Source organism: Photobacterium pectinilyticum (assembly GCF_024357955.1).
Classification (GTDB): Bacteria; Pseudomonadota; Gammaproteobacteria; order Enterobacterales; family Vibrionaceae; genus Photobacterium; species Photobacterium pectinilyticum.
This window is the reverse complement of the sequence record NZ_JANEYT010000003.1, coordinates 114,337-170,041: the sequence shown is the minus strand read 5'-3', so window position 1 is coordinate 170,041 and position 55,705 is coordinate 114,337. Positions and strand designations below refer to the sequence as shown.

Sequence of the window (55,705 nt, the reverse complement as noted above, 5' to 3'; positions counted from 1 at the left end):
CTTAGCCATGATAATAGCCTCATGAACTGACTTATCATCAGTATAGTTAACAGGGCTGAGTATTAGTGGTAATCAGGTAAATATTTGATCAGTTTTGCTGGTTAAAATCGCTGCTCTCTGCGTTAGATATTTTGTAATTAGAGCCACTCGTTACTGCAATATCTGCCTTGATATCAACGATTTTTCCAGTGCAAATACTTGATCAACGACTTATCCAGATTGGTATAACAATATCGAACCTGGGGCGATAACAAATCTAGCGAAAAAGAGTCTAGTTATTTTATCCTTTACCCGCAATATATTCAGTAATCCGTATTGGTCATGAAAGTACGGTATTTCATGCAACTAGCACGAATATTATGCAAACTTTTTAGTGCATTTTTTGCTCTGGTGAGGTATCTTGACCGCAGTCTAAAAATTGCTTTTAATTTAGTGGTAACCTTTAGAATTACAGACGGAATTTAGATGCTAAATGTACTCACACTCTTGATAAATCATAGGTTTATGTGACTATGGAAACTTTACTGGTTATCGCCTTCATCGTTGGTGCTTTTTATATTATCTGCAAAGAAAAGAAGAAATGCTCCAAAGACGTTGATCACTCTCGTGACTCTTTGTAATTACTACTTTTGTTAGAGTGATCGGCTAGATATTCTGTTGCACCAGTACTATCAGTGGTTGGCTGCGAAAAAATTAATCGCCCTTTTAATATTCTGTGACTCTTCAAGGGAATATTATGGGCGATTTTTTATTGTAAATATAATGGCTTGGTGCGTATGGTTGTTACGCTTGCTTCTCCATCCATTGTTCGCGAAGGCGAGTAATGCGTTTTTCTGTTTCTTGCCACTTTGATGTGTTGATCAAATCTCTATATTCACCCGTTGGCTTTTTGCATAGCGACTCTAAGGAAGGGACTTGCGCCTGAGGCAATCCATCCAGTGCCTCGATTGCACCTTTACGGTTATTACAAAGCATTACCATGTCACAGCCAGCACGCTGAGCTGCAATTGCACGTTCGCTATAGCTGCCAAGAACATCGGCACCTTTCATATTGAGATCGTCAGAAAAAACGACGCCTTTGAAGCCCATTTCCTCACGGAGAACTTGTTTTAGCCAGTATTCAGATCCACTCGCTGGCGACGAATCATAATGATCAAATACCACATGGGCTGGCATCATAGCATCGAGAAGATTGGTATCGATCAACGATTGGAACACCGTCATATCATGTTTTTTAATCATATCGCGTGAATCGATAGGGGTTTCGAGGTGTGAGTCAGCGATTACCCCACCATGGCCTGGAAAATGTTTCCCTGTTGCTGCCATTCCTGCCAATTTCATGCCCTTGATAAATTCAGAAGCATATTGGATTACTTGTTGAGGATCATCAGAGAAAGCTCTATCACCAATCGCTTTACAGTCAAATCCGAGGTCCAGTACAGGGGCAAGACTAAGGTCTATATCCATGGCAAGTAACTCTGCGGCCATTAGCCAACCACCATCATAAGCTAAGGATTTCCCCTCATTGCTTTCAGCAAAGGCTTTTGCTGGCGGGAGCAGTGTAAATTCTTCACGGAAACGTTGTACACGGCCACCTTCTTGATCAACAGCAATAAGAAGAGGGCGCTTTGCTGTATTGCGAATATCTTTTGTTAGCGCACGTAATTGCTCACGGTCATGATAATTTCGTGCGAAAAAAATTATTCCGCCGACGGTCGGGTGTTGGATGATCTCGCGATCTTCTGCGTCTAGCTCATAGCCAGCCACATCAAGCATCAGAGGGCCCATGAATTCTCCTTACGGAATTTATCTAATAATAACAAACAGATAATTATGCCTTATATTGACGGAATACCATAATGAACACGCTTAATTATAGAGAGATTTGACCAATTGTTGGCAATTGAACAAGACATTAATAATGCTCATAGGGCCAACTATTGTTTATCATGGTAAACACTGAGTTGTGTAATGGATTTCATTAATATTGTGAAACATAATGAAGTTGAAATAAATCTCTGATTTAAAAGGGAAGTTAAGTTGCGTTGAACATATGCTTACTGCAATGAGCTTTTGTTGCACTTAAAATGTGATCAAAGGCGCTTTTTTGTGAGATGTTGTCACTTAAACTGTTTCCTTGATTGTCCAATTAGGAAAGTGAAATATGTCAACTTTGGTCGCAATTGCAATTACAACCGGAATTCTATCGGGTATTTGGGGATGGGTAGCTGTATCTCTCGGATTGTTAAGCTGGGCTGGCTTCCTCGGTTGTACCGCATACTTTGCTTCTCCTAAAGATGGCGTGAAGGGCTTGCTCCTCAGCTTGGCCACAACAATGAGTGGCGTGTTTTGGGCAATGGTTATTATTCACCTTTCTTCTGAAGTCGGCATTGAGATCATCGGTTACGTTATTACGGCCGTTGTTGCTTTCTTTATGTGTTTTCAAGCTAAACAAGCATGGTTTAGCTTTATTCCGGGCACGTTTATTGGTTCTTGTGCGACATTTGCAGCTGGTGGAGACTGGCAGATTGTCGTTCCATCATTGGTTCTAGGTGTTTTTTTTGGTTATTCAATGAAAGCTTCAGGTCTGTGGTTACAACAGAAGTTGGCAAAAACTGTGAGAACCCTTGCGCCAGTAGAGTAATACCAACCTACATAAATACTTGATCAGTCTTGCTGGTTAAAATCGCTGCTCTCTGCGTAAGATATTTTGTAATTAGAGCCACTAGTTACTGCAATATCTGCCTTGATAACAACGATTTTTCCAGTGCAAATACTTGATCAACGACTTATCCAGATTGGTATAAAACAGTGATAGATTTGAAGAAAAAGCCGCAATTTGCGGCTTTTTTATGTGTGGTTAGAGGCAAGGAATATAGAGTCCAGAGAAAGGTTGCTCAAGGGGTTTCAACACCTCAGGTGCTTTATCTTTCGGAGCAAGGATGCAGACTCGCAACCCTTCATCAAGCATCTGTTGTACTTGTGATATTAGGTTCCCGCCTTCGTAGGGGGCTCTATCGGCGTCCCTTCGACATAAATCAACAAATTCATCATCAGCACCGGCTTCACTTGGGTAGAGAACAAACTCTGCCTGTTGCATTAAACGTAACGCTTTTAAAGTGAGCAGTTCGGTGTCGGATCCTGTTTCTATCAAATACAATGCGCCTGATGCTTCAGCATCGTGATTGAGCAGATCGACAAAGACTTGCTCCAGTTCTTCTTTTGTTTGGGCTTGCTCTACAGCGGAGTGACGGAAGTATAACTCCCAAAATTTACGTCTTTCATCAACCGTTGAAAAATGCTGCTTTATCCGTTCTCTTTGCTCACCTGCATAGCTGGCTAATAGTGATAAATTATGAGGTAGTTGGGTTTCCAGTTTTTCCCGCAGATACCTAACGAGAACAGGGGATGCACCACCGCTTGAGATGGCTACTTGGATTGGGCTTCTATCGACTATGGATGGGGTGATGAAATCACAGTAGTCTTTATCATCGACCACATTAATCCAGATACCGAGAGCTGTTGCATCTTGGTGTACTCGATGATTCAGTGATGGGCAGTTAGTCGTGGCCCAAACTTGATAACTGCCTTCGAGATCACATTTTTCGTAACATTTATTTACCCAATGAATATGTCCACTGTTTGCTAGTGTCGCTAAGTAGTTGTGAAGCTTTGGGGAAACAACGTGAATGGATGCATCAGCTTTACGAAGCAAGTCTACTTTTCTGCAGGCGACTTCACCACCGCCTATTACTGTTACTTTTCTCTGTTTTACAGAAAGAAAAATTGGGAAATAGTCCATATTAGATATTCTTCATGGGTAAATGTGCTGTCTCTAAGTGTCTGACTTGTCGTCATAACTTTTTCTAGTTACTATGAAAGCACAAAATTACAAGGTTTGAAATAAATTGAAATACTTGTTTGGTGAAAATGTTTCATTACTCATGACTGTTCAGCTTGGATTAAAGGCATAATGCTAGTTTATGTGAACTATAATGATAGATTTTTTTTGAAACCTTAAATAACCTTCAAGTCACTAAAATTTAAGCAAAATGATTGTTCGTTTGTTGATTGACCTAGTGATTGAATATAACAAACTTTAAGCGTACTTTTTACATAAATTTAAGATGGTCGGCAATATGAATAAAAAACTTATGATTGCGACACTGATAAGCTCAAGCCTGCTTGTTGGTTGTGGCGATAAGTTGTCTGGTCCTGCTGGGGGAATGGCTCCTTTAGTCGCGGTACAGCCAGTAACTGTGATTGATTATCAACAGGGGAAACAGTTTGTCGGAAGGACTGAAGCAATTGAAGATGTGGCTATCACAGCTCAGGTTTCAGGTTACCTTAAAGCACGTTCGTTCAATGAAGGTGAGGTTGTTGAAAAAGGACAGGTGCTTTTTGAAATTGAACCAGCAGCCTATGAAGCTCGTGTGGCAAGTGCAGCGGCTGCTATCGCACAAGCTGAAGCTACATTAAAGCGTGCCGATTTGGACTGGAAGCGTGGCCAAAATTTGTTGCCAAAAGGCAGTATTAGCCAATCTGAATACGATCGCCTAACAGCAGAAAAACTGAGTGCAGAAGCGCAGCTTAAAGCGGCTGGTGCTCAGTTGAAATCAGCGCAAGTTGATTTGTCATTCACTAAAATTACCGCACCATTTACTGGCCGCATTAGTGATAGTAAGGCCAGTATTGGTGATCTTGTTTCGCCAAGTTCCGGTGTACTAACGACATTGGTTAGTCTAGACCCGATTCAAGCTTCTTTTAATGTGAGCGAGCGAGAGCGTTTGAATCTTGGTATTGATAGCCTTGACGGTGCAGGTGAAGGGCAGGGTGATGTAGAAGTTGTTCTTACTCTTACAAATGGTAAAGAGTACGGTGAGTTAGGTACGGTTGATTTCATTGGCAACCGCATTGATTTGAACACTGGTACGATTGCAATGCGTGCAAGCTTTGCAAACCCAGCGCAATCCCTGCTTCCTGGTCAACATGTTCAAGTCTTCCTGCGTGAAAGAGAGCCTGTAAAACGTATCGTGATTCCACGTCGTGCTGTTCAAAGTGACTTGGAAGGTGACTTTGTCATGGTACTTGCGGATAACAATGTTGCCGAACGCCGCAATGTGGTTCTAGGGCCTCAGACCGAGCATGGCATCATCATTGCCGAAGGTATTGACAGCGAAGATGTTGTTATGACGAAAGGCCTTCAGCGTGTGCGTAACGGTGTAACAGTACGACTTGAAGAAACAGGGGCGCAAGAGTAATCATGCTAAGTCGCTTTTTTATCCAGCGCCCTAAGTTCGCGCTGGTTATTTCAATTATTCTAACGCTGGCGGGGGCGATTGCCGTCCTGAACTTGCCCGTGGCGGAATATCCTAAAATCAGTCCGCCATCAGTTGGCGTTACAGCATACTATTCTGGTGCAAGTGCGGAAACAGTCGAAGAGGCAATTGCCGACCCGATAGAGGCGTCAGTCAACGGCGTTGAAAACATGATTTACATGTCTTCAAAAAGTGCGAACGATGGTTCGTATAGCCTGAACGTGACGTTTGATATTGGTACTGATCCTGACATGGCTCAGGTAAATGTTCAGAACCGTGTTTCTCAGATTGAGTCTAAATTACCTGCCGAAGTGCGTATGGTGGGGGTTACGGTTAAGAAGCGCTCTCCTGACTTGTTGATGGTTCTTAACTTCTATTCACCAGACGGTAACTATGACGATCAGTTCCTGATTAATTACATTAACCTTAATGTGAAAGATCAGCTGGCGCGTGTTAAAGGTATCAGTGAGGTTAACGTTATTGGTGGTGGTGAATACGCAATGCGTGTTTGGCTAAACCCTGAGAAAATGGCCAACCTGAACCTGACCACTTCTGATATCAATGCCGCTTTGTCTGAGCAGAATGTGCAGGTTGCAGCTGGCCAAGTCGGTGCCGCACCATATAACAACCCGCAAGAAGTTCAGTTCAACCTAGTAACAAAAGGTCGCCTACAAACTGTTGAAGAGTTCCAGAATGTAGTTCTTCGTGCGAACAATGACGGTTCGATGGTTTACCTGAAGGATGTTGCTCGTGTTGAACTGGGTAAGAAGTTCTACAGTGGTAACGGCATGTTCCGTAATCAACCGGCTTCGATTGTTGCATTGAACCTCCAGTCAGATGCTAACGCACTTGAAAGTGGTCAGGCAGTAATGGATCTGCTTGAGGGTATGAGTGCGGATTTCCCTGAAGGGATGGAATATGAAACCAGTTATGATACAACCTTGTTTGTTTCTGAGTCTATCAAAGGGGTAGTTATTACCTTGATTCAGGCAATCTTGCTGGTAATCGCTGTAACTTATATGTTCCTAGGTAGTGTGCGTTCAACGTTGATCCCGGTTGTGGCGATTCCAGTATCTTTAATCGGTACTTTCGCCATCATGTTGGCGGCTGGTTTTACCATCAATACAGTAACCTTGTTCGGTCTGATCTTGGCTATCGGTATCGTGGTGGATGATGCGATTCTGGTTATCGAGCAAGTTGATACCAATATGAAACGTGATCCAAGCCTGACACCGGCAAAAGCAACCTTAATCGCGATGAAAGAGGTTACGGGTCCGATTGTGACTTCAACGATGGTACTGCTGGCAGTATTCATCCCAGTTGCAATGTTGCCTGGTATCACCGGTATTATGTATCGTCAGTTTGCCCTGACAATCTGTATCTCGGTTGTGATCTCCTCGATCAATGCATTGACGCTTTCACCGGCACTGTGTTCGCTAGTCCTAAAGCAAGGTGGTGGCAACACAGCACGTTGGTTCGAAATCTTTAACCGTGGCCTTGATAAGGTGACGTTGAAGTACGGCTCCATCGCAGGTTTCATGGTGCGCAAAGCCGCGTTGCTTGTTGCTTTCTTTGTTCTTGCTGTAGGTGCCGTTACTTTCCTATCGAAAACAACGTCAACTGCATTTGTACCGACGGAAGATAAAGGTATCTTGCTGGTTAACGTTCAGCTTCCAGACTCCGCTTCTCTGTCTCGTACTGAAGAAACAACTGAAAAGCTACAGGAAATCCTTGCGGATGAGCCGGGTATTGAGGGTATTACCGTTGCGAACGGTTATGCATTCCTAACGGGGGCCGCAGCGTCAAACGGTGCATCTTTGTTCATCAAATTAAAAGATTGGGATGAACGAAATGCAATGGACGGCGAGCACTCATCCTTTGCAATTTCGAGCCGTGTAAATGGTCGGGCTGCAATGGAATTGCCAGAAGCAATTGTTTTCGCTATGGGGGCACCAGCGGTACCTGGCATGGGTGCGGCGGATGGCTTTGAGTTTGTACTTGAAGATACGTTGGGTCGAAGCCGAACTGACCTAGCCAATGTCATGGGTGAAATGATTCAGGCGGCTAATCAGCAACCTGAAATTCAGTTTACCTTTAGTACATTCCGCGCCAATGTACCTCACTACTACATTGATGTTGACCGAGTGAAAGCGAAGCAACTGGGTATTCCGCTGACGGAAATTTTCCAAACGCTGCAAGGTAACCTTGGTTCAATGTATGTGAATGACTTCACGATGTACGGTAAGAATTTCCGTGTAACCGTGCAGGCAGACAGTGATTACCGTGATGGCCTAGAGGCGTTAGAGCGATTCCACGTGCGTTCATCTTCTGGTGATATGATCCCACTAAGTACTATTACGTCGGTAGAGCAGGTATTTGAACCTGATGTAGCGTGGCGTTACAACATGTACCGCTCAGCTGTTATCCAAGGGAGTCCAGCACCGGGTTACTCAAGTGGTGATGCAATCGCAGCCATGGAACGTGTTGCTGCTGATATCCTACCTCAAGGTTATCAGTATGAGTGGACGGGTATGGCTTACCAAGAAGTAAAAGCCGGTAACCAAGCTATTTACGCCTTTGCACTCGCACTTGTATTTATCTACCTGTTCATGGTGGCGCAGTACGAGAGTTGGAGTATTCCGTTGGCCATTATCCTTGTTGTTCCTGTGGCGACATTGGGTTCATTCTTGGCACTTGCTTTGACGGGGACACCGTTGAACTTGTATGCTCAGATAGGTTTGGTTCTCTTGATTGCACTTGCGGCGAAAAACGCCATCTTGATTGTAGAATTTGCCAAGGTTGAGCGTGAAGAGAAAGAGTTGGATATCGAACAAGCAGCGGTTCGTGGTGGTAAGCTACGTTTCCGTGCGGTAAACATGACTTCTTGGTCGTTTATCTTGGGTATTCTGCCTTTGATCTTCGCAAACGGTGCAGGCCATATCAGTCAGAACTCACTAGGTATTTCACTGACTGGTGGTCTACTGTGCGTGTTGTTGGCAGGTACCTTCCTGATCCCTGGCTTCTTCGCGCTGGTTCAGCGTCGTCGTGAGAAATTCCACGGTGGTTCAACCAAGTTGATTCCATTGGATGATGAATAACTCTCTCGCTGAATATTGAGTAAAGCTTGAACCAAAAAGCTCCCTTTGATGGGAGCTTTTTTATGGTTGTAAGACAATTTATGCCAAATTTTTAGAAAACAATGAGTAATACCAATCTGGATAAGTCGTTGATCAAGCATTTGCACTGGAAAAATCGTTGTTATCAAGGCTGATATTGCAGTAACTAGTGGCTCTAATTACAAAATATCTAACGCAGAAAACAGCGATTTTAACCAGCAAGACTGATCAAATATTTATGTAGGTTGGTATAAGCTTTCCGGCGAGCAAGGGCGAGGGCAGCCAGGCCGATCAAACCAGAGAGTGGAAGACTACCACCGCCACCTGAACCACTTGGGCTTGTTCCCGTTTTGTTTTCTGGGTCACTGACTTTAACAAATGGATCCACACTAAAAGTCGGTGTGACTTGCGATGCGAGGTCTAAGTTCGTTTTAGCCTCAATCCATGCATAATAGTGTGCAAGTTCGGTATAAAGACCGTTCTTCTGCGCTGCTGCATCTCCATTTTCTTTTAGGTGGCAGTATGGACCGTTACTGGTTACACCAATAACACGAAGACCAAAATCACTATCTCCTGATTTATCTGAAATCTGCCAAACTAGCGGGCCACCTGAATCACCTCGACATACATCTTTCTTTATTTCGGGGGTGTTACTGTCAGCACAAACAAAGTGAGATTCTTCACTGAGTGGATAGTCAGCATCACAATCAGTCATTGGAATACCGCCTAATTTCACAACCATTAATTCATCAGGTTGGTCAAATTTAGGTTCGGTGTAACCCCATCCAGAGGCGATGAGGTTAGCCTTAGAGTAACCGATTGGGTTCCAAGTATTGGCAAATTGGTTATTGGCGGCTTCTTGTTCTTGCTGGGTGGCTATTTTAATTGGTTGAGCGACTTCAAGCATTGAACGATTGACCTTGAGCAGTGCGATATCATGATCCAATGCCAGGCTGGAATCGTAACCACTGTGTACAATCTTGTCGGTGATCTCAAATTTATATTTTCCATCGATACTGTCGGCAGTCCCCACTTTGTTTTTAATAATATTTGTACCTGCTATTAGAGTGTTACTCATAAACGACTCTATACAATGAGCAGCAGTAACAGCCCAAAAATCGCTGATAACAACAGCTCCACAGCCGGAAGTGATATAAGTACCGTCATTGAGTTGTGGCTCTGTAAGGAATGCTGCCTGCCACGGTAAAAGTAAATCAGATGATAGTTTACTGGCTTCTTCACCGTTCAGTACACGTGCTTGAATATTGGGTTCATTAGCGAAACTAGGAGCAACGGACAAGCAAGCTAGTGCGACAGCAACGGGGGTATATTTTAATTTCATAACATCCTTTGTTTGTTCTTGAGCTAAATAAAAAAGTTGGCCATCAATAGATGGAAGTTGTTAAACACATCGGCCAACAATGCTCTTGCTAGTAAATGTACGCTGTTTTTATGGAGGGTATGGTAAAGACTGTGATTAACATTTCCAGTCAAAAAAGTGCTTTATGTGACAGGGTTACCAGTTATTCACTGGGTCAATGCATTTTTGGGGTTTTAGAGGTAAGGGATGAATGTTGATTTAATGCAAACCGTTGAGATCTTCTGATCGAGATTGTTGCACTAGCACGTTATAATACAATCTGATATTTAGTAATAACAAAGAGTTGCAGAGTATGACTTACAAGCACGTCATTGGTTTTGGTGTTGCAGGCAATTTTGCCGGGCACTTAGAGCAAGCAGGTGAAGACAAAGATTTTTTAGCGGTCGAGGTTAAAGAAGCGGTACAGCCTAAAGCGATTTTCCCTTTCTATGTGCCATCAGAAAAGGCTGGGTTCCTTTCTACTTACCCATTATCATCCGATACCATTATTCCTCCAAACGATGCTGATAACTTGCAAATCGAACCTGAAGTGGCATTGGTTTGTGATATTGAATATCAGGACAATAAGGTCGTTGCCATTAAACCACATGGTTTCGCTGCATATAATGATTGTTCTATTCGTAAACCTAATGCGAAGAAAATCAGTGAAAAGAAAAACTGGGGTGTAAATACCAAAGGGATTTCATCACAGGTTATTGACATTGATCATCTTCGGGAAGGAGGCAAGTTGGATAACTTCCGTATCGCCAGCTTCCATAAACGTGGTGAGACGGTATCGCGCTACGGTGAAGACAGCCCAGTAGTGGGCTACAGCTACTTTCATGAAAAGCTGTTGAACTGGATTGTTGATCGTATGAACAATCAACAAGATATAGGCCCAACAGAAAATATTGCCGATTTTCTGGAAAATGCAGGTTACCCATCACAGGCCGTGATCAGTATAGGTGCCACTCGCTACACTGAATTTGGTGAAACGACGTTCCTGAAATCAGGCGATACCAGCATGGTGGTCGTTTACGATGGTACGGTTTATACTCCTGAGGATATTACAGCGATGGCGGAAAAGCAGTCGTTTGCCGAGCAGGGTATTTCGGCGTTGGTTCAATCCGTCGCTTAAGATAATTAAAAAGCACTGTGAAAACAGTGCTTTTTCTATACAAACATTACAGTGTGACGTTTGGTTGCGAGCGTATGTCGATTGATTATTTATAGTCGCCAGAAAACCTCTAAAGAGCCATTTGAATTGGAACGGTGTTTAGCTTCTTTAAATTCTGCTGTATTGGTTGCGAAGCTCAGACTGACACCCCATTTGGGTTGGTAGAACACGCCACCAAATACCGCAGTGGCTTGCCAGTGTTCAACATTGGTATCAGGAACTTCACTTGGGCGATCACCGTCAATGGTTATATCGTTTAAGCGGTAACGCCCTTCGATGCCGGCAAATAGGAAACACCCAGATCGGCTTGAAGATAACACACCGACATCAACAAAGTTGCCCGGAGAGAAGCCAGTTGTACCGAAATTATCTGCCAGATTGTTACCCCAACGAGCAACACCACCAATAGCAAGCTCACTTTGATAGTTACCTACATTGATTCGCCCCGTACCACTGAGATCATAATCGTCCATCAAATAAGCCTGTTGACGGGTAAGCAAGCGGTGGCCTTGATAGCCTAGGTTGAAGACAAGAGTATTCTCTATCTGGTAATCCCATCCCATAGGCTCATCGGATCCAACGATCGCATGAATGAACTTTTGACCCTGTTCGGCAAACGAGTTGGGGCCAATCATTCCGACCATAAAGCTGTATTTATCCACGAAGGTAGGCGAATACTGGTATGCACTGGTTTCTAAGAAGAGTAAGCCTGCATAAGGGCGCTCATTTTCAGGTGGTTCAAGGGCCTCAATATCTTCTGGTGTCCACATCTGCTGCCCGAGCGTTAAGCTCCAACCTTGTTTCGTGTCTTCTGCCAATGGCAAATATTGACTGATCTGACGGATCGGTGTTGGCGCCGTCTGTGTCAGATCTGCTGAATAGGGTGAGTTGTATTCAAGGAAAATACCATTGGTGTAATTCTGATCTGTGCCGACGATTCCGTCATTGTCCATCGAAAACGAAAAACTTCCCGAGTTGTATGCGAGGGCATTGGGAGCGAGAGCAGAAAGACAAGCGAAAAGTACGGGTGAAAATTGTTTCATTGCTAATCCTTTGGTACAACAAACAGGATGAGATTCAATAGTGAATGCGTTAATCGTACTTTTAGTTTTTATTAAACAGCGACTAAATTGAATTGTGTATACAAACTGGTTCATCCATTAATGTCTTCATCATATCGAAAGGAAGTGATTTATCGCTAGTTTTTTTAGTGAATAAGCGTAAATCTTTGTGAATGTCCGATTTATAAGGAAAAGGAATGTCAGTGCCCAAAATTACATCGCCATTAGTATCGGTTTCTTGGCTGGTTGAACATTTGTCGGATCCTGAAATAGTCGTACTTGATGCTAGCTGGTTTTTACCTGGTTCAGATAGAAATGCTCTACAGGAATGGCGAGATAGACGCATACCTAATGCCCGTTTTTTTGATTTTGATAAAAAAATTGCTCATCCCGCAGCGTTATTTCCTCATATGTTACCTGAGCCGTCGCATTTTGCTGACGAAGTTGAAAAACTGGGCATATCCAATCGCAGTCAAGTTGTGGTTTATGACAGCCAAGGTGTTTTTTCTGCACCGAGAGTGTGGTGGATGTTCCGTGCAATGGGGCATGACAATGTTGCTGTACTCGACGGTGGGCTGCCAGCATGGGAAATTGCCGGAAACCGTCTTGAGGCTGGCGAGCCTGTTTCGCCGGTAGCTGGTGACTTTGACGCACAATACCAACCACAATGGGTCATCGATGGTGACAGCTTGTATGAGAAACTCAATACTCCGGACGTTCAAGTCTTGGATGCTAGGGCGGCAGCGAGATTTTATGGAACCCAGAAAGAGCCGAGGGAAGGGGTCAGAAGTGGTCATATGCCAAGTGCGAAGAGTCTACCATTCGGCCAGTTACTCAAGGACGGATATTTCTTACCATCAGATCAATTGAAGAAGCGGTTTGATGCGGTGAGTAACGTTGATCAACGGCTAATTTTCAGTTGCGGCTCTGGTGTTACGGCTTGTATTTTGGCGCTGGCAGCAGAGCTATCGGGGCGGGAGAGGCTTACCGTATATGATGGGTCTTGGACGGAGTGGGGGTCAACTTACAAATACCCTATTGTTTAATGATATACCCAAGTAAACATGATTTTTGGTATAAAGGCACAGTTTTAATGCACTGTGCCTGTTGTTAACTTATTGATTAGGAATACGTAATTTAGTTGATAACAGATACGTATCCACGTTGTTCAATAAGGCTTTGGCCCGATGTAGACATCACAAAATCAACAAATTGCTGTGCATCTTCGTTTAGCTGCTTTTCTTTATATAGCATCAAGAAAGGGCGAGAGATTTTGTATTTGCCGGACTCAAGATTTTCTAGAGATGGGGACACACCGTCAAAGTCGAGTGCTTTGATAGAGTCGTCGACAGAGCCTAGAGAGACATAGCCTAGTGCGTGTTTGTTACGAGAAACCAAACTCTTAACAGTACCATTGGTATTAACGATTAGTACCTGTGGGTTTATATCCGATACCGTATGGCCTTTGATTTGCTGAGTTAGCCCCATAAAGTCTTCAAAAGAAAAACGCGATCCCGACGCGTTTTCACGGCTAACAACAGCAATTTTTAGATCTGGACCGCCAACTTCATTCCAGTTGGTGATTTCACCGTGATAGATCTTTTCGACTTGAGCTTTATTGAGGTTTGCTACTGGGTTTTCTTTATGTACAACCAGTGCAATACCGTCATGGGCGATGGTCACGGTTGAGATATCAGGCTTGATCTCCTCGGGCTTCAGGTAACGGGAACTCATACCTAAATCAGCAACGTTCTGCTTTACGGCATTGATTCCAGCAGAAGATCCAATACCCTGTACTTCAATCTGTGTTTCTTTATTTTCACTTGAGTAAGTCTCGGCCAGTACCTCAACAATATGACTTGCAGACGTTGAGCCTGTAACAGTGACCGTTTCTTTCGCTTGAACCGAAAAAGCCATGCTAACAATAAGGGCGCAAAGAGTTGTTCTGGTAAGCATTTCTATTCTCCAAAGGACACCAGAAAAGGTTTGCGCTAATCTTATTACGGGTTTATGACACTAATGTGAAAAGTACAGGCTAATAGAATAGTAATGTTGTGCTTTCCAGTCTCATATGAAATCCTTTCCGGGTGAATGAGACTGATAAGAAGTAGTTAGCGAACTGAATATTAAGTGTTTATTTTAAAAGGCAGATTTTATCTGAATTCGGGTTTCCGGTAGATGCAGATTTCTTCGGTTTACTTCTGAACATTGATAGTGAGATGTTGTGTTACGACATGTATGCCAGGTATACGGTACGGTTGATGTGAGTTCCCTATCTAATAGTAAATAGATGCTATTTTAGAACAGCTTGCTTGGTAATGACCTAGGGCAAACATGCCATCGGATGAGACGGGTTGGCCATATGATTTTTGATTTCTGTTTTCAATCAAGTGAACAGTAAGGTATTAGAAGCGATACCTTAGTGTCGACTTAATAGTTCTGTTGTAGCAGCAGTGAGGATATCTGTGTTGTAAACAGGTTCAATATGAAAGTCACATCGACATGTCGTAGGTGGTCAAGAGCTGCTATGTAATAACAGCAGCTAAATCAGTCTGCCCCAAAATTAGTTGTAGCTGATGCAAAATCGATTGGTAAAGTTTGGGACTTAGGAAACTTCAGCTAATGGGGGCAAAAGGCAAGACCTGACCCCGCTACTTGTTCGCAACCATTAGACATAAGCGATAAATCGACCTGCTACTAATGCGCAAAGCCACAGTATTAACGACACAAAACCGACGAGGCGCTGCTGGTTGAACGGGACAGCATAACTCATACGCCAATGAAAGTAGACCGCATTTGCCACCGCGAAAGCGATGCACAGCAACTTGAATAGAAAAATACTTAGCGCGAAGTAATCGCTTGGACCAGCCATAAAAAGCAACACACCTGAGATAACCGCAATAACGAAACCGCTAACAGCGACAGGAACGAGCACATGAGCAAGCTGTTCGAGTGTTATACTGCGCCACAGGCCGATGCGTTTTAAATCTAACGGGATGATCGCGCCTACTAACAGCGCGATACCAAGAACATGCAGGGTATTGATTACCGCATAACTCCAACGAGAAAACCGAACCCACTGGGCGACAGGCGTTAGCGCTAAGGCTTCGAGCCAGACTTCCAACATCGCGCTGCTCTAATCGCGGTTTGGATAAAGATCGTAGAGCACACCGTCAATCCAAATACGCTCCGCCTTCATTAATTTTTGTTCTATATCGGCTGAAGGTTCCCCCTCAATTTTTACCTCAACATCTTTGGCCAAATCGCCCGGCATTAAACCAGCACGATCATTGCGGTAAGGTTGGCCAACTTCTACCGTCCAGATATCGTCTTCAGACTTTACCGTTAACTCCCCATGCGGGTTGCCCAGCTTAAGCTCGACGATAATGCCGGTTAGTTCAATGTTATTACCCGTCGTCCAACGCCAGCCATGATGCGCCGCCGCGAAAGACACCAACACAAAAGATATAAGAGTAAAAAAGAAAGTACGCTTTAACATATTCCCTCCTAGGAGTGGGTTAACCTAGAAGTAATGTAAACAGTCAGAACGCTCTATGGTTCGTAACTCGGAATTGTCCAGAGGTGTATAGCACAGTTGAATGGAATTTTTTGCAAAGCTATCAACAGGGTAACACTAACTAAGTGTTTACTAAGTCATCCTGTGAAGTTGAGATGGCTAGAGTTGAATCCGGAACACTCAGGTTATCGGGGTAATATGGTGCTTGTATCGTACGTATATTCAGTGTTAGAAACCAATAAAAAGCTAATTTGAGGCAGTATTTTTATTAACGGAATATATAAAAAACAATGCTAATACAGAAAGTCTGAATTTCTATTCGGTTTGTTAGTTTTTAGATCATTCCCTCAGTATCAGTTGTGTTAACTCGGTCGCATTTCTGCAAACAAAGATTGAGCTCTGGTAGCAAGCTGAACTCTTTGATATATAAAGAGTGTAACGAAATATTTCGGTTTACAATATTGTAACATTTGATGGTTTGTGTCTATCCTCATTATGTGTATGAAAGTACATGGATATGACAACTTAAGAGGTCGGAAATATGCTGACAATGGCAAGAAGAGCGCAGCCTAACAAAGCGCTTGTTTCTGAAAGGATTCAGAAACTTATCAAAGCGTTATCAAATGGCGTATATGAGCGGGAAGAAACGATTAAGTTATGTCTTCTTGCGGCGCTTGCTGGAGAGAGTGTGTTTCTATTGGGGCCTCCCGGTATTGCAAAAAGTTTGATCGCAAAACGGTTAATTCAGGCTTTCGATAACAGCCAGTTTTTCGATTACTTAATGACCCGCTTTTCCACCCCTGAAGAGGTATTTGGTCCGCTTTCAATTCAGGAGCTGAAGGATAATGGAAAATACGTTCGTTTAGTTGATGGTTATATGCCAACGGCTCAAGTGGTGTTCCTTGATGAAATCTGGAAAGCTGGGCCGGCGATTCTTAATACGTTATTGACGGTCGTGAATGAGAGAACCTTCAAGAATGGCCAAGACGTTCTGCCTGTGCCTATGCGTCTGTTGGTTACAGCCTCCAATGAATTGCCTGAAGTCGACAGTGGCCTAGAGGCTTTGTATGACAGGATGCTGGTTAGGGTGTTTGTTAATCGTATTCAGGAAAAACAAAACTTTAAAGCCATGTTGATGGGAGAGGGTCCGTCCATACAGGAGCTAGAGCCTGGCTTGGCAATCACTGATGAAGAGTACGATGATTGGCAGTTACACATTGAAGACATCACGTTGTCTGAAGATATTTTCGAGAAAATATATCAGCTTAAAACAATGATCGAGCAGCGTGCAGAAGGTGTCGAAACGATTGATGAGCATGAAAGTGAGCTATACATCTCTGACCGACGCTGGAAGAAATCTGTTCGGTTATTGAAGGCCAGTGCCTTCTACAATGGTCGCGATGCCATTAACCCACTTGATTTACTGTTGCTACAAGACTGTATGTGGCATAGCCCCGAATCTCGAAATGTGATTAGGGATATTGTTAGTGATTTCGCCATTGAAAAAGCATTCAATCAGGAATCAGCACAAATCAATGCTGCAGATGCACAGTCGATTATAGATGACGTGAATGCCGAAGTGGCCACTGAATTGGCTGTTAACTTGAGCCGCGAAACCATGATGCGTAAAGAATGGTTCAAGTGTGATCTCAGCGGGGCAACGCGTTATACCGTTAATCACAACGCACGAATGATCAAATTGGTTATGCTGCAACATAATCCCTCTGTTTCCGAACAAGAGAAAGGCGATAGCCGTTGGGTTTATGTTGATGGTGATGATTTTGAGAAAAAAATCAAAACCGGACAATGTGATATTTATGGATTTGTAAATAAGAATACTCACCTTTGCCGACTGCAGTTTGAGGTGAATGCTCAGCAACAACTGGTTATTAAAGATATTGCTAATCGTTCGGTGTTGGTGGGTATTGCCGGTGTTAATGGGATCTCTCAGGAGCAACAAAAGCACTGGGTAACGATGGCGGAAAAAGCGTCCTCGAAAGTGCTGGATGCGGATCACAACCTTAAAGTTTCACGCAGTAGCTTCCATGGTGCTTTACCTCATAACTTTATCGCCCCTCAATTACCCGAGCATATTGAGCAGAGCTTATTGCAAGCAACGGCTTCAGTGCATGACCTGAAAGTAACGGTTGATAAGAGTGTATTCCGTATTAGTCACTTGACTGAATACTTTGCTTAGCGGGAGTGTCGTTATGCCGGTTTCTGAAGGTATAAATTTTGCGATGATGCTAGTTGAATCAGGCATCGTCGATAATGCAGTACAGGAATTGATGATGCAGCAACAGTTAATTGTTGCTGCGGAATCTAATCCTGGTATTAAGTCTGCGATGAAAAAGCAGATCATGAAGTGGCGTGGTCATGTGCAAAAGCGAATGACGAATGTCAGTGTTGAAGAGCGCTTTCATCAGGAGATAGAACTCTATCAGCAGGCATGCCAATGGGAGGCAAAGTATTTCTTCGAGCACGTTGATGATGTAGTTAAACAATTAGAAGGGCACTCGGCTTTTTACTTCAAAGCAAAAACGTTGACAGAGCGGGATCATCAAAAGCACAACCCGATGTTCCAGAGCTATTTTTGTAGCCAGTGGCACAAGTACCTAACGCTTGCGTTGACAGAGGCCCAACAGGTTGAGTTGGAGCAGCATAAAGAAAAACTGTTGGCAGATCTTTACCAGCGCATCGAAACCATGCAGAACATGGAATCGGTGACTGAAGCCGGTGATGAGAAAAAAGCAGGTCGTTTATGGGATATGGCCAAAGCAAAACTGACCAAAAGTGATGTCAGCACACTCAAAGAGATGGCGCACTTTCTGAAGAAGAATAGCGGATTGAAAGAGATTGCTGAAAAGTTAGGACGGATGGCCAATGAAGTGGATGATCCGAATAAAGAGCGTGTGCGCTCTGAAGATTTGAAAATGGTCGAAGAGCAAAGTGATAACGTTACGGATGATATCGTTGGTATCCATGAAAGTGATGACTTATCTAAATTGTTACCGAATGAAGCCATGTTTTTGGCTTATCCAGAATTAGAGGTGGTCTTTTATAAACATTTAGTCGATAAGCGCCTATTGAATTACAAGGTGCAAGGTACACAGAGAAAGCTTCGACGGGTGAAAGCGTACAAGCGCCAAACTAAACAGGTAGAGCAAGAGAAAGGCCCATTTATTGTCTGTATTGATGCATCAGGTTCAATGAATGGTTTTCCGGAGCAATGTGCCAAAGCATTGGCTTACGGCTTGATGCAAATCGCCTTGGCAGAAGATAGAGACTGTTACGTCATTATGTTCTCGACACAACAGATAACTTATGAGCTGACTAAGCAAGATGGACTGAGTGAAGTGCTTAATTTTCTCTCGTATTCATTTCACGGCGGTACTGATTTAGGGCCAGTACTTGATCAGTCAATTGAACTAATGCTGGGTGGTAAGTATAAGAATGCCGACCTGATCGTGTTATCTGATTTTATAGCACCGTCACAGCCAGGAAAAATGATGAAGCGAATCAATAAGCTAAAAGAAAGCCGAAATCGTTTTCATGCTGTTAATTTATCGAAGTATGGTAACCCTGAGCTAATGACTATTTTTGATCATTGCTGGTCTTATCATCCCTCTAAACTCGGGCGATTGCTGAAGTGGAAATAACCTCAAGCACTTTGACGAGGCTTGGGTATCTAATTGTTTTTGATTATTAAATGAAACTATAGGTTTATAGTTGTCTTGCCTTAGGCGCTCACATGAGCGCCATTTTTTTATGGTCATTGTTCATTTATCGGCAAAGTATTTATTGAGGGTTTGATGCCAGCCCGGACTTTGACGAATCTTGAGTAGCGCCCGGTTGAGCTTTTCTCGATGAGGGCTGTTATTCTCTAACACTAAACCGTAGTTTTGCTTTTCAAATTGATATGGCAGAACTGACAGTGATTCATAATTTCCCGATTCTTTCGCCATTTTAATCAAATATTTTAAGACGGCATCATCAGCAACAATGGCCTCTACCTGCTCATTGTCCAGTGCTTTTAATAAGTCATTGGTTGATTCAAAGCTTTGGTGGACAATACTGTGGCTGGTCAAAAATAATGATGAGGTTGATTCAGCCTTGGCTCCGACTCGGAGATTCGCTAAATCGTTTGGCCCTTTTATATCACTGTTTAATAAACCAAGGGTAAAAGTACTGGCTAAAATTGCGGTAATGCTAGCAATGAAGAAGGTGGTAAATATTGCCAATAACACGGTTAGTACACGACCTGTCAGTGTTTTAAATTCATAGTAATTAAACGGCCCTTTAGTGATAAAAAGCAAACCAAGAATAAATCCCTCAATCATTTTTGCTCTTTTCGAACGCATTGAATATAACTTGTCATTGACCCTGTGCTCTAATAAGTAATAAATTCCTCCGACCACACCTGCTGCAACAAAGGCAATACCGAGCACTATCAGTAGTTTTTTATTTGTGAGTATGTTCTTGAGTGAGGAGAGGTAACCTTGTTGCTTCACTGCAATCGCCAGGTGAGTTTCATAAAAAGAATGGGAAAAATCGAGGATTTCTTCTCGCTCTGGGGTAATAGAAATACATGAAACCCCGATATTGAGTGTATTGGTGCTGACTTGTTCCAGTAATTCACCTAGCTCATGATGGCTGATTTCAAACTCGACGCCGAGTTCGGCTGCAATCTGCTCCCAAAGATAAATACTGAGCCCCGATGGCTTTTCTGTTTCACTTTCAATGACGAAGGGAGGGCAATGATAGCTACCCACTTTTACATTTACATCATTGGCGGCATAGGCTGTTGAGGGACCTGCAAGCAGATAAATAAAAGACAGATAGGCAAATAGCAAAGTGTGGTGTACTGCTCTCATAGGGGGGTCATACTCCAGTAGAAGGCTGTAAGTTGGCCATGAGTTAAGTATAAACATCGTGACAATTTCACAAGTCTGTCATCCATACCTCTTTTTTGGGTAATGAGTTACCTTTATTCACTGTCAACAAACCTTGCCAATTTTTAGGGAATCGATAGAGAAGTTGCATAGTCAATGAAGTCAATGAGCTATGCTTATTAACAAATTGGATATTCGCTTGATGGGTACCAGTGGTGAGCTGAAATGTATGGAAATCTGTATTTTTTGCTGCCATGGCGAGGAGGGCGTATGAAAGTGTTGGCTATTTTAGCGGCACTGAGCATCTGGTTTTTTAGTCAGCCTGCATTGGCGCAAAATGTATGGGTGATTGAAATTTCCGGTGGTATAGGGCCAGCTACCAGTGATTATGTCTCACGAGAAATCGTGCAGGCACATAAAGAGCAAGCCAGTTTCATTGTGTTAAAAGTGGATACGCCCGGAGGTCTCGATACCTCCATGCGGGATATTATCCGTGCAATTACGACATCACCTTTACCGGTCGCGACTTGGGTTGGCCCTGCCGGATCCCGGGCTGCGAGTGCCGGGACGTATATCCTTCTTGCTAGTCATGTTGCGGCGATGGCCCCTGGTACTAACCTTGGGGCGGCTACGCCGGTTTCGCTTACTGCGCCTGTAGGAAAAGATGATGATTCAGGTGGTAACCCATTTGCACCAAAAAAAGAGAAAGAACCAGATGCACCTGATGATGACGCCGATCAAGCCAAAGAAGAAGATGCCGCTGACAGTGATAAAGTCACTGCTAAAACCGCGATGGAAAAAAAAGTGATTAATGATGCCCGTGCCTACATCCGCGGCTTGGCTAAACTACACGGCCGGAATGAAGAGTGGGCAGAAACCGCGGTAACAGAAGCAGCAAGCATCGACGCAGAGAAAGCGCTGGAGCTGAATGTTATCGATTTTCTTGCGTCGGATCTGGATAGTCTAGTCACTCAATCTAATGGTCGTACCGTTATCATTAATGGGCTTGAAGCAAAGATCGAATTGGCGGATGTGGCTTATATTGAGCGAGAACAAGACTGGCGATTCAAGCTGTTGTCGGTAATTACCAATCCCAATGTTGCTTATATCCTAATGCTTATTGGGATTTATGGCTTATTGCTTGAGTTCTATAATCCAGGGGTTGGGCTTCCGGGAGTCTTGGGTGGGATTTGCTTGTTGCTAGCGATGTATTCATTGCAAATGCTACCGGTGAGCTATGCAGGTTTGGCTTTGCTATTGCTGGGAATCGCCCTCATGGTTGCGGAAGCTTTCAGTCCTAGCTTTGGCATCCTTGGGCTTGGTGGCATTGTAGCCTTTGCGCTTGGCTCAGTCATGTTGATGGATACAGAAACGCCGGGATACCAAATTGCCATTCCATTGATTGCTGGCCTGACAGTGGTATCGGCTTTGTTCACCTTCGTCATTTTGAGCTTGCTGCTCAAAACAAGGCGTAAGCCTGTCACTACCGGTGTTGAAGTCCTACTGGGTCAAGAGGCTATTGTGGTGGGCGGTTTTCCTGGTAGTGGCCGCGTATTGGTGGATGGAGAAATTTGGCAAGCCAATTGTGACGCTGCACTAGTGAAAGGTGACAAGGTAACGGTGGTGCAGATACACGGCCTTTGCCTGGAAGTCGAAGTCAACCAACAGGCAAAATGAATCCAATGTGCGGATATACCCAGGTGATTTCAAGGTGCTTGGGTATGTAACCTTTTTAAAAGGACCAATGATATGATCACATACTCAATAGCAACGATTATTGTACTGGTGTTTGTGCTTATTGTAAGCATGTTCAAAGTACTTCGTGAGTACGAGCGTGCCGTTGTGTTTTTACTGGGACGTTTTTATGAGGTGAAAGGGCCCGGCCTGATCATCATCATCCCAATTATCCAACAAATGGTTCGGGTCGATCTGCGAACTATTGTATTGGATGTGCCTACTCAGGATTTGATCACCCGTGATAATGTGTCGGTGAAAGTGAATGCCGTCGTTTATTTTCGGGTTGTTGACCCAAAAATGGCGATTAATAACGTGGAAAATTATCTTGAAGCCACCAGCCAGCTTTCACAGACAACGCTGCGCTCTGTGTTAGGTCAGCATGAACTCGATGAGCTGTTGTCAGCCCGTGAAGAGCTTAATAAAGATCTACAGGTGATCTTGGATCAGCACACAGACAACTGGGGGATAAAAATTGCTAATGTTGAAATCAAACATGTTGATCTTGATGACAGTATGGTTCGCGCACTTGCACGTCAGGCAGAAGCAGAGCGTTCACGCCGAGCAAAAGTGATACATGCCACGGGTGAGCTTGAAGCGTCAGCCAAATTGCAGGAAGCGGCAGATGTGCTCAATCGGTCACCCAATGCGGTTCAGTTGCGTTATATGCAAACATTAACCGAAATATCCAATGATAGAACAACAACCATAGTGTTCCCGATGCCGATAGACTTGGTTGAAAATGTTACTCAATTGATGGCGGCAGCCAAGAAGAAAGAAGAGCCGTAATACCAACCTACATAAATATTTGATCAGTCTTGTAGGTTAAAATCGCTGTTCTCTGCCTTAGATATTTTGTAATTAGAGCCACTAGTTACGGCAATATCTGCCTTGATAACAGCGATTTTTCCAGTGCAAATACTTGATCAACGACTTATCCTGATTGGTATTATGTCTTCAGTTTGATGTCCTACGAACGCTGCAGCATGAATGTTTGGTATTCGAGATCATCGAACTGGCTATCAAGCATGACCAATCCAATGATGGTTGTGGCCAGCATGGTTACCGCGAAGCCATAACCATAAAAAACAGGGCCAAGGTTGATACTCACGTGCGCTAACACGAAGTTTCCGACCGCCATCAATAATGTCAGAAAAAGCGCTGAATAGCGTTTATCCAAGTAATACATAACATTGAGTATTGCCATGACTAACACCTGTAGACTTACACCCACTAAGTCGACATAGAGAAGGTGTAAGTATGACAGGTCAATGTTTAAGAAATTAAGAATATCCTCAGCCCAAAGGATCAAGAGTGCTAGCGTTAGACCTTGTACCTTGAAGATCTCATAGATGCTTTGTTGGCACGCGAGTACCATCTTATCCTTGAGTAGATAAATCGAATCTAATGTTGCCCCTTCCCGCACAGCATCGTAGTACTTCAGGCAAGCATCAGCAAAGTCTGTTTCCATACGTAGCATGAAAACCGCCATTCCAGGCACAATGGCTAAGTAAGCAATGAAGATTGGAAGGTCATAGATATAGGATGCCCTGAAAACATCGATGACCTGATGTGAGGTTTCATCGCGAAACCAGAATACAAATTTATCTAACCAGACGCCCAGGTTGTAGAGAAAACCACAAAAAATGAGTGAGAAGAAGGTCTTTTTGTGACTCAAAAATTCAAATGAGACCAGCTCATTGGCAGGGAAGTCACGAATAACATGGTACAAAAAAGAAAAAGTTAGGATGGCTTGGCAAAAGCCAAAGATTATCATCAACCCAAGTAGACCAAATGGCGGTAAGAAGATACTTAAAATCACCATTAAGCCATAGCTGAACATCATAGTGAAAAAGATACGGTAATACTCTTTCATCCCGCTCAAGAAGATGATGATAAGCCATTGGTTACACATCAATATAAATGAGGTAAAAATCGCTATTTTTTCTGCTGGGGTGATTGTCTCACTCAGAGCTAGAACCGGAATACCAACCATAGCGGCAATAATGCTGGTTACCAGCATTGAGCCTAATAGGTTTGGTACAATGCGATTATCATGTTCAGCGAACAATAAATCGGAGATAAAACGAGTAAGCAATAACTGGAATAATCCACTGATAATCAGGGAGCCTGCCATCAAATAGGTGACAATCACCAGAAACTGCACAATCACATGGGTTGGAAAGACGACTCCTATGCTGATAATACCGATGGTCAATAATGCGAGGATCGATAATACCCAGGGACCAGAGCTGATAAGCCCTGCCAAGCCATACGCTTCAAGCATGGATAGGAGTGAGTTTCTTTTCAGGATCTTTCTTAATTCAAATCCGATGCCGGCCACTGATAGCCTCCTTGTATAAACTACGATAAGCACCGTACATCATGGGTTCGTCGTAATAGCGTTTAACTCTTACTCGGCCATTATCACCGGCCTGCAGCCATTTTTTGGTATCACTGAGTACGTTGACGATAGCATTCGCCCCCTCGGTTGGGCTGGCGATGGGAATGATTTCACCGGCAGAGCCAATTGCGGCATCTTCCCCTCCGGCGCCATCAATAATCTCACGACAAGCTCCCACTTCCGTCGCTATACACGGTATGCCGGCTGCCATGGCTTCGAGTAGTACCAAGGGCTGAGCTTCACTGATTGAGGTCAGCATCATCACACCAAGCTCTGGCATGATTTCAGCTACATTTTTACTACCCAGCATTTTGACGTTGTCTTTTAAACCCAAGCTTTCTATGAGTAGTTCACACTCTCGGACGTATTCCTTGTCTTCTTCGGTAGGCCCGATAATCCAACCTTCAAGATTGGGCAGGGTTTCAATGGCCCCTCGAATGGTTCGGATAAAGGTTTTAATGTCCTTGATTGGTACCACGCGGCCGACGAGACCGACGACCATTGGTGGTCTGTCCGGACGGCGCTTATAGGCATCTTCAAAGCGTTCGGTACTGATTCCATTGACAATAACTTGGGTCTTATCCGTAGGGGCCCCGTCAGTATGCTGTCGTTGCCTGTTCCCTTCAAATAAAGCAACAATATGATCAGCCTGATGATAGGCCGAAAGTCCTAATTGCTCGAAAAACTGAATCCAGGTTTTACGGATTGTATCCATGCCTTTATGCATGGAAATGTCAATTTGGCTGTGATTATCTTTAATCCAAGTAGCCTGAGAGAGGTCGATTTTTCGTTCTTTGGTGTAAATACCGTGCTCGGTCAAAATAAATGGGGTTTGGGTCTTTTCTCTGCTTAGTGCACCTAGAAAGCCGGCATAACCGGTCGAAACACTATGAAATAGCTTCGCCTTTGGGAGGTTTTGCGATATGCGTGATAGCACAAACAGGGGCTGATAAATATTGCGGTAAGTCCAAAAAAAATCAACAAAGGATTGTCTTGGTGCGGACTCTAAATACCGTTCTGTTAGTACCTCCCATGACGCACGGCTGTAGAGAAAGTCGATGAGAGTTAACTTGCTATCAGCGTCAAGAAAGTCAGACACATCCGCGAGTAATTGGCCGGGAATGGGCTCATCTTTTTTTTCAAAGTAGGAGAGGAAGCGATTCCAGATATTGAATAATTTTCTCTTACCCGAACGCGCTGAAGGTTTGAGATGGCCCTGATCAGATAAGAGGTAATGGACTTCAAATCCAACAACGTTTTCAGGGAACTCATAGGCTGGCTCATCATAAAAGTCAGGGTGCCCGCCGAGGAAAATCAAGTGGAAGCGGTATTCTGGTAATCCACTGATAATTTGGTGTACCCAACTGGAAACGCCACCACGCACATACGGGTAAGTCCCTTCAAGAAGCAGGCATACATCTACCTCTACGCTGTTTTCAACGTCAGATTTGCTGCTAAACCATTTCATCCCCAATACTCCTTTATCTGACTTAATTTGTTACCTTTCTGTTCGGGGAAGTAAGAAATATATTCGCGGGCAGCTTGGAAGTCACCGGAGATAAAAGAGGCTTCTGCTAGATAAGGGGCAACTTGCTTGAGTAATAAGCCACCGTCCATAGCCGCTTTTAATACCGGTACCGCTTCGGTAGGGCGCTTTTGTTCGAGTAGCACTCGCCCTAACAGGAGATTTGTAGAAGCAGATAGCTTAATACTATTTGACTGGTTGAGATAGTTTTCAGCTTGTTCCAAGTAATGGTTACGTAATATGCCTTCGGCAATACCAAGATAACACAGCTCCCAATATTGCTGCGCAATATCAAAAGCTTTTGAAGCTGAAGGTTTGTATTCAAACTGTTTTTTGGTCAGAGAAATGGATTCGTTAATTTGTGTTTCGATGTTCTCGAGACTTGCGTAGGCAAGCAAACGTACATCATCGATTAAGTCTTTTAATGCGAGTTGCAATAGCGGTACAGCATGCTGGCGAGGTAAGTTACGTATCGCGCTGACGGCTAGTAATCGACGCTCAGGATCTTGGTTGTGTAATAAGATTTCTCTTAAAGCTCCTGAACCAAATTGGGTGCCAATCACTTCGCCTGGGTTTTGTGGTAACTCACTTTTTTCACATTCCTGCCAAGTGATATCGGATTTTTCCCTTGGCAAATACAGCGCAATTAACAGTGAGCAACTTGTACCAATCATTCCAACCACTGGTAATAGGTAATTAAAAATGAACAGGAATGAAAAAGCGCTGACTACAGGGGTTTTGTATTTCCTCGGCAGTATCAACCAACAGAGGACTGAAAAACTGAGACATGACAATGCATGTACCGTGGCAAAAGCAAGCCACAGACTTGGCATCATTGGCTGAGTGGTAATAATGTACAGGCCAGAGCTCTCAAAGGCTATGGTCTGAAGAAGTAGCCATGTCTTCATCGTATGCTCCAAGCTCGTTCATTAGCTTTCTGATTTCAGACCGGTCAGTCGACATCGACAAAGGACCAAGGATATCTATATCTTTGGCATCCCCGCCAAGTTGGTCTTTTAATAGTTCTTTAAGCCTGACAATATATTGCTGGGCATCGTAGGCTGTTGTTAACGGTAGCAGTACAGCAAGCGCGGCATTGCCTTGAGACGTTCTACAAGACCAGTAGACATCAGCCCCCCGACGGTAACTAATCGTATTATCGAGTACTTGAAGGTGCCTGCCATCGCTGTCGATACAGACAACCACCGAGCTATCGGATCCATAATGGCGTTTGTTGTAACTGGCGCGCTTAAGGTAGTCGATAAATAGGTCGCTCTGATGTGGGCGTAAAATGGGCGTGATTATTTCGTCACTGAGTAAGTCTGCAGCATAGTTAGCAACGAGTGAAAGTAGTGCCACATTAGCAGGGGTGAGCATAAAAAACTTGGCGTTTTCAGCAATGATTGCTGCCTGTAGTACACCACGTGTATCGACTAATGGGATACACAATTGATAGCGTGATTGATGGACTTGGTTCGCTTCTAGTTTTGCCGGAGATAGTAACTTCTGGGTCTCCAGCATATCGAATAGCATAGGATCCGAGTCTATCAAACGATGGTGATCGCCAAGGGTTGCGGCTGCGGTTGGATTAATCTTGCCGTTGGAGACTAGATAGATCCCGGCGACTTCCAGACCACCAATATCTGCCATTAAATTCAGGTAGGGTTGGCCAAGGTATTCCAAGCGATGTTCAGCGTGTTTGGCGGCAATTTGATGTAATGCGTTGATGCTTGCCCGTAGACTAACGGTTTGTCCGGCGGTACGTTGCTCTAGTTGATCATGTGACACTTTCAGCAAATGGTAGTTCTGGGTAAAGCTATCCAGTTTTTGTGCCATGTATTGATGGTCAAGGATGTGTTTTTGGTTAATGTTGTGCCAATAATCGTGAAATTCACCAGCGATCATAGCGACCATGATGGTGCCAATCGCTAATGAAAGTGGATAGTTACTCAACATGCCCGAGGCATTCATTATGGTCGCAAGACCGGCTGTAGTGACCAAGGAACACACAAAGCCTTTAGCAAAGCCATAGCGCAGGGCAATAAGCAGGGGGCCGAATAATGGCCAAAAAAAGTTATGATCAGTCGAATTGGGGACTAAGGAGGGAGACTCAACCCAAATATAGATAGAAATGATGGCAACGAGCAGTACCTCGAACCATGCATAGCTTTTTTTTGAAAAACCAAGAAAGGTTTTGTTGTTGTATTTTTTATCCATATAAAGCAACCTATCAAGCTATCGCTTTTTAATCATCATTTGTGGCGACATTTAGGCCGCTAAGTAATTCTTCAATGACAATATGTCCAGTACCGCTGACACTTTCACGCCCCCAGCCGCCACGACTCCCAGAAGCTTGCCAGTAGGTTTGACCACTTTTTGCGGACTTGATCTCAAGCGTAATGCCGACTGCGGGCTCACCGTCAAGCCCACTTTTGTAATGCCATTCTTCTACTGATCCTGTGATTACATAATCGACAGGCTGGGTAGTCAGCCAAGCTTGGGCTTGCTTCTGTTTGGCTGAGTCATCAAGAATACTTTGTAGATCATTGACCGCAGATGGTGGGTATTTCACTGCAACGATACCTTTGGCAAAGAGTTGCGAACTTAAAATTTGTTCAGCCTTTTCAGCCGCCAGAGGAGTACTTGAATGGTTGTACATAGGCATGATCGCCCAACGACTATCAGCAGGGAATTGATTACTGTCTGTGACTTGATAGCTACTGCAAGCACTCAATGTTAATAGGCTGGCGATAGTAAGTATCTTTTTCATCATGGTCATCCTTGTAATGATTCGGTTGTGGCTAGAAGCCGTAGTAATAGCCAAGTGTTAGTTTTAGTGACTCATCACCATTTCGGTCTTGGCTTTGCCAGTCTGTACTGAAATAGAGCTCATCATTGCCGAATATACGCCAGCCCAATCCCGCGCTTAAAGTGACATCAACTTGTGAGCTTGAGAAGTTGTACCCCAGCGAGGTATCAAGCCAATATCTTGGTGATGGCACCGTTGCACCTGGTTGACCTGGCTCACCGTGCCAAACGCGCTGGCCGATACCTACGCGCTGGTAACTGTCTTCGATAAAGTCACTGCTTGTCAACGGGATTGCTTCATTGTGCCAGCGGTTGATCCCGTTTAATGGGTCATCACTGAGACTAACATCCTGCATGGTGACATCGGCGTAGATTTGCCAAGCTGGGTCAGCAAAGAAAAACTGTTCGGCGACGCGCAAGCTGAGATCCCAGCCTTGACCGATATCATCGCCAAAGCGAGTTGAGAGGTCGTGTAGGTTGAATTGAAACGCTAATGACTCTCTTGCTGTTGGTTGGTAGGCTAGATTGAAGCCAAGCAAGTTATCTTGGCCCGCGATATTGAGTAATTCGCTGGCCTCGATATGGTTATTTAGGCCGAATTGGAAACCTAGACGCAGATAATCGTCGACTGCGAATTGGTATTCTCCTTTTAGACCAAGCCGTTGGTCACCAATACCATCTGCTAAGTCAATGCCTAACGCCCAATAGCTTTCGCTCATTTGGTATTGGTATCGGCCCCGCAGACGGAATTCATCATCAATATCAGTGTTGCTCAGTTGGTCAGGGGAGCCTGAACGTTGGTTATCAAGGCCAAGCCGCCAGTTTCCGTGATAATGAGGCGAGTAATAATCAAGACTGGTGCGGTCTATATCCCAATGGGTGATCTGTGAATGCTGCGCTCGGATACTATGAGTCTTAGCGGGGTGTTGAAGAACATGAATACGGCGAAGTTGGTTTTCCGCATTTTGATCTGCCATTTGGCCAATGTTCGTCTGACCTTGTTGCCATGCTTCTTGGTGCTTACCGATCAACTGCAAAGCGACGTTTTCATCCGCTTTGGGTAAGTTGATGCCTTTGGCCAAAATTGCTTCGACTGCTACCCGATCTTTTTTCTGTAGCGCGAGTGAAAGTTGCTGCCATTCAGGAATAGTATGACGGCCTAGGGCTGTCCTTTGGTGCCAGAACAGTATTTTTTCACCGTGGTTTTGCGCCAGAAGGTCGGCAAATAGTTCACTGACGTTATTATCAGTGGGTTTATCAAGGGTGTTATCTTCTATTAATTGACTCGCAATTTGTTCGCCGATGAATAGCCGTACTAAGGACCGGTAGCTAATATCGCCATCGGGTGACGCCAGTAATTCAGTTGACTGTTTATCTAGCAAGTAACGGCGCAATTGATAGGCTTTTTCACCATTGCCTTGTTGCTCTAGTAACTGGGCATAATTGAGTAAAATAGAAGGTTCAGGGTTATTATCATTGAGTAATAATTGGCTATACCAAAGATCGGCTTCATGATTGAGCCCTAGTTGTTGGCTAGCGCTGGCAAAAGCCAACCAGAGATCACTGTCTGTTGCTAAAATAGGCTTATAGCGACGGTATATTTGCTCAAGTGTTTCTAAGTCGCCTTCACTGAGGGCAAACCATATCAAATTACCGACAGCCGACGAGTTGGTTGGCTCCAACTGTAAAATAGCAAAATACAGTTGCTTAGCTTGTTTGGGGTCGCCTTCCCATTCAGCCAAAAGTGCCTGGTATGTCAGCATTTCAACATGCTGATCAAAGGTTGGGTTTTGCTTAGCTTTCTCGATGAGTTCAGCAAGCAACTTTGTATTTTTCGTTTGTACGGCGTGTCGAACTGCGGCTAGCAGCAGCTCTGGATTACTGTTTTTGCCATATAGCGTAAGCAGCTGTGCTAATTTTTCTTCGTCCAGCGGAGACATAATATTGATATAGCGATATACATCTAACGTATCACTGGCTCTAGCAGCCATTGCAGATTGTGATGCAACCGATATTTCTCGGTTGTTCGTTTCCCATGCTAATGAAGACACGGCTTCAAGGTAGTCATTATCAGCCTTCATCCATTCGGTTGGGTTAACCAGAGTGTTTAGAGCCAGCTTAGGCTGATTCAACATGATATGGGCATTAGATATACGCAACGCTTCAGTGACGTTTAGTGGCCGTCTTTGTTGTAGCCGGTTACCGTAACGGATGACGGAGCGGTGATCACTACGGTAACTGTATAAGCGGGTAGTGTGGCTAAGTAGCTCAGGGTCATTTGGACGTTTTGCAAGTAGAGCTAACAGACTTTGAAATGCGGCTGAGGTTCCTTCACCTTTTTCAAGTGCGTTGAGCCATTGGGCATACTCGGTTGGGTAGATATGGTTATGTGCCGCCAACTTTTTGAAAAAGCTGCCCTCATTAAAGAGATCACCCAGTGCTCGTGATTCATCTATACCGGCACGGATGTTTTTTGCACTCGGATTAATCGAGACCAGTTTGATGCTTACTGACTGTGCTTTTTCTATCTCGCTTTGCCAGCGATATATCTGATGCAGTAATACATAATCATACTGACTGGGTGCGATGGCGATTGCTTCAAGCAGCAATTGCTCGGCAAGGTTGAGCTCACCGATAGCTATCGCGATCTGTGCCGTTTGAGTGTATAGCTCTGCGGTTGGTTCAATTGTTAATAAGTGACGAGAAAGAGCAATGACAACATCAAGGTTTCCTACCTGCTTAGAGTGCGCTATTCCTGCCGCGAGAAAGTCTACGTTGTTGTATAACGGGCCTCTATAACTGTTAAAGAAAGATTCACTTAGCTGTGATTGGCCACTTTGTACCATTAAGTCAAACAACTTCTGGGCGTTTTCAAGATCTTCGAACTCCCGGAATGCATCAAGTTGTACTCTCAATGACTTGTCATAGTCCTCACTTTGTAAGGCAAGAGAAACTAACTCGTCATAAGAGGTTTCACCACTTTGCTGGTGAGGGTACAGGTAATCAAACCCCTTATCCGGCATTGATAGTGATATGGCGGTATCAGCAAATTGCCGGGCAAGTTCTGCTTCAGGTATGTATTCTATTTTATTCAGCAATGCGAGTAACGCTGCTTGAGCTTGTTGTTTCTGTTCTGGTTGGTCTTGGTATGTTTGTTCAAGAAGTAGAGACAGGTACCGGCCGATTGAATCCCAATCGTCGTTACCTTCTGTTGTTTTAAGAATACTTTCTAGCAGTTCAGTCGCATCGTTCAACTGCCCAGTGGCAGCATAGTTATCCACGATTTGTTTTATGATCTCGCGGTTTTTCGGGTCATCAATATAGAGTTGCTGTAAAAAGGCCAATGAAACTTCAGGCGAAGAAGAGCGGGCAATAAGTTTTACTAGCATGGATTTATCAGGCGCAACAAGCCACAGCGCCCATAGAGACGTTGCAGTTAACACCACAAGGGTGAATTTGTTGATGAGCCTTATCCTTGGCTTTTTGTGCTTACTTTTTGCCATCGCTTTCTTAATATTCCTTTCGCGTTATAGCACTTGGCACTGGATAGTGCCCTTGAGCTCCCCTGTTTTAGGGCTTGCTAATTCTATTTGTCCTTTTGCACTGCGTTTTATCGTTAATCTAGGGCCATCAATACGCTTACAGCTTTTGGCGCCTCTTATCACCATTTTTAATGGCATGTGTGCGGAAACACCCCAATCAATAACGTTGTTCTTGACTTCCCAATTTACCAGTTTGCCGTTTGCACTTTTGAGCTGAAGTGCACTGTCTGGTGAACCGTTAGTTGTGAAGCGGGTCTTTGGCTGTTTAAGGATCATAAATTTGCCATCGGGCCCTGAGTTCCAACCTGCAAACTGATTTCCGCGTGGGTAGCCTAATGAATCAGGCAGCCGGATACTTGCGACTCCAGTTGTTGCTATTTGCCATTGCCCATCCAATGTTCGAGCAACCCCTGTCTCATACAGTGCTCGCGCCCTTTGGGCGTATTCACTTAAGTACAAGGGGGTGCTTTGTTGCTTAACAGCCCAATCATAAACTTTCTTTAAGCCATTGAGTGAGGCTGGATAAGCACCTGAGTACATATGGTAGTAAATACTAATACTTTTTAAGCGACGTGGGGTGCCTAGTATTTCAAAAGTTTCAACCGCGCGACTGTAACCATCGTGATGCTCAGTCCAAAGATTGGTATAGAGGTTTTCGTTTTGAACCGGAGCATAAACTTGCACCCCGGAAGGATACCAAGCAATGGTGGGTGATACTTGAGTAAAGTTTTTGTTTCCCCTAACAACGTATGTATTTCCGCCATTTACATTTAATAAATTTGCCTGCTCGGCAATGGCGATGACCTCTTCTGTCGGATCGGCATTTCCAGACCAAAGAATAAGTTTGACCTTTTTGGTACTCGGTGAAAGTGTCGTATTGATATATTCAGTGCTACCAATGATTTCATTGTAATAATCAATGGTATAACCAGGTATGGGTAAGTGATCCTTTGTTTTACTGGTGTTATTTAAGTCCCAGAAAAAAGGATGGCTGAAGGTGTGCGAAGCAATTTCAACATTAGGTAGTTTAAATATATTTTTAGCAATTCTTTCTAGCTGCGGACTCTGCTCAGGGTATAGGCCACGGAGTCCAACCTCTCCTTCAATGACCGATACCGTTTGAGGGAGTGAGTATTGTTTAAGAATATTTTCGTATAAGACTTCTGCGGTATAAGGTTTATTTGTGAACCAAGCTTTGGATGGAAATCCATCACCATCAATATGGCTAGTCAGTATGCGAAGCCCACTTTCAGTTGTTACATCAGCTGCGGGAATTTTTGTTAACTTCAATGTATTGTCTAATAATCTGAAAGGGTCAATACTCCAACTAATTCTTCCGTTGGCCAGTTGTGTCACTGGGAACGGGGATAATGCAGCACCTCCCCAAGGTGCTTTGAACAGTGCTGTTGTGGTTTGGCCAGCTTCGTTACCAAAGGTAATTTCACTGCTCACACCGATTTGTGTAGGCTGCCAAATGGTGTGTTTTTCAAATTGGCTATATGCCGCAGGGTAAAATTGCTGGGTCCAGTTTTGACCTTGTTGTTGGGTGATGTTGCCGGATATATTACCTTTATCGGCAATCCCCAGCTTGGCCAGAATAGCTCTATTGGTGGGTAACGCATTGAGGAATAAAACAGGGCGCTTACCGATTACAGTATTAACCCAAGACTGTAAGCTAGGCACTTGCTGGTAGCTTGCTTCTTCTAACCAAAAAAAGAAACCCGCATAACGACTGATATCAATAGTGCTGAAGTTAGCTGTGCGAATATCTACACATTCTGGCACATAGCCATAATACTCAATAGGCATCGACATCATTCGGTGACACTGTGATGTCACCATACGGCCAAATTGACCGTCATAAAAACCGAGAACCCGCTTAGCGATGGGTTCGATTGTACTAACACCGAACTCATACAGTAAACCGTCACTGATGTAAGGGGTAAACCCTTCGTTGATCAGGCGTTTGGCGGCTCGTTTCTGGGCGTCTCGGTTACTGGCTGGCAAATAGTCAATGACAATGGCTTCAACCCCCGCCTTTTTTACTTCTTCCAGTTTGCCTGTTAACCATTGGCGGTCAGATTCAGGTACTAATTGGTAGCTATCTGCGAGTGGATCGTAGCTGTTATACATTGACTCGGCGGCTAGCGCATAGGGCTTGAAACGAATCTGGTCGAGTATTTCGAAACCCCGGTTAAATATCAGAAGAGGTTTGGCCGGAAGTGCATGCAACGCATCGAGGGTATTAGCGAGTGCAGTTTGCTGCTTGCTTGTTTCATCAGGTGACGAGGCAAAAAGAGTATAGCTATCTAGCGTATCAAGGAAGATACCGTCAAACCCACGACCAGTAAGAGTGCTTGCTTGATTAGTCAGATATTCTTGCCATGCGGTAGCCGATAAATCCATGACATGGCTAGACCAATTTGGATTGATGAGCGGAGAGAGCCCAGTAAGGCTTTTGGGTAATGCCTCACCGTCGTATTCACCGACACTGAGGTAGGCGAAAACTTGTGTCTCTGCCTTTTGTAGGGTTTTAATTTGCTTATCGGTGATCAAGCTAGGGGTGACAACAACCCGGTCGTAGTTAATAAGCTCTCGAACTGAGTCAATTTGGTTATAATAAAAAGCGACGGACTGCCCTGCGTTTGCTGAGTGAATAGGCAGCAGTAATACGATAATAAACAACGTGCGCTTGATAACATCCATGTCCCACCTCTTCCCTTAGCTATTCACAGTCCTTAAGGGCATTGTTAATGCTTAATATGTAGTAGTAAAGTTAAGATTATGAAAATGTATAGTTTTTTATTGAAGTTGTCACAAGATTTTTAAGTGATAGGTTGCATATTGCGTTTTTAGTCTGGTTATCAGTTCAAAAAACAGCCAGTTTGAAAAATATGACGGTTCCATGGTCGGGCAGATTCAAGTACGATACTCCTCTTTTTGGCTTCATGCCGAGCAAAACTCTATAAAGAAAGCGATATGGCACAAAAACATAAGCAGAAAGCGCCGAATAAGGGGCTGCACCCACGAAACCCTCATCGAGCCCGTTATGATTTTGACAAGCTGATTCAGAGCTGTCCGGAATTATCACAGTTTGTAGAGAAGAATCCCTACGGTGACTTGTCGGTCAACTTCAGTGACCCTGACGCCGTTAAAATGCTGAACCGTGCATTGCTTAGCCACTTTTACTCGGTTTCTTATTGGGATATTCCCGCTGGCTTTCTTTGCCCTCCGATCCCTGGAAGGGCTGACTATTTGCACTATATTGCCGATTTATTGGCAGATTCCAACGGTGGCAAGATACCAAAAGGAAAAGCGATAAAGGGTATTGATATCGGAAGCGGAGCAAATTGTGTTTATCCAATCATTGGCCATCGTGTATATGGTTGGCATTTTACGGCTGTCGACATAGATCCGATATCAATCAAATCTGCCAAGTTTATCGTTGAAGCAAATGCTTCATTGAAAGGCGGCATTCAATGTCGGCTGCAGAAAAATCCAGATCATATTTTTACCGGTATGATTAACGATAGCGATTTATTTGATTTCACCTTATGTAACCCTCCGTTTCATGCTTCTTTAGAAGAAGCCATGGCAGGCAGTGCCCGTAAAGTGAAAAACCTTGCTGCTAACTCGCAAAAGAAAGGCTCGCACCATTCTGCAAATGCGATGAAAGGTAAAAAGCCGGTTTTGAATTTTGGCGGTCAAAAAGCCGAGCTATGGTGTCCCGGCGGAGAATCCGCATTTATTAAGCGTATGATTGACCAGAGTGTGGGCAAGGGAAGTCAGTGTTTCTGGTTTACCACGTTAGTGTCGAAGAAAGACAATTTGTCTTTGATTTATAAGCAGCTAAAAAAGGTCGGAGCAACTGAGGTTAAAACGATCGACATGGCGCAGGGACAAAAGCTCACTCGGGTTGTTGCATGGACATTCCTTTCTGCCGAACAACAGGACATATGGCGTAAAACCCGTTGGTCTAAATAATGCCGCCCCCCAAATAGCGCGAAGCTATTTGGGGAGAGGCGAAATACTGTTTGCTGCTCTACATGTTTGGATAATTAGGCCCGCCACCGCCTTCTGGCGGTATCCAGGTAATATTCTGGGAAGGGTCTTTGATATCACAGGTCTTACAATGTACACAGTTGGTGGCATTGATTTGAAATGCCGCTTTACCGTCTTTTTCTATGATTTCGTAAACGCCAGCAGGGCAATATCGTTGACTAGGCTCATCATAACGCTCGAGATGAAAGTTGATCGGAATAGCGTCATCAGCCAATTTTAAATGACAGGGCTGGTTTTCTTCATGCTGTGTTCCAGATAGGAATACTGAAGAAGCTTTATCGAAACTGAGTATACCATCAGGTTTTGAATAGCTGAGTGGCTGGTGGTTAGCTATTGGCTCTAGGCATTCATGATCTGGTTTATTGTCTTCCAGTGTCCATTTGAAGGACTTTCTAAACCATTTCTGTTCGATAGAAGCTAGGGTTCCACCTAGTAATGTACCAAAGCGTTGGATCACCGTCCCGAAGTTTCGTGACTCATGCAGTTCGTTGTGTAACCAAGACTGGCAGAAAATTTTGTCATAACCCGGTGTTGTATGGTGAAACCCTTGTTCTAATTCATGAAAAATTGCCTCGGCGGCAATCAAACCGGACTTCATCCCGGTATGGCTGCCTTTGACTTTCGCCATATTCAAAGTGCCCGCATCACAGCCAATTAACAGCCCGCCTGGAAACTGTTGCCGCGGTAGGGATGACAGGCCGCCTTTGGTGATGGCTCTAGCACCATAAGCGATACGTTGGCCACCGGTTAAATGCTGGGCAAATAGTGGATGGTGCTTGAGTTGTTGGAATTCATCAAAGGGGCTTAAGTAAGGATTATGATAGTTCAAATCGACAATCAACCCGACGGCGACTTGGTTGTTTTCAAGGTGGTAGAGAAAACTGCCACCAGTGGTGCCAGTTTGACTCAGCGGCCATCCGACGCCATGGATAACATGACCGGGACGATGGTGTTCGGCTGGGATCTCCCATAACTCTTTTAGTCCTAAGGCATAATGTTGAGGTTGCTTGCCATGGTCGAGATGGAACTGCTTAATGAGTTGCTTACCCAGATGCCCTCGAGATCCTTCAGCAAAAATTGTGTACTTTGCTTTGAGCTCAATACCGGGCTCGAAAGTGGATTTATGTTCTCCTTGCTTATCAAGCCCCATATCCTTGGTGACGACTCCCGCCACTATACCTTGGCTATTGTAGAGTATGTCACTGGCAGGAAACCCAGGAAAAATTTCGACACCTAGCTCTTCAGCCTGCTTAGCTAGCCAGCGGCAGAGGTTACCTAAGCTGATAGCAAAGTTACCTATGTTCTGTAAGGTTTCGGGTACCAGTGGGTCAGCGACGGTGATGTAGTTGAACTCATTAGTGAGATAACAAAATCTATCGTCGGACACCGCGGTGTGCAGTGGTGCCCCCATGCGTTCCCAGTCAGGAAAAAGTTCATCCAGCGCTTTATGTTCGAATAGTGCACCTGAGAGAACATGGCTTCCGATTTCAGCGCCTTTTTCTACAACGCAAACTGATAATGGGCGTTCATTTTCACTGGCAAGCTGCATCAGTCGACAGGCTGCAGACAGTCCGGCGGGGCCAGCACCGACAATAATAACATCAAACGACATGCTTTCTCTTTGCTGCTCTGAACTCATGCTTTAATCCCTAACTGTACTGCGCTTGGTTAAAATATAGTCCAGTTGACGTAAACGTAAACTCAACTAGGCTCAAAGAATACGTCAATTACGGGGCTTAGCCGCCTTGGTTTGATAAGGATGTGCCTGTGAAAGTGTATGTTGCGATTAAGCGTGTCATTGATCCTTACGTTAAGGTAAGGGTGAAAAGTGATGGCTCAGGTGTTGAAACCGCCAATGTCAAAATGTCCATGAATCCGTTCTGTGAAATTGCGGTAGAGGAAGCAATTCGCCTTCGTGAGGCTGGCCATGCTGATGAAGTTGTTGTGGTCTCTGCCGGTGAGGCCGCTTGCCAAGAACAACTCAGAACTGCCTTGGCGCTGGGTGCTGACAGAGCAATACATATTGAAACCGATGCAGTGGTTGAACCTTTGTCTGTTGCGAAACTATTAGCGGCGCTGGTAAAGCAAGATCAACCAGAACTCTTTATATTAGGTAAGCAATCGATCGATACTGACAATAATCAGGTTGCGCAAATGCTCTCAGCGCTATTGGGCTATCCTCAGGGGACATTTGCATCAAAGGTCCGTGTTGAAGGTGACGATGTCACAAATAAGGAAGGGCAATCAATCAACGTGACACGAGAAGTCGATGGAGGACTAGAGACTCTTCGCCTAACGTTACCTGCGATACTGAGCACAGACTTACGGTTGAACGAACCACGTTATGCATCCCTCCCCAATATCATGAAAGCAAAAAAGAAACCGCTTGATGTAATAACCCCTGAAGCGTTGGGGGTCGAAATAAAGAATCATCAAGAGGTTATCGAAATATTAGCGCCAACGCAGCGAGCTGGGGGGATAAAAGTCGATTCTGTTGCCGAGCTTGTCGATAAACTCAAAAACAGTGCAAAGGTGATCTGATGACGATTCTAGTAATTGCAGAGCATGATAATCACCGTCTGGGTGGGGAAACACTCAAGTCTGTCGGGGCAGTATCCACATTACAACAAAGCATTGATGTATTGGTTATAGGGAGCCAGTGCCAGTCGGTCATTGAAGAAGCCTCAAGCATTGGTGGTATCACTCGAGTCCTTGTTGCCGATAACCTTAATTATAAAGATCAACTTGCTGAAAACTGTGCACAGTTGATCGCCGAGCTTGCCAAGGATTACAGCCATATTGTTGCACCGGCAACAACGTTTGGTAAAAACCTCCTACCTAGGGTCGCAGCATTGTTGGACGTGGGGGTGCTGTCTGATGTCGTTACAATTGAAAGTGAAGACACAGTGATTCGTCCGATATATGCCGGTAATGCGCTCGCAAGAGTACGCAGTCGTGATAGTAAAGTATTGATGACCCTTCGTGGGTCAGCATTCGATGCTGCTTCTTTGGGCAATACTCAAGCGGAACAAAAAAGGGTAGACATTGCTATAGGTAATGATTTGAGTGAGTTTGTTGAGCGACAAGTGTCTGAAAGTGAAAGACCTGAACTCACCGCTGCTCGCGTTGTAATCTCAGGAGGCAGGGCGCTTGGTAGCAAGGAGAACTTTGGGTTAATAGAGCAGCTTGCAGATAAACTTGATGGCGCAATAGGAGCCTCAAGGGCGGCTGTGGATGCTGGGTATATTTCCAATGACTTTCAGGTTGGGCAAACCGGTAAGATTGTCGCACCGGAGTTATACATTGCAGTGGGCATTTCGGGTGCTATTCAACATCTCGCGGGAATGAAGGATGCCAAGGTTATTGTGGCGATCAATAGCGACCCAGAAGCGCCAATCTTTGATATTGCGGATTATGGATTAGTCGGTGATTTGTTTGATATTTTACCTGAACTCATTGACTCGGTGTAAACGATGGCTTGCAAGCTAAACGCTTGTATCGATAGCTGTTAATCAATGATTTTCCAGCCGTGCAGATCTGCCATGTGGGTTAGCGCGGCCATGTCTTTTCTTTCTTCTTGAACCATCCAATCGATAAATCGAGTGACAGTGTCACCTTTGCTAACGGTTTGATAATAATATTGCCAAGTACTATTGGTAACAATGGTTGCTAAGTTCGGTAGTTTTAAATAGCCTTGCTGAATCTCGTGTACGACTAGCATTAGATCGGTAATGGTTACACCTTGGCCTGCAAAGCACGATGTTAACGCCATATCTAATGTGTTGAACGTTAATCCATCTTTATTGACTTGCTCTGACCGGTTGTTGCGGGCGAGCCACTCGCGCCAGTCACATTGGTCAGGTGTTGGGTGTAATCGCGGGTAGTTGGTGATGAGCTCATCGACAGAGATTGGCCGCTCTGTTTTTGTTAATAACTCTGAATATACGGGGGCGAGGTATTCTTTTCTGAAGAAAGTGAGCATATTGCTACTTTTGGTCACCTCAGGGACGTTATATATCGCAATATCACAGTCATCCTCCTCTAATTGCAGCAATTCATTGCTGTGTCCCATACTTGAAGACAAGATAATATTGACATCAGGGTTGAGTGATTTAAAGGAATGCAAACGTGGGATAAGCCAACGGACCGCAAAGCTCATTGCAACCTGTACTCTCAAGGTGCCGGTTTCTTTGGCTTTCAACTGTCGGATGGTTTGGTTCAATTCGCTGTATTGTCGAGTGAGTAATAACGCGACTTCCTTTCCTTGTTGTGAGAGTTCGAGCGAACGGTGATGACGAATAAACAAACTAAACCCAAGTTGTTCTTCTAACTGCCTGATTTGGCGGCTGACAGCACTTTGTGTCACATTGAGTTCGTCAGCTGCCAAAGTAAAGCTTAAGTGACGAGCTGCCGCTTCGAAAACCCGTAACCCGTTTAAAGATGGCGGCAGTAGGCTATGTCTTTTTTTCATCGACTATCCTTTTAACGTAAATGGAAACGGTTGAATTGTGTTCGCATGAGTTTTATGAATGCAAAGGTACTATAAATGTCGTTTGAAACACAAACCTGAAGATCTTAAAGTCTCTAATTCAGTAGTTTGATGCCTATCACACATTGTTAAGCCTCTTTTTCATCACTACTGATATTCCTCTCTGTGTTGCAATGCTTAGTGTTTGTGGTGAAAAATGAAAAAACTGATCAGCTTAGCTATCCCGCTAATTATCTCTCAGCTGGTTGCGCAATTGTTGGTGTTTACTGATGTTTGGATGATGGCGCAGATGAGCATTCTTGCTATTGCTGGTGGTGGCCTTGGTGCTGCTGTGTATTCGATCATCTTTACTGTTGCAGGTAGCACCGTAGGTTGTGTGGCGAATTTGATTGCTATCGCTTATGGCAAAAGACTGAAAGACACAGACAAAGGAGATGCCGAAGTTAGCATTTCACTCAAGAGTGGACTGTTGCTTTCCGTTATCCTGACACTGACCCTGTTACCACTATTCTTCTTGATGGATGGCTTGCTGCTTAAAGCAAACCAAGATCCAGAGGCTATTGTCCTAGCCGTCGATTACCTCGATGCACTTAAGTGGGCGATGTTACCTACTTTGATTTTGTTGGTGTTACGAAGCCTTGTTAGTGCATTTGGCGATACTCGTTCAGTCATGGTGATGTCAATCGTAACTGTCATCTTAAATGTTCCACTCAGTTATTTGATTGCATTTCATTGGCAGATGGGATTAGCAGGTTTAGGTTATGGCACTGCGTTAGCCGCCTTCATCGTCATGCTTGGTTATGGGTACTGGGTCTTCACCCGCAATAAGTACCGTCAATATAACCCGTTAACCCATTGGCATGAGTATCGTTTGGGGATCCTCGTACCTTTGCTGGCAATTGGGGTACCCATTATGATTGCGACCCTGATGGAGCATGCGCTCTTTTCTACAGCGGTATTATTGGCGGGTACCTTGGGTGCGGTGTCGTTAGCTATTCATCAAATTGCGATGCAGTGTTTGAACCTGTCTTGGAATGTGGCATTTGGCCTGTCGCAGGCGGCTTCTATATTGGTGAGTCAGCATGTTGGCCAGCAAGAGCCTGAGATAGTTAAGTATTATGCTAAACAAGGTTTAATACTCGTGACTATAACCAGTACATTACTTGGGATCTTATTGATTGCAAATCCCGAGTTTCTTACCGTCGTCTTTAACGTGGAAGGCGATACTCTAGCTGGAGAATTGGTTGCCGCTCTGCCTGGCGTGATGATCATGGTCGCTGCCTGCTTTGTTGTTGATGCTTGGCAATTGGCAGCAATCAGCATCTTGCGTGGAATGAAAGTGGTTAAAACGCCAACGGTAACCACGGTGATTGGATATTGGCTTATTGGCCTTCCGGCAGCCTGGCTATTAATGCACAAGTTCGGTTTGGAAGGCGTGTGGGGCGGAATAGCCGTTGGGTTAGCTGCGACAGGGCTAATGCTGTTGTTCATCTTGCTGCGTGAGCTACGAAAGCTGGAGGGACAATATGAAGGCAATTATATCGAGCAAGAGTCAACGGTGATGTCATCCTAAGCGTTATATCCCTAATGTGCCCATAGATAATTCGTACGGAAGTCTTCCGTACGAATTGCCGTTCTGACGATGACAGGTTATACTTTTCTTGTACGGAACACTTCCGTATAGAAGGAGGTTCATATGGCAACAGCGCGCTTAGACTTGCGTTTAGATGAAGAAATTAAAGCTAAAGCCGAGAAAGCCTCAGCATTATTGGGGCTGAAAAGTTTAACTGAATATGTGGTTCGTCTAATGGATGAGGATGCGACCCAAGTAATCGCAAATCATGAAAGTATCACCCTTGATAATGATGCATTTGACCGATTTGTCGAAGCATGTGATAAGGCGAAGTCACCGAATAAAGCATTGCTCGATGCAATTAATTTTGCTGATGAAAAGGGCTTTAAGTAAGTGAGTTGGTCCAAAGAATTTATCGAGCTTGATAAAAAATCACATGATCGTGCCTCGTTTGATTGTGGAGAGCCGGAGCTCAACATATTTATACAGACCCAAGCGGCGAAGCACATGCAGGCAGGTATTAGCCGAACAATGGTACTACCTGCCTTACTTCCGCTTCCAAACCAAAAATTACCGATTTGTGCTTTCTACAGCATTGCGCCAAGCTCAATTTGTCGCGATACATTACCTGCAGTAATGGCAAAAAAGCTCCCAAAATATCCTATCCCCGTATTTCTGTTAGCCCAGTTAGCCGTTCATCATGAATATCATGGTCACGGTTTGGGGAAGGTGAGTCTCGTTAGAGCGTTAAAGTACTTATGGCAAGTTAATGCGCATATGAGAGCTTACGCCATAGTGGTGGATTGTTTGAGCCCAGACGCAGAATCTTTCTATACCAAATACGGTTTTGAAGTATTGTGTGAGCACAATGGTAGGGTCAGGATGTTTATCCCGATGAAAACCGTTGGTCAGCTGTTTGATTGAAGCTAGTCTGCTCGACGTTGAATAAGCGTAAAAAAGCCGGAGTGATTGCTCCGGCTTGATCTAATCAACGTAAACGGAATACGTCAGTTTGTTTGTCGTTTTGTACTTCGGCAAAGCTTCGGATGAACGGACCTTGTTGGCGGACTTCTTCTGGAAGGCGGTCTATTAAGGACTTGGCTTCTTCTTTTGTTTCGAAATCCCCATAAATCACCGCATACCAGCGACCACTTTGACTTTTCTTCCAGTTAACCCAAATAGGTTGCTGGCCTTGGATATGGTTAATGTAGTTTCTAACATCAGCTTGACGCTCTTCAGTCAGAGCAAGCACCTGGATTGTGAAGCGCTCAGGGTTGAGGTGGCCATAGGCTTCTTCAGTGGTCATCTGGCCAATACATTGGCTATCAGTGTGTGTATTTTCAGTGGTAGAACAGCCGGCCAGCAGAAGTACGACTAGCATTGCAAAAATCTTTTGCATCGAAAAAACTCCTTGGTGAATAACCTTTATATCCAGCATCTTGGATATATCTTTTAATTTTTATTAACGACAATTTTATCAACATTGATGAGTGTTTGTTTGACATTACTCGATGTGTAGAGTGTGTTTGCCGAAGAACGCAGCAATAGTTGATTAAAAAACCACCGTCCAACCAATAGGGGCCCGCGCATTCTTGCTATGCGTTTGACGTTGTATAGAAAACAGCTCGTTTGATGATTCTATTTTCAGTTACCTCTAAAGTTGAAACTAAGGTGTGACTATTCTAACTATATTTCATTATACTGTATATATGCACAGTATCTTTGGGAGCGATGGAGATGGAGCTATTTCCTTACTTTATTGAAGGTGTTAAATGCGGTTTTCCGTCACCTGCTGATGGTCATCAAGAAGAACTTGATTTAGAAAGTTATTTGATTCGAAACCCCAATGCGACTTTTTTTCTAAAGGCATCGGGTGACTCAATGATGGGCGCTGGGATTTACGATGGTGATCTATTGGTCGTCGACCGGGCTGAGCCCGTATCTCCTGGGCGAATTGTGATTGCCCGTATTTATGATGAATTTACTTGTAAGCGGTTGATGCGCCATGAGCAAGCATGGTGGCTAGTGGCAGAAAATCCCAGCTTTCAGCCATTCCCGATGCCTGAAGATTCAGAAATCTTTGGGGTGGTGACACGCAATGTTCACAACCTACTGGAGTAAGCCATGGCGGCATTAGATGGGTATCGTGGTCAGGTTTGGGCGCTTGTTGATGTTAAAAGCTTTTATTGTGCCTGTGAGCAAATCTTTGACCCTAAATTAGTTAATAAACCTCTTGTTGTCCTTTCGAATAACGATGGTTGCTGTGTCGCTCTTTCACCACAGGCCAAAGCGTTAGGTATCAAGCGAGGTGCGCCTTGGTTCAAAATTGAACGGGAGGCACGAAAGATGGGGGTTGAGGTCCGGAGCTCCAACTATACCCTCTACGCTGATATGAGCCGTCGCTTTATCGAAGAATTGCATCGCTTTTCCCCCCATGTAGAGCAGTATTCCATTGACGAAGCCTTTATACGATTAGATGGTTTTAAATTGGATGGTCTGACACAAATGGGAAAAGACATTCGAGATACCGTCTACACCCACTTGGGGTTACCTGTCAGGGTCGGGATAGGGGCTAGCCCGACGTTGGCCAAGCTGGGTAACCATGCTGCAAAGCAATTCGAACAGCGGGTCGAAGGTGTTATTCAAATTGACAATGAAGAACGGCGTCGTTGGCTGTTAGAGCGTTGCTCGGTGCAAGATATATGGGGAGTCGGGGCAAAAACGGCGACACGTTTACACACCAGCGGTATTGCTAACGCCCTTGCACTATCAGAGCAAAACCCAGCGGATATGCGCCGATTGTGGAATGTTGGGCTAGCCAGAACCGTACTTGAGCTTCAAGGGGTCGCGTGCATAGAGCCTGGGGATATAGATGAAAAGCGCAAGCAGATATTATCCAGCCGTAGCTTCGGCACCGATTTGACGGATTTAGGTGATTTGAACGCTGCGCTTGCTTTTCATTGTCAGCGTGCCGGAGAAAAACTTCGCCGTCAGCACAGTCAAGCCAGTGTTGTCAGTGTGTTTCTTCGGACAAACCGCTATAAAGACTTACCACAGCATAATATCAGTTGTGCGAAAGAGCTTATGTGCCCTAGCCAAGATAGCTATCGATTCCTTGATACGGCCATAGCGCTGTTGAAGTCCGCTTATCGCCCGGGTTATGCCTATCAGAAGATAGGGGTGATCTTAGAGGGGGTGACCGATGCCAATAATGATCAGTTTCAATTTGATATGTTCGACAGTAGTGTATTGGAAGAGGTGAAACGGCGAGACTTAATGGCCATTACCGATCAAATGAACGCCAGATTTAAAAATGGCGTTAAGCCGGCTTCAGTGATTGGTTCAACCAACTGGCATATGCGTCAAGCATTTCGTTCCAATCGCTGGACAACACGGCTGGATGAGTTGCAGGTGGCAAAGTGTTGAAGGGAACGTACCCGTTCGGCTAGATATATAACAAAACCGAATGTCATAGAGTGAAAGCGAATTTCTGAATTTAGACAATTAGTTAATAATTACCTGTATCTACTTAGGTTGTTAAAGATAGAGGTTATGAATGTTTGTTTGGATAGGGATTGTGAGTTGCATTCTGATCGCCTCATCGTTTACCTCGGGGCTGATGAGTGCTGTATTAGACTTCGCCGCATTCATCATCATTTTGTGCCTTGGAGTTAGGCGGATAAATCAAAATAGTCGACGAAATAACCTAAAAGAGAGAGACATGAAGGGCGTAAAGAAAAGTGCTGAATTTCATGAGGAATTGAAGCATATTAACAATAAGTCTAACCGAATAGACATTACACCGTAACGAAAGCTAATAAAACCGGTAAACCACAATGGTATTAACCGGCTTCTTAGGAGTAGGCCTTTCTTGTCAGTATTCGTCGGTAATGGTTTAGCTAAAAAATTGGATGTATGCAAAGGAACTGCTGCCGATACATACCCAAAGCAACACACCCAACAATAGTGGTTGGATACCCGCAGCGCGCAGTTTTTGGATCGTGATGCCAGAACCAATCAAAAATAGGCATACCACTAAGAGACGTTTAGATAATGAAAATACTGCACTATAAAAAGGCTGGAAGTTAGGTAGCAAATAAGCCACAACAATCGCTATACAGTAAAATAGAATAAAAAATGGTACCCCAACCTTTTTACTGTTGCCCTTAAACATCAAGGCACTGAGAAACGCGATTGGAATAATCCACAGTGCGCGGGCAAGCTTCAATGTTGTGGCTGTTTTTAATGCTTCATCGCCATATGCACCAGCTGCACCCACAACCGATGAAGTATCATGAATTGCAATTGCGGCCCAAGTACCAAACGCATGTTGACTCATCTCAAAGAAATGACCGATCACCGGAAAGATAAACAATGCAATAGCATTGAGGACAAATACGGTTGCCAGTGCCAATGACGTTTGATCATCTTTCGCGTTAATGGCCGGTGCAACAGCCGCAATCGCGCTTCCTCCACAAATCGCAGTACCCGATGCAATCAGATGGCCAGTCTTCTGTTCAATGCGTAGCAATTTAGTGAATACGTAACCCAGTACCAGCGTAAAGAAGATAGATGCCACGATAAGCCCAAAACCTTGTTTACTGGCTTCGATAGCTTGATCTAGCTGAATACCAAAACCTAAACCAATAATGGAGTACGAAAGCAGCTTCTTGGTTAAGGCAGCTAAATTGAACTGGGTAGGGACAACTCCGAAAGTAGCGAGGGTGAAGCCAAGAACCAAGGCGATAGGCGAGCTAACAACCGGTAGTAGGCATAGCAGCGCTGCTGTGATGAAAATACCGTATTTTGGCGTCAGTTTGCTGAAATTTGGTTGAACTGTAGACATTGTTATTACATATGAACAAAACGTGGCAGGAGTATATGTCTAAAGTGGTATAAGGAAGATTATAATCTTTTTATGCCGGGGTTAAGAAATGCTTAACCAATAGCTTAGTGGTATCGAGTAGACAGAATAAAGGGCAGGAAATATATCGACTCTGGGCTGCTATTTTTTGATCCACTGACCTGAAGAGTCTTGGTAGTAGTTGCCTGAAGAGGTTTTTTCTATCGCTTTTTTGTGAGCAATATGACCAACTTCTTTAACCGTTAAGCCGTGGGAGACCGAAATTCTTTTGAAGGTATTTGTTCGCCGCTTATTAACCTCGGCAACTAAACTTCTGACTTCTTGGGACGGGCGGGCGGTAATAGGAGCAATCAGCCCAGTGTTTGCCTCACCAACCAGACCTTGATCCTTAGCCTGCTGAAGGTTGAGAGCAAATGCACTAAACGCGATAAAGAACGATAGAAGGAAGAGCAGTACTCGTGTCATGGCATACTCCCTGCTGCCTTAAAAAACATCGTCATCATTAAACAACTCATCGATTTCCTTATCAACTTTAATTCGAATCTCGTGCTCTATTTTGACATTCAAATTAACTTCTATCGGCTTTTCTGAAGCGGTAACTTGTACCGTCGGAGTGCAACCTGATAGTGCCGTCAGAGACATTACCGAAAATAGGGTGATAAAAAATGGTATATAAAACAGCTTAAGTTGGATATCCATTGGTTACAACCTTCTGTGGACTTCATACCTAACGTACTGCTTTGTAGCAGCATAGAATCGATAGGCTCGTCCAGCCATGTGATTTGTTAAATTCAAGCGCAAAAAGCTACTTATCCACACCAATCTGCTTTAAGAACATATTTTCCAGCTTCGTTGAATTAATCATATTCAGTGTTTTTATCAAAGCTGGAATGTTTTCTTCTAAACTAAGGTTCAGATTTATTGGGCGTTCGGATAAAACATCAGGGTTTCTCCCTTTAAAATGTGATCTGGCACTCAATTGACCTTCTTTAGAATAGTCTAGATTAACAATCAGTGAGTGGTAGTTATAATTTTTGAGAATTTTACTAACCACGAGCAAGCTACTCTCACTGGCTGCCTCGACATTCTGATCAATGGCTGATCCTTCTTTGTATTTTAGGAGCCCACCCGGGTAACGAGCATGGAGTTTCCCCGCCTGAATAACAGGGGCTTGATCTTCAACGCCAAAAGGCAATATGCCATCTATAACCCCTGTCATCTCAATATCTTTTGCTTCGATGGCCTCAATGAGTTTGGGCAACTTCAATCCATGTACACGAATAGGAACCGGAGGGATATCGGACAAGGAGCGACTGGTTACATTGTGCAGGCTGATGTCTCCTCCTAAGACGTAAGCTTTAGCTCTATGCAGCTTGTAAAACGGTTGCTGGGTATCGAACTCAAGCAAGGCATACAGGTTTTCAAGTAATATCCCGGTATGTAAATAACTGACATGTAAGCTGATAGGCTGACGCGAGCGTATTCCTTGATTGGACATATCGATAGCAAATGATACGTTGAGATCAGCATAATGAATATTATGGATATAGCCGCTTAAGTTTCTTGTATATAACCCAAGTTGGCCTGACCATTGATTGCCTTTTACTGTGATTTTCGCGTCAAAGCCTATTGAACCCGCAGTGATGTCATGATCTATGGGCAGCTTAGGGAGATAATATTTCTTGAGAGATTTTTTGCTAGAAAAAGGAATATCATTGCGGTGTAACTTAATATTTGCTTGCTTAAGAGGCAGTAAGTAATCGATGGTGTAGACAAACAATGTCGTATGGCGCTTGTTTAAAATACTGCCTTTGAACCTGGACCGGCTTGGGGTGATATCAAGTACACCTTCTGTCATTAACCCGGGTAGGCGCTGGTTATTTTGATTCAAGGATAACTGGATTTGATAACCGGCGTTAACATCGAATAGGATGGGGTGCTTTGGCGGCAATTCTATATTGAATGCTAAGTTGGACAAAACGGATGTAAGCTGTCCGTTATAGCGCTGTACCGGTAATTGGCTACTATTTTTAGTCTGGCGGATTGCAGCTATTTTAGCGTCAGATGTTTCTTCTGGAATGATCAGTTTTAGTGCGTCAAGGTTATTGGCTTTTATGGTAATAGGGTGCTTGTCATCGGTCGAAATGGATAACCTGGTAATATTGTCCTGCCTGAATTCCTGGGCAATATTTATTTGTTTAGCTTCAATGGTGACCTTATCAGCATCAGCTTCAATCCACTCACCAGTATGTTGAAAGACTATTCTATCGATGTTGAGCTGAGTATCGACTAGCGTCAATTCAACATGATCGTCTGTCCATTCGCCTACCACGGTTGATGTGATTTGGCTATTTGTCATAGCGAGCTCTGGTACTGGAAATAATTGCGGAATAAGTGCATTGATGACACTTTTCGCATGACATTGTAATGTACTATCGTTTCTGAGAAAGGGCACCAGGCACTGAAGCTTCGAGAAAGTTAACTGCATGTCATAACCTAGCCTGTGGTTGTAAAATCGAAGCTCTTCGCTGTTTTTATCTAACCCCACATCAATATTGCCATTTCGGTAATTAGTGTTAAAAGTCAGTACGCCATCTGTGTTGAGCTCTAGCAATGCAAGGGAAGGGATGGTCTCACTTGAATGATCAGAGCTCAGTGCGGCGTGTTGGAAGGCAAAACGGTTGAGTTCCACACTGACCATTTCCGGCAAGGCGACTTCGATGGCGTAGCTGGCATGTTCGACATCGTGGAAATGAAAGGGATCATTAGCTGCAGAATTAGACGGTGCGTTGTCCTTGAATGATAAGGATGTCTGTTTGGCTGTGATAATAATCGGTTTGGTGAGTTCTGCATTCGGGATATCGTATAACTTGAGCCGATCGGTGAGATCGCGTGTTCGTTTAAATTTAGCCTCGCAGCGGAACTCTTTGGGTAAAGGGCTAATGAAACTTACATCGGCTTTGCAATCAAGTTTATTACCTTTTGGGCCAATAGCCGTACCTTTAAAGTCTGCATCCTCAAGAGAGCGGTGCTTGATCAGAACATTGATGTCGTAGGGCTCGTCAGGGCCGAGTGCTTTACCTTGTAAATGCAGCTTTGCGTGTTTGTCTGGCCTGTTCTCCCTAACCCGTGGGGTATCCAGCACTAGCTTGGCATTCATGATCAAGTTGCCATACGTGAAATGATTCACTTTTAAATGCTTTATAGGCAGCAGGGCTAGATTGGCTATCGCATGGCCAAGGTGCAGGCCTTCATGAGTGTCATCAGGCTTTTCTAAAAACTCTGGTAACTCTATCGGTTGGGCAAAGCGTAATTCTTCTGCCAGCAATCGCATGCTGGAAGTTGGTTGGTTAAGATCAACGGTCAGGGCAATGTCATTACCTTGCTGCTGAAAATCATCAAGTAACGTTTGCCATTGCGGAGTTAGGTTGTCTATATGCACGGCTAACGGTGTTTTGTCTTGTTGCCAGCTGAGCGAAAAGTGTCCTTTGTTGAACGCCATGGGGTAGGTATTTTGCCCGATATCCTGTGGTAGAAAGATGTTTAGTTCAGCGGCATCAATAATACCGGTTAAGGTAATAAAGGGATCGGTGGTCAGAACAAGCTGTAAGTCATTAACCTGTTGTGGGATCTGCGTGCCTACAGTGTTTTCTACTGTCACTGAAGCCTGCTCGCTATGTGCGCTAAAAACATATGGAGCTGATAAATCTGTTAAGTTAAATGTTATATCGTTGAATGTAATGTCATTAATGGAGACCCCATGGGGTTTAATCGCATTCTGTATACTCGGGGCCAAACGAACTACGGTATGAGGTGACAGTAGCCGCCATGATGAGGTAGAGATGGCACTTTGATCATTTGAAAAGTGCTCTAGAGACAATTGCCTGATAGTGATAGCTGTTTTGTTGACTGAAATTGATAGTTCGTCAATTTGAATACGTTTGCCGATATGAATACCTGAGATAGCATTGATTTCAACGCCCTTTGACGCTAACCAAGGGGGGATGAACACAGCGAGTAAAACAATGGAGAAGACGGCCAAGATCATGGCATAGATAAATACCCGCACATACCGGTAGCGGCTTGATTTTGATGGCGAACGATGGTTATTTTTGTCTACAGCGTCATTCATATAGCAATTGAAATTCTAACTAACAAAAGTGTTTTATGACTTTTATAAGCATAAACGCTGTGCTGGGAACTGTGATAAATATTGTATAAATCAAACACTTCTAGCTTAATAATTTTGAGGTTTATTCTACTGCGTTTAAGCTTTTCGTTCTGCTTAGGATAAAATTTTGTCATTTCTTGAAGTTACTGAATTCCTATGATTTTTTTATTGTTTTTTTGTAAGGGTTTGCCTGATAACAAGAAAGTTTCAGGGTATGGTTTTGATGTATAAATCTACTTTATTCTGATTAGTTGGTGTAATCATCTTATAGCTTGTTTGGGACAGGTTGATTGTTTGTGACAAAACTGAGACAAAGTGAGGTCAAATATAAGAAAATCATCAGGATGTGATTATGTCAGAAACCTCTCCAATACAGTCGTCTACCGCCGGGCCAACCTCATTGAGCAAATTGATTCGCTTACTAGGTCCTGGTGTGATGATGGCAACAGCCGCTGTTGGTGGCTCGCACTTAGTCGCGTCAACCCAGGCGGGGGCAATATATGGTTGGCAGCTTGCTGCTTTGATTTTGCTGGTAAACCTTTTGAAATATCCTTTTTTTAGAGCTGGCGTTCAATACACAATGGGAACAGGGAATAGCCTAGTACAGGGTTATGATGGTATGGGGAGAGGGTACTTATGGGTCTTTACCGGATTAAGTCTGATCTCTGGCGTAGTTAACACGGCCGCATTATTGCTTTTCAGCGCAAGCTTGCTGGGATACTTTTTACCGTTCAGCCTGTCACTACCAGTCCTATCTGGCATTGTCGTTACTTCTTGCTTGGCGATATTGATAGCTGGCCACTATAAGGCGCTAGATAGCTTATCTAAGATCATTATGACGGTGCTGGTTATTGCGACATTATCGGCTGTTGTCATTGCTGCAGGTAAAGGCAGTGTGGCTCCTGCTGATTTCGAAGCACCGTCAGCTTGGTCTATCGCTTCTATTGGCTTCATTGTGGTGATGATGGGGTGGATGCCTGCACCGATTGAAATTTCGTGTCTAACGTCATTGTGGCTTAAGAGCCAGTGTAAAGAGCAGCAAGTCACGCCACAGTCAGCGTTGTTTGACTTCAATGTCGGCTATATTGGTACGGCGGTTCTTGCGATTGTTTTCCTATCTCTTGGCGCACTGGTGTTGCATGGTAATGGGACAGAATTGAAAACATCGGGTATTGGCTTTTCACATCAATTAGTCAGTATGTATGCGTCAACGATTGGAGAATGGTCGCGCTACCTTATTGCTGTTGTGGCTTTCTTTGCCATATTTGGTAGTACTATTACCGTGATTGACGGCTATGCTCGTTCGTTGGCTGAAGCCCAGTCATTATTGCAGTCAAAGCCTGTTGGCCAACGTGCTTTTCATCATGGTTGGATGTTGTTTATGGCTGTATCTGCAATGGGGATCATTCTGTTCTTTAGTTCAGCATTAATGCCAATGCTTGATTTTGCGATGGTAATGGCCTTTATGACGACCCCGATCTTTGCCTTGCTTAACTATCAATTAGTTTCAAAAGCCGACTTACCGCTGGCGTTGCAATGGTCAAAGAAAATGAAGTTGCTTTCGTGGGTAGGGTTAACGTATCTGTTTGGCTTTTTGGCTGTGTTTATCTGGTGGAAGTGGTTAATGTAAAAAAGAGCCGGATACAGACAGGACGTAGGTATCCGGCAGATTCCATCATGGTGCAGGGCTGTTTATTCTGAGATAAGGATATACAGCCCTTAATTATTGTTATTAAAATTCAGATTAATGCTATCTGTTACATTGCAATAGTATTCAATTATCCAGCAAGAGTTGGCTCACTTAAGGCTTCATTATCTGCTTTCGAATGTATGGTTAAGCACTTTTTTTTAGGGACTGTTAACTCATTATTAATCTGCTTAATGCCTTCAATAAGTGAGTTATGTACAACGTCAGTTTGCCCTGCCTCGAGGGCATGTAGCGCTCGGAATAATGTTTTTTGTAGTTCTGTGACTTGTTTGTTGGCGTGGTCGAGTTCTATAGAGCCGAGAGAGATAAGATCGCTGACTTGTTTCGCTGAGCCCTGAGAAGAAACTGAAAGTTGGTGTGAGATTATTTGTGAAGAGCATAGTTTCAAATACGAAAGGGTTTGGCTTAGTGACTGTGAGGTTTTGTCCATCCGAGAACTCCTTTAGGTTCATTATGCCACAGGGCATAGGCGATAATGATGTCCGTTATTGATAAGTGTTTTAACAAGCAAATAGGTTGAGTAGTTGTTATGTTGCCTTTAAATACAATCTAAATCAGTGTAAAGAGAAAGAGTTTGGCTTAGATCAAGTTGAGCATAAACAAGGTGTTGAATCGGCACGATTTTAGTCGCTTTTATGACTAAGTTATCACAATGGTATGAAATTTTACGGGGTATATACAAAACATTTTGAATGATTATTCTGTAGCGTGAATAAGGCGTGTTATGAATTCGAACTCACGTCGCCATATGACAAGGAGAAAGGGTGAACAAGCTATTGTCTTTTGAGGCTTTGATGGTGCTAGATGCTATTGAGCGACGAGGTAGTTTTGCTGCAGCATCGGAAGAGCTTGGCAGGGCACCTTCATCTTTGAGTTATCAGGTTCAGAAACTTGAACAAGATTTAGACTTGGTGATTTTTGATCGCTCTGGCCATAAAGCTGTGTTTACCAAAGCGGGACACCTCCTGCTTGAAAGAGGCCGACTGTTATTGACGGCGGCAGATGAAATGATCGCTGATGCCAGCGCATTGGCTCATGGCTGGGAGCTTGATATTACGATTGCCTACGATGGCTTGGTTAAAGTGGACGCTTTGTTCCCGCTGGTGGAAGGACTTGCTCAGCAAAGTAAAACACGAGTTCGCTTTCAGGAAGAAATACTGGCGGGTTGTTGGGAAGCCTTAGCGCAAGATCGAGCTGATATTCTTATTGCTCCAGCGCCAACTGTCGCACCTCCCGAAGTGAAAATTCAAACATTAGGTACCTTGGACACGATTTGGGTAGCGCACCCCGATCATCCTATTCACAAGCATAAATACCCACTGGATCCGGTCATTCGCAAACAATATCGAGGCATAGCTGTTGCCGACACGGCACGCAATTTACCGCCTATTACTTATAACATTCTTGATGATCAGCCATTACTGACTGTGGGGTCGATGCACGACAAGTTAAAAGCGTTGAAAGCCGGGTTAGGCATTGCGACCATGTCTTATCGTTACGTAAAAGAAGCTATTGAAAGGGGGGAGTTGGTGGTTATTGGTGATGATCCCGTTAATGAGCTTGAGTTGGTGCTAGCTTGGAACCGTAGCCGAATGGGGAAAGCAAAATCTTGGTGTATCCAACATATAGCCTCGCTTTGGAAAAAGCAGGCTCGGAACTAACAACGTTAGTTATTCGAAATTATTTAATGGCGTATAAAGGTAAGCACAAAATCCTGTGACTAATATCATGCACCCTCAACTTAGGAGGATGTATGAAATTTGAAAATACAGCATTTGATGAAGAGTTTGATCGTAATGCATACCTGGAAAGCTTCTTAGCTGATCTTCAATCTGCTATTGAGGATGAAGATTGGGATGTTGCCATTGATTTTGCACAAAACCTGCTGGCTACGGCCATCGTTCTAAAAGAAGAAAAAGAAGAAGAGGTGGCAGCAGCATAGTCATGCTGCCACCTTTCCATCACTCGGTCTGTGATTACTGCTTGAGAGGCAGTAACATTTCAACAATACCGTCTTCCATTTGAATATCGATTTCAAACCCGACTTTTTGAGCAAGCATGATCATGCCTCTGTTTGAAGGCATGGTCATTCCGGTAATACGCTGAATCCTAGCTTCTCGGCAATAGCGAATGATCTTATTCATTAAAATGCTTCCTAGCCCGACGCCTTTAAGATCAGAACGAACAAGGATGGCAAACTCGGCTTCAATGTTTTCTGGATCTGACAGGGCACGCGTAACCCCAATAATAGTTTCTTCAACCAGGCCTTGGCTATTTGTTACCTCCTGAACCGCAACGAAGGCCATTTCACGGTCGTAGTCTATCTGGGTAAAGTTTGCTAGCGCTTCATGGTTGAATTCTCCTACGTCAGAGAAAAAGCGTTT

Annotated in this window: 44 protein-coding genes (1 of these 44 cut by a window edge); 20 read left to right on the top strand and 24 right to left on the bottom strand. The window is 44.0% G+C overall.

Translation table 11 applies throughout. The features are described from left to right. Nucleotides 1-783: 783 nt before the first annotated feature. Nucleotides 784-1,788, bottom strand: a complete 1,005-nt coding sequence (nagZ, locus tag NHN17_RS02720; protein WP_255040585.1) for a beta-N-acetylhexosaminidase — start codon at nucleotides 1,786-1,788, stop codon at nucleotides 784-786. A gap of 376 nt (nucleotides 1,789-2,164) precedes the next feature. Here nagZ and NHN17_RS02715 point away from each other — a divergent pair, with 376 nt between their 5' ends. Beyond that, on the top strand, nucleotides 2,165-2,644 hold the full coding sequence (locus NHN17_RS02715; RefSeq protein WP_255040584.1) for a DUF1097 domain-containing protein: 480 nt from the start codon (nucleotides 2,165-2,167) through the stop codon (nucleotides 2,642-2,644). A gap of 216 nt (nucleotides 2,645-2,860) precedes the next feature. Here the strand turns inward: NHN17_RS02715 and NHN17_RS02710 are convergent, their stop codons facing one another. Continuing rightward, complete coding sequence (locus NHN17_RS02710; protein WP_255040583.1) at nucleotides 2,861-3,802, bottom strand: precorrin-2 dehydrogenase/sirohydrochlorin ferrochelatase family protein; 942 nt, start codon at nucleotides 3,800-3,802, stop codon at nucleotides 2,861-2,863. A gap of 337 nt (nucleotides 3,803-4,139) precedes the next feature. On the opposite strand from NHN17_RS02710, the gene NHN17_RS02705 reads away from it, so the two are divergent. Further along, nucleotides 4,140-5,261 (top strand): efflux RND transporter periplasmic adaptor subunit, encoded by a 1,122-nt coding sequence (locus tag NHN17_RS02705; RefSeq protein WP_255040582.1) that lies wholly within the window; start codon nucleotides 4,140-4,142, stop codon nucleotides 5,259-5,261. A gap of 2 nt (nucleotides 5,262-5,263) precedes the next feature. Continuing rightward, a complete protein-coding gene (locus tag NHN17_RS02700; protein ID WP_255040581.1) occupies nucleotides 5,264-8,416 on the top strand; it encodes an efflux RND transporter permease subunit in 3,153 nt (1,050 codons plus the stop codon). 229 nt (nucleotides 8,417-8,645) lie between these two features. On the opposite strand, the gene NHN17_RS02695 is transcribed toward NHN17_RS02700, so the two are convergent. Further along, nucleotides 8,646-9,776: a S1 family peptidase gene (locus tag NHN17_RS02695; protein ID WP_255040580.1), complete on the bottom strand. Its 1,131-nt coding sequence runs from the start codon at nucleotides 9,774-9,776 to the stop codon at nucleotides 8,646-8,648. Between the two features lie 331 nt (nucleotides 9,777-10,107). Between NHN17_RS02695 and NHN17_RS02690 the strand changes: the two genes are divergently transcribed. Beyond that, nucleotides 10,108-10,932 (top strand): DUF5718 family protein, encoded by an 825-nt coding sequence (locus NHN17_RS02690; protein WP_255040579.1) that lies wholly within the window; start codon nucleotides 10,108-10,110, stop codon nucleotides 10,930-10,932. Nucleotides 10,933-11,021: 89 nt separating this feature from the next. Here NHN17_RS02690 and NHN17_RS02685 read toward each other — a convergent pair whose 3' ends face one another. Continuing rightward, on the bottom strand, nucleotides 11,022-12,014 hold the full coding sequence (locus NHN17_RS02685; protein WP_255040578.1) for a lipid A deacylase LpxR family protein: 993 nt from the start codon (nucleotides 12,012-12,014) through the stop codon (nucleotides 11,022-11,024). A gap of 215 nt (nucleotides 12,015-12,229) precedes the next feature. Between NHN17_RS02685 and NHN17_RS02680 the strand changes: the two genes are divergently transcribed. Beyond that, nucleotides 12,230-13,078, top strand: a complete 849-nt coding sequence (locus tag NHN17_RS02680) for a sulfurtransferase (protein ID WP_255040577.1) — start codon at nucleotides 12,230-12,232, stop codon at nucleotides 13,076-13,078. A gap of 91 nt (nucleotides 13,079-13,169) precedes the next feature. On the opposite strand, the gene NHN17_RS02675 is transcribed toward NHN17_RS02680, so the two are convergent. The 3 genes from NHN17_RS02675 to NHN17_RS02665 form a co-directional block, all read right to left on the bottom strand. Continuing rightward, nucleotides 13,170-13,988: a phosphate ABC transporter substrate-binding protein gene (locus tag NHN17_RS02675; protein WP_255040576.1), complete on the bottom strand. Its 819-nt coding sequence runs from the start codon at nucleotides 13,986-13,988 to the stop codon at nucleotides 13,170-13,172. A 712-nt stretch (nucleotides 13,989-14,700) separates the two neighbouring features. Then, complete coding sequence (locus tag NHN17_RS02670) at nucleotides 14,701-15,159, bottom strand: hypothetical protein (protein WP_255040575.1); 459 nt, start codon at nucleotides 15,157-15,159, stop codon at nucleotides 14,701-14,703. Nucleotides 15,160-15,168: 9 nt separating this feature from the next. Beyond that, nucleotides 15,169-15,531, bottom strand: coding sequence for a DUF6152 family protein (locus NHN17_RS02665; protein WP_255040574.1), 363 nt, complete (start codon nucleotides 15,529-15,531; stop codon nucleotides 15,169-15,171). A 559-nt stretch (nucleotides 15,532-16,090) separates the two neighbouring features. Here NHN17_RS02665 and NHN17_RS02660 point away from each other — a divergent pair. Further along, the gene (locus tag NHN17_RS02660; protein ID WP_255040573.1) at nucleotides 16,091-17,746 is read left to right on the top strand and encodes an ATPase RavA domain-containing protein; all 1,656 of its coding nucleotides are present in this window, start codon (nucleotides 16,091-16,093) and stop codon (nucleotides 17,744-17,746) included. Between the two features lie 13 nt (nucleotides 17,747-17,759). Further along, nucleotides 17,760-19,208: an ATPase RavA stimulator ViaA gene (gene viaA / locus NHN17_RS02655; RefSeq protein WP_255040572.1), complete on the top strand. Its 1,449-nt coding sequence runs from the start codon at nucleotides 17,760-17,762 to the stop codon at nucleotides 19,206-19,208. A gap of 120 nt (nucleotides 19,209-19,328) precedes the next feature. Here the strand turns inward: viaA and NHN17_RS02650 are convergent, their stop codons facing one another. Next, entirely contained in the window at nucleotides 19,329-20,423 is a 1,095-nt protein-coding gene (locus NHN17_RS02650; RefSeq protein WP_255040571.1) for a substrate-binding periplasmic protein, read from the bottom strand. A gap of 288 nt (nucleotides 20,424-20,711) precedes the next feature. Here NHN17_RS02650 and NHN17_RS02645 point away from each other — a divergent pair, with 288 nt between their 5' ends. Beyond that, entirely contained in the window at nucleotides 20,712-22,118 is a 1,407-nt protein-coding gene (locus NHN17_RS02645; protein ID WP_255040570.1) for an NfeD family protein, read from the top strand. A 72-nt stretch (nucleotides 22,119-22,190) separates the two neighbouring features. Beyond that, nucleotides 22,191-22,964, top strand: a complete 774-nt coding sequence (locus NHN17_RS02640) for a slipin family protein (RefSeq protein ID WP_255040569.1) — start codon at nucleotides 22,191-22,193, stop codon at nucleotides 22,962-22,964. 181 nt (nucleotides 22,965-23,145) lie between these two features. On the opposite strand, the gene pelG is transcribed toward NHN17_RS02640, so the two are convergent. Genes pelG through NHN17_RS02605 form a run of 7 tightly spaced genes read right to left on the bottom strand, consistent with a single transcriptional unit; the run spans nucleotide 23,146 to nucleotide 35,160 of the window. Next, nucleotides 23,146-24,519 carry an exopolysaccharide Pel transporter PelG gene (gene pelG / locus NHN17_RS02635; RefSeq protein ID WP_255040568.1) on the bottom strand — a complete coding sequence of 458 codons (1,374 nt, stop codon included), beginning with the start codon at nucleotides 24,517-24,519 and terminating at the stop codon, nucleotides 23,146-23,148. Continuing rightward, nucleotides 24,500-26,047, bottom strand: coding sequence for a GT4 family glycosyltransferase PelF (pelF, locus tag NHN17_RS02630; RefSeq protein WP_255040567.1), 1,548 nt, complete (start codon nucleotides 26,045-26,047; stop codon nucleotides 24,500-24,502). Before pelF ends, pelG begins: the two co-directional genes overlap by 20 nt. Further along, on the bottom strand, nucleotides 26,044-27,012 hold the full coding sequence (locus tag NHN17_RS02625) for a hypothetical protein (protein ID WP_255040566.1): 969 nt from the start codon (nucleotides 27,010-27,012) through the stop codon (nucleotides 26,044-26,046). Before NHN17_RS02625 ends, pelF begins: the two co-directional genes overlap by 4 nt. Next, nucleotides 26,975-28,321 carry a PelD GGDEF domain-containing protein gene (locus NHN17_RS02620; protein ID WP_255040565.1) on the bottom strand — a complete coding sequence of 449 codons (1,347 nt, stop codon included), beginning with the start codon at nucleotides 28,319-28,321 and terminating at the stop codon, nucleotides 26,975-26,977. The genes NHN17_RS02625 and NHN17_RS02620 overlap by 38 nt, the downstream gene beginning before the upstream one ends. Before the next feature lie 28 nt (nucleotides 28,322-28,349). Next, a complete protein-coding gene (locus tag NHN17_RS02615; RefSeq protein WP_255040564.1) occupies nucleotides 28,350-28,877 on the bottom strand; it encodes a hypothetical protein in 528 nt (175 codons plus the stop codon). 28 nt (nucleotides 28,878-28,905) lie between these two features. After that, nucleotides 28,906-32,415, bottom strand: coding sequence for a tetratricopeptide repeat protein (locus NHN17_RS02610; RefSeq protein ID WP_255040563.1), 3,510 nt, complete (start codon nucleotides 32,413-32,415; stop codon nucleotides 28,906-28,908). Nucleotides 32,416-32,439: 24 nt separating this feature from the next. Beyond that, on the bottom strand, nucleotides 32,440-35,160 hold the full coding sequence (locus NHN17_RS02605; RefSeq protein ID WP_255040562.1) for an endo alpha-1,4 polygalactosaminidase: 2,721 nt from the start codon (nucleotides 35,158-35,160) through the stop codon (nucleotides 32,440-32,442). Nucleotides 35,161-35,433: 273 nt separating this feature from the next. On the opposite strand from NHN17_RS02605, the gene rlmF reads away from it, so the two are divergent. Further along, a complete protein-coding gene (gene rlmF, locus NHN17_RS02600; RefSeq protein ID WP_255040561.1) occupies nucleotides 35,434-36,438 on the top strand; it encodes a 23S rRNA (adenine(1618)-N(6))-methyltransferase RlmF in 1,005 nt (334 codons plus the stop codon). Between the two features lie 58 nt (nucleotides 36,439-36,496). On the opposite strand, the gene NHN17_RS02595 is transcribed toward rlmF, so the two are convergent. Then, nucleotides 36,497-38,128, bottom strand: a complete 1,632-nt coding sequence (locus tag NHN17_RS02595) for an electron transfer flavoprotein-ubiquinone oxidoreductase (RefSeq protein ID WP_255040597.1) — start codon at nucleotides 38,126-38,128, stop codon at nucleotides 36,497-36,499. Between the two features lie 155 nt (nucleotides 38,129-38,283). Between NHN17_RS02595 and NHN17_RS02590 the strand changes: the two genes are divergently transcribed. Together NHN17_RS02590 and NHN17_RS02585 are read left to right on the top strand one after the other, a co-directional pair. Further along, on the top strand, nucleotides 38,284-39,057 hold the full coding sequence (locus tag NHN17_RS02590; RefSeq protein WP_255040559.1) for an electron transfer flavoprotein subunit beta/FixA family protein: 774 nt from the start codon (nucleotides 38,284-38,286) through the stop codon (nucleotides 39,055-39,057). Next, complete coding sequence (locus NHN17_RS02585; RefSeq protein ID WP_255040558.1) at nucleotides 39,057-39,986, top strand: electron transfer flavoprotein subunit alpha/FixB family protein; 930 nt, start codon at nucleotides 39,057-39,059, stop codon at nucleotides 39,984-39,986. The genes NHN17_RS02590 and NHN17_RS02585 overlap by 1 nt, the downstream gene beginning before the upstream one ends. A 38-nt stretch (nucleotides 39,987-40,024) precedes the next feature. On the opposite strand, the gene NHN17_RS02580 is transcribed toward NHN17_RS02585, so the two are convergent. Next, the gene (locus NHN17_RS02580) at nucleotides 40,025-40,987 is read right to left on the bottom strand and encodes a LysR family transcriptional regulator (protein ID WP_255040557.1); all 963 of its coding nucleotides are present in this window, start codon (nucleotides 40,985-40,987) and stop codon (nucleotides 40,025-40,027) included. Nucleotides 40,988-41,201: 214 nt separating this feature from the next. Here NHN17_RS02580 and NHN17_RS02575 point away from each other — a divergent pair, with 214 nt between their 5' ends. From NHN17_RS02575 to NHN17_RS02565, 3 genes are all read left to right on the top strand, one after another. After that, a complete protein-coding gene (locus NHN17_RS02575) occupies nucleotides 41,202-42,578 on the top strand; it encodes an MATE family efflux transporter (RefSeq protein WP_255040556.1) in 1,377 nt (458 codons plus the stop codon). 123 nt (nucleotides 42,579-42,701) lie between these two features. Beyond that, the gene (locus NHN17_RS02570) at nucleotides 42,702-42,971 is read left to right on the top strand and encodes a type II toxin-antitoxin system TacA family antitoxin (RefSeq protein ID WP_255040555.1); all 270 of its coding nucleotides are present in this window, start codon (nucleotides 42,702-42,704) and stop codon (nucleotides 42,969-42,971) included. After that, nucleotides 42,972-43,502, top strand: coding sequence for a GNAT family N-acetyltransferase (locus NHN17_RS02565; protein WP_255040553.1), 531 nt, complete (start codon nucleotides 42,972-42,974; stop codon nucleotides 43,500-43,502). A 64-nt stretch (nucleotides 43,503-43,566) separates the two neighbouring features. Here the strand turns inward: NHN17_RS02565 and NHN17_RS02560 are convergent, their stop codons facing one another. Then, the gene (locus NHN17_RS02560; RefSeq protein WP_255040552.1) at nucleotides 43,567-43,977 is read right to left on the bottom strand and encodes an SPOR domain-containing protein; all 411 of its coding nucleotides are present in this window, start codon (nucleotides 43,975-43,977) and stop codon (nucleotides 43,567-43,569) included. A gap of 338 nt (nucleotides 43,978-44,315) precedes the next feature. Here NHN17_RS02560 and NHN17_RS02555 point away from each other — a divergent pair, with 338 nt between their 5' ends. Both NHN17_RS02555 and NHN17_RS02550 read left to right on the top strand, forming a co-directional pair. After that, nucleotides 44,316-44,699 carry a LexA family protein gene (locus NHN17_RS02555; RefSeq protein WP_255040551.1) on the top strand — a complete coding sequence of 128 codons (384 nt, stop codon included), beginning with the start codon at nucleotides 44,316-44,318 and terminating at the stop codon, nucleotides 44,697-44,699. Between the two features lie 3 nt (nucleotides 44,700-44,702). Continuing rightward, a complete protein-coding gene (locus NHN17_RS02550; protein WP_255040550.1) occupies nucleotides 44,703-46,004 on the top strand; it encodes a Y-family DNA polymerase in 1,302 nt (433 codons plus the stop codon). A gap of 469 nt (nucleotides 46,005-46,473) precedes the next feature. Here NHN17_RS02550 and NHN17_RS02545 read toward each other — a convergent pair whose 3' ends face one another. The 4 genes from NHN17_RS02545 to NHN17_RS02530 form a co-directional block, all read right to left on the bottom strand. After that, nucleotides 46,474-47,424 (bottom strand): YeiH family protein, encoded by a 951-nt coding sequence (locus tag NHN17_RS02545; protein ID WP_255040549.1) that lies wholly within the window; start codon nucleotides 47,422-47,424, stop codon nucleotides 46,474-46,476. Between the two features lie 159 nt (nucleotides 47,425-47,583). Next, the gene (locus NHN17_RS02540) at nucleotides 47,584-47,907 is read right to left on the bottom strand and encodes a YdbL family probable chaperone protein (RefSeq protein WP_255040548.1); all 324 of its coding nucleotides are present in this window, start codon (nucleotides 47,905-47,907) and stop codon (nucleotides 47,584-47,586) included. Between the two features lie 18 nt (nucleotides 47,908-47,925). After that, a complete protein-coding gene (locus NHN17_RS02535; protein ID WP_373689531.1) occupies nucleotides 47,926-48,141 on the bottom strand; it encodes a YnbE family lipoprotein in 216 nt (71 codons plus the stop codon). Nucleotides 48,142-48,247: 106 nt separating this feature from the next. Continuing rightward, nucleotides 48,248-51,574 (bottom strand): intermembrane phospholipid transport protein YdbH family protein, encoded by a 3,327-nt coding sequence (locus NHN17_RS02530; RefSeq protein ID WP_255040547.1) that lies wholly within the window; start codon nucleotides 51,572-51,574, stop codon nucleotides 48,248-48,250. A gap of 391 nt (nucleotides 51,575-51,965) precedes the next feature. Between NHN17_RS02530 and NHN17_RS02525 the strand changes: the two genes are divergently transcribed. Next, the gene (locus NHN17_RS02525) at nucleotides 51,966-53,243 is read left to right on the top strand and encodes an NRAMP family divalent metal transporter (protein WP_255040546.1); all 1,278 of its coding nucleotides are present in this window, start codon (nucleotides 51,966-51,968) and stop codon (nucleotides 53,241-53,243) included. Between the two features lie 148 nt (nucleotides 53,244-53,391). Here NHN17_RS02525 and NHN17_RS02520 read toward each other — a convergent pair whose 3' ends face one another. Then, entirely contained in the window at nucleotides 53,392-53,751 is a 360-nt protein-coding gene (locus NHN17_RS02520) for a hypothetical protein (protein ID WP_255040545.1), read from the bottom strand. 334 nt (nucleotides 53,752-54,085) lie between these two features. On the opposite strand from NHN17_RS02520, the gene NHN17_RS02515 reads away from it, so the two are divergent. Together NHN17_RS02515 and NHN17_RS02510 are read left to right on the top strand one after the other, a co-directional pair. Further along, entirely contained in the window at nucleotides 54,086-54,982 is an 897-nt protein-coding gene (locus NHN17_RS02515; RefSeq protein ID WP_274125081.1) for a LysR family transcriptional regulator, read from the top strand. Between the two features lie 92 nt (nucleotides 54,983-55,074). Beyond that, nucleotides 55,075-55,263 carry a hypothetical protein gene (locus NHN17_RS02510; RefSeq protein WP_255040544.1) on the top strand — a complete coding sequence of 63 codons (189 nt, stop codon included), beginning with the start codon at nucleotides 55,075-55,077 and terminating at the stop codon, nucleotides 55,261-55,263. Between the two features lie 34 nt (nucleotides 55,264-55,297). On the opposite strand, the gene NHN17_RS02505 is transcribed toward NHN17_RS02510, so the two are convergent. Continuing rightward, nucleotides 55,298-55,705 carry the 3' portion of a bifunctional acetate--CoA ligase family protein/GNAT family N-acetyltransferase gene (locus NHN17_RS02505; RefSeq protein WP_255040543.1) on the bottom strand. The gene runs 2,286 nt beyond the window's last position, so the window shows 408 of its 2,694 coding nt (coding positions 2,287-2,694); its start codon lies off the right edge, out of view; the stop codon is at nucleotides 55,298-55,300.

Bases quoted from the DNA above. Each gene is read 5' to 3' on its own strand.
- nagZ (WP_255040585.1), bottom strand. From the start codon at position 1,788: ATGGGCCCTCTGATGCTTGATGTGGCTGGCTATGAGCTAGACGCAGAA.
- NHN17_RS02715 (WP_255040584.1), top strand. From the start codon at position 2,165: ATGTCAACTTTGGTCGCAATTGCAATTACAACCGGAATTCTATCGGGT.
- NHN17_RS02710 (WP_255040583.1), bottom strand. From the start codon at position 3,802: ATGGACTATTTCCCAATTTTTCTTTCTGTAAAACAGAGAAAAGTAACA.
- NHN17_RS02705 (WP_255040582.1), top strand. From the start codon at position 4,140: ATGAATAAAAAACTTATGATTGCGACACTGATAAGCTCAAGCCTGCTT.
- NHN17_RS02700 (WP_255040581.1), top strand. From the start codon at position 5,264: ATGCTAAGTCGCTTTTTTATCCAGCGCCCTAAGTTCGCGCTGGTTATT.
- NHN17_RS02695 (WP_255040580.1), bottom strand. From the start codon at position 9,776: ATGAAATTAAAATATACCCCCGTTGCTGTCGCACTAGCTTGCTTGTCC.
- NHN17_RS02690 (WP_255040579.1), top strand. From the start codon at position 10,108: ATGACTTACAAGCACGTCATTGGTTTTGGTGTTGCAGGCAATTTTGCC.
- NHN17_RS02685 (WP_255040578.1), bottom strand. From the start codon at position 12,014: ATGAAACAATTTTCACCCGTACTTTTCGCTTGTCTTTCTGCTCTCGCT.
- NHN17_RS02680 (WP_255040577.1), top strand. From the start codon at position 12,230: ATGTCAGTGCCCAAAATTACATCGCCATTAGTATCGGTTTCTTGGCTG.
- NHN17_RS02675 (WP_255040576.1), bottom strand. From the start codon at position 13,988: ATGCTTACCAGAACAACTCTTTGCGCCCTTATTGTTAGCATGGCTTTT.
- NHN17_RS02670 (WP_255040575.1), bottom strand. From the start codon at position 15,159: ATGTTGGAAGTCTGGCTCGAAGCCTTAGCGCTAACGCCTGTCGCCCAG.
- NHN17_RS02665 (WP_255040574.1), bottom strand. From the start codon at position 15,531: ATGTTAAAGCGTACTTTCTTTTTTACTCTTATATCTTTTGTGTTGGTG.
- NHN17_RS02660 (WP_255040573.1), top strand. From the start codon at position 16,091: ATGCTGACAATGGCAAGAAGAGCGCAGCCTAACAAAGCGCTTGTTTCT.
- viaA (WP_255040572.1), top strand. From the start codon at position 17,760: ATGCCGGTTTCTGAAGGTATAAATTTTGCGATGATGCTAGTTGAATCA.
- NHN17_RS02650 (WP_255040571.1), bottom strand. From the start codon at position 20,423: ATGAGAGCAGTACACCACACTTTGCTATTTGCCTATCTGTCTTTTATT.
- NHN17_RS02645 (WP_255040570.1), top strand. From the start codon at position 20,712: ATGAAAGTGTTGGCTATTTTAGCGGCACTGAGCATCTGGTTTTTTAGT.
- NHN17_RS02640 (WP_255040569.1), top strand. From the start codon at position 22,191: ATGATCACATACTCAATAGCAACGATTATTGTACTGGTGTTTGTGCTT.
- pelF (WP_255040567.1), bottom strand. From the start codon at position 26,047: ATGAAATGGTTTAGCAGCAAATCTGACGTTGAAAACAGCGTAGAGGTA.
- NHN17_RS02625 (WP_255040566.1), bottom strand. From the start codon at position 27,012: ATGAAGACATGGCTACTTCTTCAGACCATAGCCTTTGAGAGCTCTGGC.
- NHN17_RS02620 (WP_255040565.1), bottom strand. From the start codon at position 28,321: ATGGATAAAAAATACAACAACAAAACCTTTCTTGGTTTTTCAAAAAAA.
- NHN17_RS02615 (WP_255040564.1), bottom strand. From the start codon at position 28,877: ATGATGAAAAAGATACTTACTATCGCCAGCCTATTAACATTGAGTGCT.
- NHN17_RS02610 (WP_255040563.1), bottom strand. From the start codon at position 32,415: ATGGCAAAAAGTAAGCACAAAAAGCCAAGGATAAGGCTCATCAACAAA.
- NHN17_RS02605 (WP_255040562.1), bottom strand. From the start codon at position 35,160: ATGGATGTTATCAAGCGCACGTTGTTTATTATCGTATTACTGCTGCCT.
- rlmF (WP_255040561.1), top strand. From the start codon at position 35,434: ATGGCACAAAAACATAAGCAGAAAGCGCCGAATAAGGGGCTGCACCCA.
- NHN17_RS02595 (WP_255040597.1), bottom strand. From the start codon at position 38,128: ATGTCGTTTGATGTTATTATTGTCGGTGCTGGCCCCGCCGGACTGTCT.
- NHN17_RS02585 (WP_255040558.1), top strand. From the start codon at position 39,057: ATGACGATTCTAGTAATTGCAGAGCATGATAATCACCGTCTGGGTGGG.
- NHN17_RS02580 (WP_255040557.1), bottom strand. From the start codon at position 40,987: ATGAAAAAAAGACATAGCCTACTGCCGCCATCTTTAAACGGGTTACGG.
- NHN17_RS02575 (WP_255040556.1), top strand. From the start codon at position 41,202: ATGAAAAAACTGATCAGCTTAGCTATCCCGCTAATTATCTCTCAGCTG.
- NHN17_RS02570 (WP_255040555.1), top strand. From the start codon at position 42,702: ATGGCAACAGCGCGCTTAGACTTGCGTTTAGATGAAGAAATTAAAGCT.
- NHN17_RS02560 (WP_255040552.1), bottom strand. From the start codon at position 43,977: ATGCAAAAGATTTTTGCAATGCTAGTCGTACTTCTGCTGGCCGGCTGT.
- NHN17_RS02555 (WP_255040551.1), top strand. From the start codon at position 44,316: ATGGAGCTATTTCCTTACTTTATTGAAGGTGTTAAATGCGGTTTTCCG.
- NHN17_RS02550 (WP_255040550.1), top strand. From the start codon at position 44,703: ATGGCGGCATTAGATGGGTATCGTGGTCAGGTTTGGGCGCTTGTTGAT.
- NHN17_RS02545 (WP_255040549.1), bottom strand. From the start codon at position 47,424: ATGTCTACAGTTCAACCAAATTTCAGCAAACTGACGCCAAAATACGGT.
- NHN17_RS02540 (WP_255040548.1), bottom strand. From the start codon at position 47,907: ATGACACGAGTACTGCTCTTCCTTCTATCGTTCTTTATCGCGTTTAGT.
- NHN17_RS02535 (WP_373689531.1), bottom strand. From the start codon at position 48,141: ATGGATATCCAACTTAAGCTGTTTTATATACCATTTTTTATCACCCTA.
- NHN17_RS02530 (WP_255040547.1), bottom strand. From the start codon at position 51,574: ATGAATGACGCTGTAGACAAAAATAACCATCGTTCGCCATCAAAATCA.
- NHN17_RS02525 (WP_255040546.1), top strand. From the start codon at position 51,966: ATGTCAGAAACCTCTCCAATACAGTCGTCTACCGCCGGGCCAACCTCA.
- NHN17_RS02520 (WP_255040545.1), bottom strand. From the start codon at position 53,751: ATGGACAAAACCTCACAGTCACTAAGCCAAACCCTTTCGTATTTGAAA.
- NHN17_RS02510 (WP_255040544.1), top strand. From the start codon at position 55,075: ATGAAATTTGAAAATACAGCATTTGATGAAGAGTTTGATCGTAATGCA.